Genomic DNA, 57671 nt, shown 5'->3' on the forward strand with positions numbered 1-57671 from the left:
AAAATGCATTCTGACGTCTCTTTTTTCTCAAAGTTCCTTATTCGCCCCCGAAAGCTGCCATGCTTCCTGAAAGCGCAGCCTTGTTCCGGGGCCCATACGCCCCAGACCACACGCCTTTCTCATTTCTCCCAGCGCCTCTTCTTCATCCATCCCTTTGGCGCGCTGCTCATCAGCCAACGCTGTCAGCATTTTAAGAGGCAGCTGGGCTGGATCGAGGCTTTCTCCGGCAGCCGGACCACGGAACACAACAGGCGCATAAGGAGCATCCTCGGTTTCCCAAAAGAATGTCCCTGCTCTCTCCTCTGTCCGCCCCAATGTCGTCGGAACTGCCGCTAGCACTCTTTCCCGGATCTGACGGCCGGCCCGGGCAAACCCGTGAAGTCTGGCAATCTGCTGGACCAGCGCTGTTTCATGAACAACGCCTGACCCTTCGACAGTCTGACGAATCAGATTCTGGAGCGTGGGCAGATAATCCTCCTCTCCAAAGCGGTTTCCATCAGCGACCACATGAATCTCTGCTTCCGTCTCACTCTCAGCCTTAATAACTTCGGTCGCCTGCGGAACATCCAGTGCAAAGCCCGCATAAAGAACCGTTTCTTCAGGAACACCCTCTGCCAACTGAGTCTCGGTAGCTTCGGGCAACTGACACTCTTCAATTGCGGGCACCCGTTCTGTCCTGATGGCTTCAAGCCTCTGCTTCAAGGCCTGATCCAGTCTTTCGACTTCCCTGGAAGCATTCAGCCACCAGTCCGTGGACCAGACTCTCAGGATCACCCATCCCAAAGTTTCCAGAACGGCCTGCCGCAATCTGTCGCGGTCTCTCGCAGTGGCACTCCGATGATAGGTCGCGCCATCGCATTCGACACCAGCCAGGAAGCACCCCGGCATATCTGGATCCACAACACCGAGATCAATCCGGAATCTGGAAACACCAATCTGCGGACGGACATCCCACCCGCGCTGCCTCAACAGGGCTGCGACTTCCAGTTCAAAACGACTGTCCGCTTCCCCTACTGATCCCTGATGAAGACCAGTCAGAGCACCCGCACCGTGTTCAGCGAATGTCAGGAACTTGCGGAGATGCAGCACGCCTTCGGCAGAGCTTCTGGACGGGTCAATCTGCTCAGCTCGGAGTGATCCGAAAACAACCAGTTTTTCCCGCGCTCTCGTGACAGCCACATTCAGGCGTCGTTCACCCCCTGCCCGGTTCAGCGGCCCGAAGGACACATAAGGCACGCCTTTCAATTCGGGAGCGTATGTCAGGGAGAAGAACATGATGTCACGTTCTTCTCCCTGCACGTTCTCCAAATTCCGGATCAGAACAGGTTCGGCACGATCTTCGCTGAAGAACGGGACAAGAGACGAATCTTCCCTCTGGGCCTTTTCAAGCAGATCCGTGATGAGGGTTTGCTGCTCTCCATTGAACGTCACAACACCGATGGATTTTGCACCGTCGCTTTTTAGATGGGCCACGACAGCATTTGCCACAGCGCGCGCTTCAGCCGGGTTGGTTCGGCTTCCACCACGCTGATAATTGCCATCCTCCACAAATCGGAACGAGACAGCCTGGTCCTTCGTCACGATTGACGGAAAGGTAATCAGATCCCCGCCGTAATACTGACTATTCGAGAAGGCGATCAGGCTCTCATGTCTGCTGCGGTAATGCCATTTCAGGCTGATTTCCGGCACGCCAGCTGCACGACATTCATCGAGAATCGACTCCATGTCGCAAAGCTCACCGTCCTCTTCCTCGTTCTCACTTCGAGAGAAGAAGCTGGTCGGCGGAAGCTGCTTCGGATCACCCACGACAATAACCTGCCGCCCGCGACCAATGGCACCGATGGCATCCCATGTCGGGATCTGGGAGGCCTCATCGAAGATGACGAGATCAAAAGGCTCGCTATCAGGTGGCAGGTATTGAGCCACAGAAAGAGGGCTCATCATGAAGCAGGGTGTTAGCGCGCGAACCGCCCTCGGCGCCACAGAGGCCAACTGCCGAATGGGCATATGACGCGCTTTTTTCTGCGCCTCACGATGAATCATCACATATTGTGCATCCTGCCGCCGTGTCTCTTCGCCGGGAAGACTGCCACACAGACGCGCACGGATCAGACGTTTGGCCAGACCCGCAGCATCTTTATCCCACGCGCGGAATTGCCCGATCTGCTCTTCATGGGCAGCAGCGACAAAACCCCGTAGTCTCGGTTGCTCATCAACGGCCGCCGCCAGCCACCATCGGGCGTAAGCCGCTTCCAGAACGGCCTGAAGACTTTCCGCAGCCACGCGCTCTGCAAGCAACGCATCAACCAGCGGAGCCAGACCCAAATGCTCCGCCTCATGGCAGGCTTTACGCCAGGCACACCAGTCCCGCAGACTGCGGCCCTGTTCGATCCAGCCAGAAAGACACTGACCCAGACGGCTCAACCAATCGGCACCGTCAAGTTCAATGGTCAGAACATCACTGCCCGCCAATTCGCTCAGCGTTTGCATGTCAGCGCTAGCTTCCGAAAAAGCTTGTTGGAACACCGATATTTTTTGCCCGACTGGCCCGCTTTCGGCCAGCAGGTCTCGCCCTTCTGTCAGAAGCTCCGGGAGATGACGCCGTACGGACAAAAGCCCCGAGACATCCGGAACACAACTGGCCAAGGACACCCGCATTTCCGTCCCCCAAGCCAACGTTGCTTCGATCTTGGCGAAATCTGTCGAAAGCCCCTGCCACAAGGAACCAATCTGTTCGCGATGCAACACAGCTGTCAGAGACTGTTCCAGCGCGGAAAGCTCAACCAGGCGGTTTAGTTCGTCACCCAGATCTTCCGGCAATGCCCCTTTTGCACTGCCCTCCAACTGTCGCCGAACCGCTTTCTGAGCACTGCGGCGGGACAAAAGCCATTTTTCTTCGGAGTCTTTCCAAGCACACTGGAGTTCAGCCAGTGGAAGCGTTTTTGCCTGTTCCCAACGGACGGAAAGCTCTTGCACCAGACTGCGATGTCGAGCGACACGGCTCTGTTCGGCAAGAACAGCTTTTACATTTTCCGCTGCATCGTCCGAGAGCGCCCAAGCGCCAACTACAGCTTCAGGTCGGCGGATCAGCTGACACACACCCTCAAGCCGCTGCAGAAACGCCCATGAAAGAGCGTCCCCCCCAAGCCCCAGCGCATGACAAACCTCGCCTGCGGCCTTGGAAAGACTTTCCGCCTGCAATTTCAGTTTCTGCGCCTGCTGAAGCAGTTGGTCCTGCCAACGGGACGTCCAGTCTTCCTGCTCGATCCCTGAAAGGCGCGGTGACAGCGCCTCTCTTCCAAACCGAAGATACAGACTGGAGAGAAGGCTCGTGACGCTCTTCAGGCGTTCCCAGTCTTCCTCGGTGTGAACTTCTGGGCCAGCCCATTTGAGAGCGAGCGGATAGGTTCCATTTCTGTCCGCTTCAAGCACAGCGCCAATAGCCCGATAGGGCGTCCAGCCATTGTTCCATCTGCGATGAAGATCATGCACATAAGCGTTCAGATCTCGTCGCACTGCCATGAGGCGACTTTGAGCGGATGTCCATTCAGCCGCCGAAAATTCTTCCCGCACGGATTGCACCTGCTGGAACTGTTCCAGAACGGCTCCACGCCCGGCTTGAGGCGAAAACAGATCCAGACAGAATTCGCCCAGTCCCACAGACCGCAAACGATTGCGCACGACCTCAAGCGCGGTCCGCTTTTCAGCAACAAAGAGAACCGTTTTCCCGCGTCCAAGCGTGTCCGCGATGATGTTGGCAATCGTCTGGCTTTTACCGGTTCCAGGCGGCCCAATCAGAACAAAGTTCTCACCCGCAGCCGCCCGGGCCACAGCCATCAACTGGGAAGAGTCGGCTTCAAGCGGGCACAGAAGATCTGCGTCATCCAGCACATCATCAAGCGGCAACGCCTCATCGAACATCGCTTTCGGAAAGGCAGACGCAGCATCGTCTGCTGCCGACACACCATCCAGAAGCCGACTGGCCACCGGATTGATCCGCAACGCTTCCTGACGCTCCTGCAAATCTTTCCACATCAGGAATTTCGCGAACGACAGCGTCGTCAGGCAAACGCGCTCCTCAACTTCCCATTGCGGAAGCTGGCGGATCTTGGCTCGGAAAATATCGAAGATCCGCCCGACATCGAGCCCGGCTTCATCGTGAGGGAGTTCGCCTTCAAGCTCCGGAAACCGCATGGCAAAATCCTGCCGCAGCACTTCCAGAAGGCTGCCATTGACCCGGCTTTCATCCGTATGCGCCCGCAAACGGAAAGGCGCATTTACGCTGCTGCGCTCCAGAATGACCGGTACAAGAATCAATGGCGCCCGAGCCTTACGGTCTTTCCCGCGCGGCTCCCACACAAGCTCACCCAAGGTTAGGAAGAGCGTATTCGCGCCTCCCTCCTGCTCGGCAGCTTTTGCCTTGCGATAAATCTCGGTCAAGGCGAGCTGAAGTCCGGCCTCCTCACGCGCCACCAGAAGTTCGCCATGCTCAAGCGCTTCTGCCGCTATCGTGCGGTGCTGATCGTCATGATGACGTTGCTGATGGATGTTCGCGCTTCTGGGGTCTGCCCCATCCATCAGTTCTGGCCGTGCACGCAGCCTGAGAGCAGGCTTGCGCTCACCTCCCCGCATTTCTGCAAGACGATCTTCGAGTTTCCCCGGATCAGCACAGCAGATTTCAACAATCTGTTTTTCAGACTTTGGAAGATTCAGAAGCCGACTACGGCCTGAAATATCCAGAAGCCGCTTGCACCAACGCTCCAGTCGGCTTTGAGGCGTAGCCTGCTCCTCATGATCTCCCAATTCTTCACGAAGATCTGGAGCTGCCTGTAACAGCGGGGCAGAATTTCCTTCGATCTGATCTGCCTCTGACGTCTCTGACGCCGTCACAACCTGTGAAAGCGGGCGAATACGACGCAAACGAGCGCGATGGATATCGACGACGTCTTCGAATTTTGAGGGCTCTTCCCCGTCCTGAAGCTGGGCCAGTCCATTCTCACAGGCTTTGGAAAACGCCGGACAGGACGCGGCCATTACCAGCGTCGTCTCAAAAACACAGACATCATCGAGAGCCACACGATTCCGCAGACCAGGTAGATCCTGCAGAACAGACGTGCCGGATTGCTCACGCGATAGCCAGAAACCTGTGAAGGCATGCCCTTTGAGCATGATCAGCAAGGGCCTCAGCCCGATCGCCTCCAGACAAGCTGCGAACAGAAGGGCCGTATCCAGACAGGTTGCCAGGCGCTCCTCGACAATCTGGGTTGGAAGGCGAACCCGTTGCCCATCTTCCACAAAAGACGCCGGGGGACTGACATAAGTGATCTTCAGTGCAGCAACCGCACACCAGATGGCCTGTGCCTGTTCCCACGCGCGTTTGCGACCGCCCTGATACCCTTCAAGTGACGGGGACTGACCGGCGTCCTGCAAAAGAGCAGATGCCGAGCGAAGAATTTTCGCCACGGCTGGATCATTTGGAAGAACAAAGGCTGCCAGAAGATCCGGAAGCCCCTGCAAGCCACCCCATTCGCTTCGGCAACGCACCGTCAGGGGAAAAACACGGTCCAGAAGCTCTTTCCGAGAGCCATCTGGTTGAATTTCGGAAACGCTCAGCCTGACTTCTGCCCGTGTCGCCTCACTGAGAGACGCAAGAAAAGCGCCATCAAGCTCAACATCCAGACGATCTATCGTCTGAAACTGTCTGGCCCCGAGAGACTGCACACGCCAGCATGTGGAACGCAGCACACTCGGCTGACAATCCAACGTAATTTCGAAATCCCTGAACTCACGATCCGAGAGATTACGAAGAGAGAGCTCCAGCAAAACCGGAACACTATTTTCCCAGAGGGCACTACTGACGCTCTCTCGAAGAACCGCATTCAGTTCAAGACAGGGTTCGGCAGGCAGCTCTGGTGTTGCTTCTGTCTCTGGCGCAGAGGGCTCTTCCGTCACACTTTCAATCGACTGCAGAGAGGCAGGAGCCGGATCTTCAGTCAGGATTGTAGTCTCAGGAGAAGAGTCCGTCATTATGCGCCACCATCACTCGGTAAAGTTCGGAGGAGCATACAGGAAGGTGCCAGACAAAGAAAAACCCGCCCGGTCAAAATGACGGGGCGGGTTTTTCTTTGGTTTGACGATGATGAGCTCGGCTTTAGACCGATGCGCCACCTTCAGCCGCTTCCAGCTCTGCGCGAACGCTCTGGATTTCACGGCTCAGACGGTCATGTGTGTCCACATCGTTCGGCTCGATCTGGGCCCAGGTGGTCTCCAGATCACGCAGACGATCACGGGCTTCATCAGCCGACAGTTCGCTCATGAGCTGAGCGGAATCCGCGAGAATGGTGCAGTGTTCTGCGCCCATGTCTGCAAAACCACCGCCCACGAAATAGCGGTCGACAATCTTGTCGCCTTCGTACAGGGCCACAACGCCACCACGCAGCTGAAGCATCAGCGGTGCACGGTCCGGCATGGCTGCAATATCGCCCTCCATGCCCGGGACCACCGCCATGTCGACCTGACGGTCAACAAGGCGCTTTTCCGGGCTGACGATCTCGATGCGTAGGGGCATCAGGATCAGGCCTCCTGCTTCATCTTTTCGGCCTTGGCGATGGCCTCGTCGATGTCGCCAACCATGTAGAACGCACCTTCTGGCAGGTGATCGTACTCACCGTTCACAACAGCCTTGAAGGAGCGGATCGTGTCTTCCAGTGCAACCAGCTTGCCAGGTGCACCCGTGAAGACTTCTGCCACATGGAACGGCTGGGACAGGAAGCGCTGGATGCGACGTGCGCGGCCAACGATCTTCTTGTCTTCTTCAGACAGCTCATCCATGCCCAGAATCGCGATGATGTCCTGCAGACCCTTGTAGGTCTGAAGCGTCTGCTGAACCTTACGAGCAATGTCGTAGTGTTCCTGACCGACGATCTTCGGGTCGAGCGAGCGGGACGTGGAGTCCAGCGGGTCAACAGCCGGGTAGATGCCCATTTCTGCGATCGAACGGTTCAGAACCGTCGTAGCATCAAGGTGAGCAAAGGTCGCAGCAGGTGCCGGATCGGTCAGATCGTCAGCAGGGACATACACGGCCTGAACGGACGTAATGGAACCCTTCTTGGTGGACGTGATACGCTCCTGAAGGGCACCCATTTCCGTTGCCAGCGTCGGCTGATAGCCCACGGCGGAAGGAATACGGCCCAGGAGGGCGGACACTTCGGAACCAGCCTGCGTGAAGCGGAAGATGTTATCCACGAAGAACAGAACGTCCTGACCTTCTTCGTCACGGAAGTATTCCGCAAGCGACAGACCCGTCAGGGCAACGCGGGCACGGGCTCCCGGTGGCTCGTTCATCTGGCCATAGACCAGCGCAACCTTGGAGCCTTCCGTGGAACCGTCTTCACCGATCTTGATAACGCCAGCGTCCTGCATTTCGAAATACAGGTCGTTACCTTCACGGGTACGCTCACCCACACCAGCGAACACAGACACGCCACCGTGTGCCTTCGCGATGTTGTTGATGAGTTCCTGGATGATAACCGTCTTGCCAACGCCGGCGCCGCCGAACAGACCGATCTTACCACCCTTCAGGTACGGGCAGAGAAGGTCGACGACCTTGATGCCGGTAACGAGAATTTCGGAAGCAGCAGCCTGATCCTCGAAAGCCGGGGCCTTACGATGGATCGGGAAATACTTGTCGCTGACGATCGGACCACGCTCGTCAATGGCTTCACCAATGACGTTCAGGATACGGCCGAGGGTAGCCGGGCCAACCGGAACCATGATCTGCTTGCCCGTGTCACGGACTTCGGCACCACGGCTCAGGCCGTCCGTCGTATCCATGGCAATGCAGCGAACCTGGCGCTCACCGATTTCCTGCGCAACTTCCAGAACAAGCGTTTGATCGCCGTTCTGAACATGAAGAGCGTTCAGGATGTGCGGGAGGGTGCCTTCGAACTGCACATCGACAACCGGGCCACGCACCTGCGTGACACGACCGACGACATTGTTTGCAGCCGGGGCAGAAGGGTTAAGAGTCTCAGACATCGGTTCGTCTCCTGCGTGATCTCAAACGGCTTCTGCGCCGGAGATGATCTCGATCAGTTCGTTGGTAATGTTGGCCTGGCGTGTACGGTTGTACTTCTGGGACAGACGATCGATCGCCTTGCTAGCGTTACGGCTCGCATTGTCCATGGCAGTCATCCGTGCACCCTGCTCACCCGCTGCGCTTTCCAGAAGGGCAGAGAAAATCTGCACCTGGAGGTTGCGTGGCAGGAGATTGGCCAAGAGCGTAGCCTCATCGGGCTCGAATTCGTACTGGGCTGCATCCGCAGACGTGTCCACGTTGTCATTTTCAGCAACAGACAGGGGCACCAGCGGAAGCTGGATAGCAATCTGCGACATCGCGTTGACAAAGCGGTTGTAAATCAGCGTGCAGCGATCGATTTCGCCAGCCTCAAGCATGGAGACAATTTTCTTGCCCACATACTCAGCCTTGTCGAAGCCGACATCACGCCCTTCCGTACCTGCCACGCGCTCGACAACCAGATCCGGATATTCCTTCGCAAGAATATCCGCACCCTTGCGGCCAACCGGCAGGAGACGAACAGTCCGACCTTCGTCCTGCAACGTGCGGATCAGCTGACGCGCACTCCGGACGATATTGGCGTTGAAGCCACCAGCCAGACCACGATCAGACGTCAGAATCACCAGAAGATGAACCTGATCCTTACCTGTGCCAGCCAGAAGCTTCGGCAGGCTGGACGCATCTGACCCACGGCTTGCCGCTGCCAGTTCCGCCATCATGCGGCCCATGGCCTCGGCATAGGGACGAGCCGCCTCAGCCTGGGACTGGGCGCGTCGCAGCTTTGACGCTGCGACCATTTTCATGGCGTTCGTGATCTTTCGCGTCGATTTGACGCCTGTGATCCGACCGCGCAGTTCCTTCAGCGAGGGCATGGACTATCCTCAGGCTGCAAAGCGCTTACCGAAAGCTTCCAGCAGCTCCTTGAGCTTGCCTTCCGTTTCCGGCTTGATCTGGCGATCGTTACGGATGGCTGTCAGGATGGAAGCGCCAGCGCCGCGCATCTCTGTCAGCAGGGCCGCTTCGTAAGCCACGACCTTGTCCACAGCAACCGGATCGACATATCCACGCGTTCCGGCAAACAGAACCACAACCTGCTCTTCAACCGGCAGAGGGGACGTCTCAGGCTGTTTCAAGAGCTCAACAAGACGTGCACCACGCTCAAGCTGCTTACGCGTTGCGGCATCGAGATCAGAAGCGAACTGCGAGAACGCAGCCATTTCACGATACTGAGCCAGCTCAAGCTTGATCTTGCCAGCAACCTGCTTCATCGCCTTGATCTGGGCGGCAGAGCCAACACGGGACACGGAGCCACCAACGTTCACAGCCGGGCGGATGCCCTTGTAGAACAGGTCCGTCTCAAGGAAGATCTGACCGTCCGTGATGGAAATCACGTTGGTCGGGATGTAGGCAGCCGTATCGCCAGCCTGCGTCTCAATGACTGGCAGAGCCGTCAGAGAGCCACCGCCATTGGCGTCGGACATCTTGGCAGCGCGCTCAAGCAGACGGGAGTGCAGGTAGAACACGTCACCCGGGAAAGCTTCACGTGCCGGCGGACGACGCAGCAGCAGGGACATCTGACGGTAAGCAACAGCCTGCTTGGACAGGTCATCGTAGCAGGCCAGAGCGTGCATGCCGTTGTCGCGGAAGTACTCACCCATGGTGCAGGCGGTGTACGGTGCCAGATACTGCATCGGAGCAGCATCAGATGCCGTAGCAGCCACAACGATGGAATATTCCATTGCGCCCTGCTCCGTCAGTGTACGAACCAGGTTTGCAACCGTGGAGCGCTTCTGACCGACTGCGACATAGATGCAGTACAGGGACTTCTTCGGGTCGCCTTCAGCATTGACCGGCTTCTGGGCGACGATCGTGTCCACCAGAATTGCGGTCTTACCGGTCTGACGGTCACCGATGATCAGCTCACGCTGGCCACGCCCGATCGGAACCAGGGCGTCAATGGCCTTGATACCCGTCTGCATCGGCTCGCTGACCGACTGGCGCGGCATGATGCCCGGAGCCTTGACCTCGGCGCGACGGTATTCAACGTCCACCAGCGGGCCACGACCATCAATCGGGTTGCCAAGACCATCAACAACGCGACCAAGAAGGCCCTTGCCAACCGGAACTTCGACCACAGCCTTCGTACGAAGAACCGTGTCACCTTCACGGATTTCATCGCCGTCACCGAATACCACGACACCGACATTGTCGGCTTCGAGGTTCAGCGCCATGCCCTTGAGGCCGGTTCCTTCGAACTCGACCATTTCGCCGGCCATAACGTTCGTCAGGCCGTAAACACGAGCAATGCCGTCACCGATCGACAGGACCGTGCCCGTCTCGGAAACGGTCTCGACCTTGTCGAAAGACGCGATCTGCTGCTTGAGGATGTCCGAAATCTCAGCGGGACGGATATCCATCACGCGGCTCCCTTCATGGCGTTCTGCAGGCGGGTCAGGCGCCCGGCGATCGAAGTATCAAACAGTGTAGAACCGACACGTACCGTCATGCCACCAATCAGGGAAGCATCTGTACGTTCGATCATGGACACGCGGCTGTAGCCGGCTTCGGCCAGACGGGCCTGAAGCTGGCTGCGCTGCATGTCTGTAAGAGGCTGTGCGGAACGGATTTCTGCAACGGTCTCGCCTCGAAGACTGGCATCAAGAGCCAGTACGCCATCCAGAATGGCAGCGAGATCAGCAAGACGACGGTTCGCAGCGATAACACCAACAAAGCGACGGATGGCATCCCCAAAGCCGAGCTTTTCGGTCAGGGCGCCAGCAACTTCGCTGGAGCGGTGCGCATCAAGGCGGGAATCTGCAAGAAATGTCCGCAGATCAGCGCTCTGGGAAATCGCGTCGCGAAGCCCCCGAACCTGAGCCAGGACGTCAGAGAGTGCTCCCTGCTCCGAGGCATAGTCATAAAGCGCCCGGGCATAGCGTTGAGCTAAGCCCCCTGTGGGTCCCATCTGCGGCACCTGTGTCACCGTCACACGCGTGTTCCGTCTCACTTTTCCGCCGCAGGATGCGGCCGGAACCGGCTTATCCGGTCCCTTGCTTCCAAATCCGTAATAGGATCAGGCACACACGACCCTGCACAGGATTCGTCTGAAACCCGGTCCTCCACTTGGCGCCGCCTCTAGCACGCGACCACGATCAAGCGCAACCGAGAGGAACCTGCAAACCGCCGCTCGAGCAGCACATGTTTGCATTTTTCAGGTTCTCCCTGCCATTTTAGATCATGCACGCACCACTGGCGGCATCAATTTTCCCTACGGTCCGGAGTATACATGTCTTTTCAAAAGCGCCTGCATTCCCTTTTGGGCGCCCTGTCACTCGGCGCACTGCCCTTTGCTGCAAACGCCGCCCCAGTCGAAGACAAACCATCTTTTCCATCCATCGCGTACTGGGACAACTGGACCGACACAGATGGCGTGACACACCTTACACACTGCAAATTTTCCGATTTCCACGAGGGCAGCCTCTCTCCCTCAGCAGACAAGGTCTTGCTAGGACGTGCACATACTGGCTCTGCAAGTGTGACGATGCGGGTACAGCCTCCCAAGTGGAAGGGCGGCTGGAATGAGAGCCATCAGGTTCAGTGGGTCGTACCGCTGTCTGGAATCTACTTCGTCCAAGCGATGGACGGAACACGCGTGGAACTTAATCCAGGCGACATTCTGCTCAGCGAAGATCTGAATGCGACCCCCGATCGAGCCGGGCACCGGGGACATCTCTCCGGCAATGTCGGGGATGACAGCGTTGCCCTGCTTGTCACGCAATTTACGCAGGCGGCACCACTACATCAGCCCTGCCACTGGGAATAAATCAAATTTTCAGGGGAAAGACCTTTTGGAGCGGGCGAAGGGAATCGAACCCTCCTCAGAAGCTTGGAAGGCTACTGCATTACCACTATGCTACGCCCGCCCTTAGGTCGCCGGTGTCATACTCCAGTTTTCCATGCGCCCGCAAGAGGGGAATGTGGGAAATGAAAATATGATGCCATTTTCATTTCAGGCACTTGACTTTCATCTCCGAACATTATCTTTTCCGCTCCACTGTCGTTGGCGTATCATGCAAATGGTAACGCCCGATGATAGGGGCGTAGCTCAATTGGCTAGAGCGTCGGTCTCCAAAACCGAAGGTTGTGGGTTCGAGACCCTCCGCCCCTGCCACCCCGCTTTTCCGGATGGCTTTTCCGGCACCGGGACGCGGATTTTCATTTGATTCGAGGACGATGGTGTCGGTCACTACCCCGAAAGACGAGTCGCGGAAGACGGCGCCTCACAAAAACGGATCCGGCTTCAATCTGGGCACGTACCTCAAGGACGTGCGCAATGAGGCAAAGCGGGTTACCTGGCCTACACGTCGCAACACCCTCATCACGACGGGTGCAGTGCTGGCCATGGTTACTGTGACCTGCATCTTCTTCTTCATCGTGGATCAGGTTATTGGCCTGGGCGTCCGCGAACTTTTTGGCGTTGGAGGCTAGGTCCGCACCATGGCAAAACGTTGGTACGTTGTGCATGTCTATTCCGGCTTCGAGAAAAAGATCGCGAGCCACATTCAGGAGCAGGCTGCACAGAAAGGCCTGTCCGACCATTTCGAACAGATTCTCGTTCCCTCTGAAGATGTGACCGAGATGCGCCGTGGCCGTAAGGTCAATGCCGAGCGCAAGTTCTTTCCGGGCTACGTTCTCGTAAAGATGGAACTGACGGACGATGCCTGGCATCTCGTCAAGGACACACCGAAGGTCACAGGCTTCCTTGGAACCCGTAACCGCCCGACTCCCATCACCTCTGCTGAAGCGGATCGGATCATGAAGCAGGCTCAGGAAGGTGTGGAGCGTCCGCGTTCTGCTCTGACCTTCGAGATCGGCGAACAGATCCGTGTTGCCGATGGCCCTTTCACGTCCTTTACCGGCATGATCGAGGAAGTCGACGAAGAACGCCAGCGCCTCAAGGTCAGTGTTTCCATTTTCGGTCGTTCGACCCCGGTGGATCTGGACTTCAATCAGGTCGAGAAGCTCTAAGGCTTCCTCCCTTGCAGTTTGCATTGCACAAAAAAGGCTCCCGAAAGGGAGCCTTTTTTATTAGCTGATCTACAAAGATCTTATTTTACTGGGGTGGGAAGCACCCGCACCTGCGCTGCGACCTGATCCGCCAAGACGGACAGTCCCTGACTCAGGGCAGCAGTCAGCTTCACCGTGTCTTTGTCCACCGTCTCAGAAGACTTCCAGACGAAGGGCTGCGTGAGCACCGGGCCAATCATCTTTCCAGTCGGATGCACTGAAAGCATTCCCATGATCAGGGCGTGGCCTGCTGCGTCAGCTTCAAAATTCCGGATCGTTACCTCAACATACGCTGACGGCGTTGTTGTCACGGCATCATCCTGAGCGAACACCGTAGTGCCTGGTAGGCGCTGGGCCAGATCAGTCGTCAGGGTGTGAGCGATCATATTGGGGAGCGCCTCGCTCCAGCTATCCCCCGATGCCAGCTTGGTCTGATAATCCTGGTTTGCCCGGACAATCGTGTCGCGATCCAGACGCATCGCAACCACGGGCGTCCGAACCTCGACAACTGCCGGACCACCCATTTGGGAAGTTCCCGGCAATGGGGCCAGCGTATAAAGCTTAGGGTCGCTGCTACAGCCAGAAAGGCCACCCACCAGACCCAGCATGCACCCAACAAAAAGCAGACGGGTAGAAGAAGATGATGACTGCGCCATGGGTCAGTTCCTGCGGCCGGTAATAAGTGCGGAAGGATGGTGGTCCAGATAATCCGTCAGAAGACGCAGGGACCGGGACATCTGTGTCATCTGGGTGATCATCCCCTGAAGACTGCGATGAAAGTCTGTATCGCCTCCATATGCCCCGAGAAGGGACTGGGCGTTGTTCATTGTTCCCTGAAGAGATGCCAGAAGTTCCGGCAGATGCTGGTTGGCATTCTGGGTCAGGGTATCCAGATGCTGAAGCGAATTGCGGAGCGCCACGAGAGACTGCGTCACTTCCCGGCTGTTCAGGCGCCCGTCAGCATGAGCGATAAGATCGTTGACGTGCTCCCCGATCTGGGTGAGCGGCATGGCAGCGATCTTGTCCGTGATCGTTGAGACGGAGTCCATGATGCCATCAACGCCGCCAGGCTGGCTTGGCATGATCGCCACATCGCCTTCATAAGTCAGCGTCAAAGGAGGCGCATTCTTGACGAACTGAAGTCCGATCATGGATTCACCCGTTAAGAAGCTGGCACTCTGCACGGAGGCCCGCATGCCATTAGCCACGAAGGCAGCCAGATATTCCTTGGCCTGTGCAAGCTGGCTTTCTTTCCACTCCGGCATCATGCGCTCTGGCTCGATCTGCATTTCCACACGAACCCGCGGCTTATCCTGCGGTGAAGGAATCTGCAGCTTGACGGCGGTGACTGTTCCCACCTGCAAACCAAACATGCTGACCTGACTGCCCGCTGCCAGACCCTTTACAGACGTATCAATGTAGGTGGCGACCCGCAGACGCTGATGATAGCGCGCACTATCTGCGTCTTCCTGGCTGGTATAGAGCTTGAAAACAGAATTGGCTGGTGCCACAGGCGCCTCAACCTCCCGGCGGCGATCCGGCAGTCCAAAAGCCACACCACCTGAGAACAGTGCCTGGATAGACTGCATCTGAACCTTCAGGCCACCGGCTCCAAGACCGACCTGAATGCCAGATACATTCCAGAATCGACTGTCCGTACGCAGGTAATGATCATAAGGCGTCTTGACGAACACCTGGATGACGATGGGCCCTTCCCCACCGGGCGGCATCGTATACCCCAGAACCTCACCGACCGGCACGTCACGGAAGAAGACTGGCGCACCTTGCCCTAATGACCCAAGAGCAGGGGATACCAGCCAGAATGTCGTTCCCGGCTGATCGGAACGCACTCCGGGAACAGCCTCAAGACCCCGGAATTCAGTTTGATAATGCCCATTGGGTGCGCCGGGGTCGATCGCAATGTAGGCACCGGAAATGAGGGTATCCAGACCTGTGATGCTGGCCCCGTTAATACGGGGACGCACGACCCAGAACCGTGTGTTGTCTGTCAGGATATGAGCGCTGTTGGCATTCATCTGAATCTTGACGTTCACATGGCGCATGTCTTTGCTCAGGGTAATGTCCTGAACCGTTCCCAGCGTCACGGCCTTGTTCTTTACCTGCGTTTGACCCGGCGTCAGCCCGTCAGCGGTGTCGAAGGTAATCGTGATTTCTGGACCACGCGTGGCAAAATGCTTCCAGGCGAGCCATCCGGAGATGAGAATCGCCAGCACGGGGATCAGCAGGATCAGGGAAAAGCGGGTGCGACGCACCGGAGCTTCCTCCGGCAATGCCGGCTGCTGCCCGCGATCATTTCGGGAATCGCTCACGCGCGTTCAGACTCCATGTGAGAGGTATCGGAAGAAGGGGAAGGCCCTTTGGGAATCCTGGCCTCCGGGCGAATCTGCCCGGTAACGTCGTCAGAAGCAGACTGATTCAACCCCGCTGCATCCCACATGCTACGCGGGTCGAACAGTTCGACCGCAAAAATTGTCAGGATCACCACAAGGGCAAAACAAATCATGCCGGGATCGGCTGTAACATTCGCCAGAAAGGCAAAATGTACCACAGCGCAGAGAATGGAGATCATGAACACGTCAATCATCGACCATCGACCGATGATATCCACCAGACGATACAGCTTCCCAAGGAGGGGAAGCTGCCAGCGGGATCTGAGCTTTGTGCTGATAATCATGAAACTCAGCGCCAGAATCTTCAGGACCGGCACCGTGATACTGGCGAAAAGAACCAGCAGGGAAAGCGGGATCATGCCTGCCTGCCAGAGTTCGATCACACCGCTAATGATAGTGCTCGGCGCACCATGCCCCACTTTCGTATAGGTCATGACGGGAAGCATGTTTGCCGGAATGTAAAAAATGATGCCAGCAATCAGGAAACAACTCGCGGAAGACAGATTTTGCCGCTTCCGCCGACGGAGAATCTGATCGCACCGGGGGCAGTCCCCCATATCGGCTTCCTGAGGAACCACGTGATCAAACGCTACGACCAGCCCGCAGGCATGACAGGAGAGCATGTGTTCGACAGGAGGCAGTGGATCTCGGTGAGCATCCAGATGGGCTACATTCAGCACCTTGCCACGATGCCCATCCACCCTTTTGCGCAGATCCCGATTGTTCCAGATCAGATCATCATCAAAAGTGGAGTCCATTGCCGCCATGGTGAGCATCAGGCCACCAAGAAGATAAACGCCCGGCTGAAGATCCACGAGGGCAAGGTCAACCAGCTTGGTGTAGGCAACAAGAACACCCAGAACGTAAACTTCTACCATAGACCAACCCCGGAGACGGTCGTACCAGGTTAGAAGTCTAGGGGTCCAATCCGGCATGTGAGGACGCGAAGCGCCGTAGAGAACAGCCGCCATCAAAGCGATAACGACTCCCGGCATGGCAAGTGTCGTGAGTCCCACAAGGAGACCCATGCTGTTATAACCCTGATAGCTTAACTCTATCGGGCCTGACATCAGGGCAACTGTATTCTCTCGACCATAAACATTCAGCGTCATGAGCGGGCTGATCAGCAGAGCAACATACAGTGCTGCAGACGCCAGACAGAAGGCAGCAGGTGCGCCAATGACGGACGTTTTTCGTCGACGGGTGATCTGCGAACCGCAACGCTGGCATTCCGCCAGAAAACCGGGCTTCAGCTCCGGAACGCGCTGAAACAGACCGCAGACCGAACACTCATGCAATCCTTCCACAACATGGAGGGAGTCGTGAGGCCGCTGGGACGTTCGGGAGAGATTGACAGCATTCTGCCAGAGGCGCTTGTGAAAACGGTCAGTCATGACGCTCCTAACCTAGCGCATGGAGCCATCATAGGACAGTGCAGCGAGCAACATCGTGGCCTACGCATCAAAGTACGACAACCAAGCTAGGCTCATTTTGGCGACTTTGCACGAAACCGAGGGAATTTTTTTGAGAATAGTATGACCAAATTCAGCAAACACAGTTTTTCAGTACTGCTGTTTTAAACTGAATTTTGGGAAAATACCTCGATGGTGCCGGAGAAGAGATTCGAACTCCCGACCCCATCATTACGAATGACGTGCTCTACCAGCTGAGCTACACCGGCGCATCCATCGAGGTAGGCGCGTTCTAGCGGACGCTTTTTTTTTTGGCAAGCCCCGAAAACGGAAAATTTGCCAACATTCCACGAAAACAGTGCCGTTATGCAGTGAGCGCAGGAAAACCGCCCCCGACAACCGGCGTAAACCTGAGAGTACAATGCGCCTTCAGGAGGCACTTTCATGCCACGCGGTGATAAATCGGCCTATACCGACAAGCAGAAGCGGCAAGCTCAGCATATTGAAGAAAGTTATGAAGAACGCGGCGTTCGGGAGAAAGAAGCCGAACGCCGCGCCTGGGCCACCGTCAATAAGGAAAGCGGTGGCGGTAAAAAAAGTGGTTCAGGTCGAAAGAACCACCCTAAAAAATAAAGAATTTCAAGCAGCATCCCACGCTGCACGAGCCGCATCAACGCCTGCTCCACGGGGCAGGTTAAAGCCCTCGCCGGCAAGAACGGCTTCGAATGCCGCGAGCGTGAGCAGAACCTTGTGCTTCTGCGCATTCACGCCCATGGCGCCGATACGCCAGATCTTGCCTGTCAGCGGTCCGAAGGACGAGACGATCTCAATCTCGAAATCCTTCCGCATCAACTCCCGAACGCGCGCATTGTCCACGCCGTCTGGTACCCAGACGCCCGTCACGTTTGCCATCCGGGTTGCATCATCACCATAAACGCGCAGCCCCATGGCACGCAGACCCGCTACCATGGCACGACCAGCACGCGTGTGACGCTCAACCCGCGCATCTACACCTTCCTCAACCACAATCCGAGCCGCTTCGCGGGACGCATAGAGCATGGAAGTGGCTTCAGTATGATGGTTCATCCGGGCCGGAGACCAGTAGTTCATCAGCATCGCCAGATCGAAGTAGTTCGACTGGATGACAGGCCCATCCCCCTGAGGCTGACCAGTGGCGATACCGGCTTCGTCATGACGCCTGCGCAGAATAGCTTCCACAGCGCGATCGGACAGTGTGATCGGAGCTGAGCCCGGCGGCCCACCAAGGCACTTTTGCAAACCCGCTGTTGCTACGTCGATATTCCACGCATCTGTTTTAAATTCCATCCCGCCCAGTGTTGCGGTCGCATCCACATAGAACAGCACATTATGGCGACGGCAGATGGCGCCAATTTCGGCCAGAGGCTGAGCCGTTGTCGTGGACGTATCGCCATGAACGGCGGCCACCAGCCCAGGCTTATGTTCAATGATCGCCGCTTCAACCGCAGCCGGATCGACAACCTGTCCCCATTCGACGTCAATCGTACAGGGAATACCGCCACACCGATGAACGATCTCCGTCAGCAGGAGGCCGAACCGACCAATGCGCGGAATCACAACTTTCATACCCGGCGAAACCAGTGACACCAGCGCCGCCTCAATCGCGGAACGGGCCGAACCATTCACCAGTAGCGTCCAGTGATTCTTCGTCTGGAAGACTTCCCGGTACAGCGCCATGGTTTCGTCCATATACGCGGTCATTTCCGGGTCCATCTGCCCGATTACATCCGTCGCCATGGCACGCAGGATACGCGGATGAACATTGGCTGGCCCCGCCCCCATCAGCAGGCGGGATGGCGGATCAATCTGGGAGTAAGTCGGACTCATGACTGGAATTCCTTGACGAAAGCAAGCAGGGCGCGGTGGGCGAGTTCAACATCCTCCACAAGCACCGTTTCATCCGGGTGATGGCTCAACCCACCCGGACTGCGAATAAACAGCATACCCATCGGGCAAAAACCCGCCATGGCCATGCTGTCATGACCCGCACCACTCAGAAGCTGGGGTGCAGGCTCACCCGTCACCTTCTCAATGGCATGGGCAAAACGACCGATAATTTCAGGAGAGCACGCGGACGCTGCAAGATGTTGTGGTGTCGTGAATGACACTTCGAGCCCGCGACGCTCTGCAATCTGCCGAATATCAAACCGGATTTCTTCAGCCAGACGATCCCGGATCTCGTTGGACGCGGCCCGCATGTCCAGCGAGAACCACACGTCGCCCGGAATGACATTGGACGTGTTGGGCGTGACGTCCATCTGCCCGACTGTGGCGACCTGATTGCCAGATCCAGCAGCACCGCGCTTTTCAACTGCCAGAATCATCTCGGCAGCGGCCGCCAGTGCGTCCCGGCGTAGCAGCATCGGTGTCGTACCGGCATGGTCGGCCTGCCCTTTGACGATCACCCGCTGCCGGGTCTGGGCCGCAATGGCTGTTACGACACCAAGCGGTCTGTCAGCAGCTTCAAGACACGGCCCTTGCTCGATATGCGGCTCGATGAAGGCCAGAATATCCTCTGGCCGACGCGCAGCATCCTTGAGCCGAGCCGGATCAAGACCATAGGACACCATGGCCTCTGCAACTGTCATGCCTTGAGCATCCGTCACGCCTTGCGGCACGGCGTCGATCAGGCCCGTCATGGTGCGCGAACAGATCATGGGAACGGGAAAGCGCGATCCTTCCTCATCCCCGAACCCGATGACTTCAATCGGGAAGGACAGACGCACATCGTTTTCACGCAACGCGGACACCAGCTCGATCCCGAGCATGACACCCAGATTGCCATCAAAAGCCCCACCGTTCCGGACAGTATCCAGATGGGAGCCGATGACGAGCGCCGGAGAGGCCGAGTCCGTCCCTTCATAACGACCGATCAGATTGCCGACCGCATCCTGCCGCACGGCCATTCCCGCCTCTTCCATCCAGATCTGGACCTGGGCGAGCGTATGTCGATAGGATGTTCCGAGCCAGTAACGGAAAAGTTGACCAGCCGTCTCGCTGAAAGGGGGTTCAACAAGGGTGCGGCACCGCTGAACGGCGCGGGCTCCATGGACTGTCATTCTGTCTCCGCCAGAAGGAAATCATGTTTTGTGCGAACTGTGCGCTCATAACGGCATCAGATCAAGTTGACCGCGCGATAAAACTGCCCTCACATATTCGCATGAAAGATCAAACGCATCTTGATCCCATGCATCTGCGCTCGTTTCTGGCTGTCGCAGAAACCCTGCATTTCACCTCTGCGGCCCAGACGCTGGGGGTCAGCCAGTCTACCATCAGTCAGCATGTCAGCCGACTTGAAGAACAGCTTGGAACGCGCCTGCTCGCCCGAAGCACCAAGGCTGTAAAGCTCACGGACGACGGGGCGGCCCTTGTTTCGCTGGGCCAGAGGCTGTTGCAGGTTGAAAGCAGCCTGTTTGCTTATTTCCGGGAAGGAGTCCCGCGCGGCACCATTCGACTAGGTGTAACGGAAGATCTGCTCCTGACGCGCTTTCCTGAAATTCTGGGCACGTTCCGCGCAGCCCATCCGTCCCTTCAGATCACCATGACCGTAGGCCTCAGCGCGTCCCTGACCCGGCTGCTGGAAAATGACGAAATCGACCTGCTCTGCGGCATGCGTCGATCGTCCGAAACGCATGGTCAGAAACTCTGGACGGAAGGGCTGAACTGGTTCGGACCGAAAGAGATCCTGCCTGAGAAAGACGCGTCTCTGCCATTGGTGACCTTCCCTGAAGGCAGCGTCACACGACGCCTTGCCATTGAAGCCCTCAATCGTGCAGGTCAGCCCTGGCACATCGCCTTCACCAGCAGCAATCTGAGCGCCATTCTCGCCGCGGTTCGCGCTGGCTATGGCGTCACCGCCCAGCCCAATTTCCTGAGTGGAACCGATGGCCTCTCCGTCTGCCAGTCCGACAGTCTGCCCATCATTCCGGACGTCGATTTCATCGCGGCAACGCGCCATCAGACAGCACAGGGACCAGAAGACCTCCTGATCCAAACGCTGTGTGATCATATTTCCCGCCTTCGCCCCATCCCTCTCTCGTGACGGTACCTTCCATGCAGACACCCAATTCGCTCCGTGGGATGGTGACATCCCCTCACCATCTGGCCAGTCAGGCGGGCCTTGATGTTCTGAAAGATGGCGGCACGGCCATCGAAGCCGTGGTGGCAACGGCCGCAGCGCTGGCCGCCGTCTATCCACACATGACCGGGCTCGGCGGAGACGGGTTCTGGCTGATTTCCTATCCGAACGGGAAGACAATCGCGATTGATGCCTGTGGCAGGCTCGCCCGCAACGCAACGCTCGACCTGTATGCGCAGGCTGGTCACAGGGTCATCCCCTGGCGCGGCGGTCTGGCAGCCAATACCGTGGCAGGAACCGTTTCCGGCTGGGAGGCCGCGCTAAAGAAAAGCGCAGACCATCAACCCAATCTGCCCCTTGATCGGCTTCTACGTGATGCCATTCATTATGCCAGTACGGGACGCGTGGTTTCCGAAAGTGAAGCCACCCTTCTCAAGGCAAAACAGGCTGAACTCTCAGGTAATCCAACCTTCCACACAACCTGCATTCCGAATAATGTTCCTTGGGAAGAAGGCAGCATCCAGACGTCCCCTATCCTCGCGGCCACTCTTCGCAGCCTTGCGCAGAATGGATTACGGAGCTTTTACGAGGGCGATTTAGCGAAAGGGATGGCAGCCGATCTTGAAGCTGCAGGCAGCCCCCTGCGACTGGAAGATTTCCTGGCTCATCAGGCCGAAGTCAAAGCGCCTCTGGAAGTCCAGACTTCTATGGGCACGCTTTATAATATGGCGCCCCCCACACAGGGCGCTGCGTCCCTGCTGATTCTGGCACTGGAAGATCGCCTCCCTCAGAGTGAGGGACCGGAAACCTTCGAACATCTGCATGGTTTGATCGAAGCGACCAAACAGGCTTTCCGCTATCGCAATCGCGAGATTGATGGGCGCTCTACTGCTGAAGCCGACATTCGCGCTCTTCTGGCAGATCAGAACGCTTTGGATGACATGGCCGCCCGCATCTCGATGACAGAAGCCTTTCCCTGGACGGAAGAAACCCAGTGGGGCGATACAACATGGATGGGTGCGATTGACAGCAATGGTGTTGCGGTCAGCATGATCCAGAGCCTGTATTTCGAATTCGGCTCAGGCGTTATGCTCCCGCAGAGTGGTCTCTTCTGGCAGAATCGCGGCTCGTCTTTCCGCCTCAAACCATCAGGCTGGAACTGCCTGCTTCCGGGAGCAAAACCCTTCCATACCCTGAACCCCGCGGCTGCTCGCCTGAATGACGGACGCACAATGGTTTATGGAACGATGGGCGGCGAAGGACAGCCCCAGACACAGGCCGCGATTTTTAGCCGATATGCACGCTATGGCGTTCCGTTGCAGGACGCCATCTGCCGCCCACGCTGGCTGCTGGGCCGCACATGGGGCGAGGAAAGCACATCCCTGAAACTGGAACCCGGCTTTGCCCCGGACGTCGTTCAGGCGCTCCACAAGGCCGGCCATGTCATCGAAGAGCTCCCATCCCTGTCTTCAGTCATGGGGCATGCTGGCGCGATCGTCCGCCACAGCAATGGACGTTTTGAGGGCGCCACAGACCCACGGAGCGATGGGACCGTTGCAGCCTGGTAAGACAGGCAAGAGAGCCGCTTTTCTGAAACGGCTCTCTTCTTACATCAGGCCAGACGGGCTAGGGCGGTACCATCTCGCTCAAGAGACTCGCCTAGAGCCAGCAACAGATCTTCCCGACCCGGACGCGCAATAAGCTGCGCCCCTAGCGGAAGCCCTGTCGTTTTCATAGGGACCGTCAGAACCGGGAAACCAGCCAATGTGAGCGGCTGAGTATAAAGCCCAAGATTGGCGCGCGCCGACACCATCTTGCCGCCAACCTCGATCATGGGCTGATCGAAACGCGGAGCCTCACCGACAACGGCTGGGGCCAACAGGATATCAGCATCCGCAAACGCCTCATGCATGCGGGCACGGAACCAGTTCCGCAGACGATGGGCCTGAAAGATCAGGGATGCGGGCAGAAGTGCACCTGCCAACAAACGATCGCGAACGGACGGATCATAATCCTGTGCCTGCTTCCGCAACCGATGCAGATGAAGGGCCGCGCCTTCGGAGGCACTGATGACGAATGCTGAAGCCCGTGCACGAGCCACTTCTGGCAGTTCGACTGTTTGTGTTGCGCCCAAACGCGCGCCCAACGCCTCCACAGCCTCCGCCATCGGGGCAGACATGTTCTCCGCGAACCATCCGCCCAGACGAGCCACTTTCAGTGCCCCGACATCGACAGGGGCGTTTTCGGTCTGAACCAGTGCTTCAAAACAGGCACGCAGACCGCCTGCACTGTCGGCAAACGGGCCAACAGTGTCGAGGCTGGCGACAAATGGGTAACTCCCTTCAATAGGAAGCCGTCCCTGTGTCGCACGCAGTCCCCAGATTCCGCACAGCGAAGCCGGAACACGAATGGAGCCGTTCGTGTCAGATCCCAACCCCAGCGAGAACAGACGCGCCGCCACACCAGCGGCAGACCCACCCGAAGACCCACCCGCGAGATGATCCGGCGCGTGCGGGTTACGCGTTACACCGTGATGGGCGTTGTCCGTCGCAAACCCGTAGGCGAACTCATCCATGTTCGTCAGCGCAACGGGAATGGCGCCCGCGTCAATCAGGCGCGCGACAAGGGCAGCATCCCGCGTAGCAGGCGGATCATTGGCCAGAACTTTCGATCCGGCCGTTGTCACCTGACCGGCCACATCGAACAGATCCTTGATCCCGAACGGCACACCTGCCAGAGCGCCCGGATCACGACCTTCCGCAACAGCAGCATCCACCGCAGCCGCAGCCGCCAGGGCACGATCCGTCAACGGACGCGTGACACAATTCAAGCTGTCATCGCGCTGAGCAATATCCGCGAATACGGCTTTGGTGACCTCAGTCGCAGAGATGTCGCCACCGCGAACCTTTGCGGCGATATCCAGCGTCCGGAACTGCAAACCACTCATGGTTCGTACTCGAAGGCTGGCTCAAGCCGGTCGGACAGGTCCATGCCTTCAATCAGTGTCGCGTAAGAACGCAAAAGGTCGAGGTTCATTCGCACGCCTTCATGAAATTCCGCAGGAATCACAAGCCTGTTGGCGGCCGCGAGGATCTTGATTTCGGTGTCTTCTGACAGGCTCATGACGTCACTTTCACTCCTTCAGAGGCAAATTCAGGATATGTCTGCCATCAAGGAAACATGTGCAGCGAGAATCTTCCAGCCATTCTCTGTTCGAAACCATGTCTGGCTCTGGCGACCGATTTTTGTGCCGCCCTTCCGCTGGAACTCCAGATCCACGACAGCCGCATCCTGACCAATCGTTGTAATTACACGCCGCAGAACATCCCGTGGGGGCGAACCACCCGGCCGCTTCTTCCGGAACTCGCGAATTTCCTCGATGCCGTACAGATTTTCGCCCACACCGTAACGAACTGTCTCTGACCCAGCGTAAAAGAGATCATCCAGCGTCTGGAGATCGTTTTCTCCAAGTGCCTTCTCATAAAGATCAGCCAAAGGCTCAACTTCCGCTACGATACGCGGATCATTCAGTGTCATCGCTGCTTCCTTCTGCATGCCCGGCGAGAACAAGCTTGTGGCCGCGTTCCCGCAAAGCCTGAACCTGCCCCGGGTCCAGTTCCATATCCGTAAAGACACAGGATACCTGATCCAAATGCCCGACTTTATAAGTAGACCGGCGCCCGAACTTCATGCTGTCTACGAGAAGAAAGCACTCTTCCGTACGCCGCATCATGGCAGCATTCAGGCTCGCTTCCTCGCCGTCCGGGGTCGAAATCGTATCGTCAGGCTGTACGGCGCTGGCACCAAGAAACACCTGATCGAACCAGAGATTTTCGATGGCCTGCTCTGCCAGAATCCCCACAAGGCTGCGGTTGGCATGACGCAACCGCCCACCCAGCAGGATCATCTCGACGCCTTCAACTCCACTCAGCGCTTCTGACACTGTGATGTTGTTGGAGAAAACCGTCAGGGGCATCGGATCAATACGCAGACGTCGGGCAAGCTGCAATACAGTCGTTCCAGCATCGAAAAAGACAGCAGAGCCCCGCTTCAGACAGGAGAACGCCTCGTCTGCGATGGCCCGCTTATGATCCAGAGCCTGATTTTCGCGGGTTTCAAACGCCACTTCACGATCAACGGACTCGGCAAGGGAAGCCCCGCCATGCGTCCGGATAACGATACCCTGCTCTTCCAGCCGCTGGAGATCACGCCTGATCGTTGCAAGCGATGCATCGACCTGCTCAGCCAGTTCGTGAACGCCAGTCATGCCGTTCAGGTAAAGATAATGACGGATCTGCGTCAGACGGTCGGAAGCCAAGGTCGCTCTCCCCCTGTGGGCCATGACGCAGCCACTCTAGTCACGCTCAGGCTTTTTGGGAAGCACGCATGAAATGATCGAAATTGGAACGTTTCGATCACAAAGATGACTTGACATGACCGCGTTGCGACCGGTCATATCGGAACAGGATCAAATGGCCGCAGAAAGTTTTGCCGTGACTGAACCCTGTATCGCAGCGATTGACGGTGGCGGCAGCAAGACCCTTCTTGTGGTGCTCAGATCCGACGGCACAATCGCCGACATTCAGCAGACCGGCGGGACAAACCCATTCGACCAACCGCTCTGGCGCGAACGTTTGACGGGCCTGCTCACGACACTTCCCGCCTCGACACAGGCCGTTGGACTGGGACTGGCTGGCTACGGTGAAAGCGCAACACTCTGCGCACGTCAGGAAGACGCTGTTTCGGAGAGCCTCGGCCACATCCCTTACTCCCTGACGAACGATGTGGATATGGCCTGTTCCGCCGCTTTTGGTGGCGAACCCGGTGTGCTCGTCCTGTCAGGAACTGGTTCCATGGCCTGGGCCTCGGATGGGCAAGGTCAGCATTGTCGGGTTGGTGGATGGGGAAGCCTGTTTGGCGATGAAGGCAGCGCGTACCAGATCGGCCGCGATGCCCTCACACTCCTGACCCATATTCTGGACGGACGGAACACGCAGGACGTCGCTTTTCTGGAACCGTTTAGCCAAGCCATGGGTCTGCCTTCTGATCCAGAGCTCTGCACGCCTGCCCTTCTTGAATGGTACGGCAACCTGGAACACCCGCGCTCCGCCGTTGCCGCTTTGGCGCGCCATGTTTCGACATTAGCCGAAAACGGCTGCATCCCCGCTGCCACCCTTCTTGATGCTGCTGCTACCGAACTGACTGCGCATATTCGGGCCGCGCGCCGTAAAATGCCGGGCGTAGACCTTCCCTGGAGCTACGCGGGCGGCACACTTCAAAGCCCGTTCCTGCGCAATGCCATTGCGGCGCAGTGCGGTGCACCCGTTTCTCCCCTTCTGCCCCCCATCGGCGGCGGCCTCATGACTGCGGCGCGTCAAGCTGGATGGGCACCTGACATGTCCTGGATCACATCTCTTTCCCGCACGCTCGGCGCTGCGGGATTTGGCTCCTGAAAGGCTCTCTCATGAACGCTACCGAACGCGGTATCCGCGAACAGTTTCCCCTCTGGAACAAGGTGGACATGCAGGATATCCACCCGGACCCGGAGACCGTTACGGTCGTCGTCGGCTGTGGCACATCCGTTCATATCGCGGACTCCATTGCCGCCAGCCTGAACGCCAATGGTGTGTTCTCCCGTGCTGTCGCGGGTAATGAATGGACCCGTCGCCCGCACGACTATGTGCCCTCAAACATCCGACCGAATATTCTAGCCCTGTCCCGCAGTGGTGAATCCACCGAAACCGTTGCCGCAGCTATTGAGAGCCGCAAGAACGGACTGCACGTCACGGCGTTCACTTGTGCGGAAGACACGAGCCTCGAAAAGAACGCGGACGAGACCATTTTGGCTGAAACGCACGTTGAAGAAGGTATCGTCATGACGGCGTCGGCCAGTCTGATGCTGCTAATGGGCCTGCGTTATGCGGGTATTACCATTACATCGGAGACGACGAAGGCTGCCGAGGAGGTCCTTAACGAGGCCGACCCGCAGCTCAAGGCGCTGATCGAAGGCCGTTCCCATTTCGTGTTCCTGGGCGCGGGTGCGCTTTATGGTGTTGCCCGCGAAGGCTCCCTGAAGCTTCAGGAAATGAGCCTGAGCCAGACGGAAGCGCATCACCCGCTGGAATACCGTCACGGCCCGATCAGCCTGATTGATGATAGCTCTCTCGTCGTTTTCCTGTACCACCCGAACACGCTGGAAGAAGAAAGCCTCCTCGCCAAGGATCTGATGGCCAAGGGCGCACGCGTTCTGGGCCTCGGTGGCCCTGGCACAGTCTCGCTCTCCGTCAAGGAAGGCGCGGATGTGCGCCCGTTGGTCGTTCTGCCCGTGCTTCAGCTTTTCGGTGAATATGTCGCCCGCTCCAAGGGGCTTGATACTCTGGCACCGCGTCATCTCACCAAAGTCGTGACGATCGCCTGATCATGAGCATTTCTCCCTTCCTGAACCTCATCAAACAGGCCCATGATCCAGCCGTTCCCTCGGCACAGCGCAAGGGTCTGGCCTCCGTCTGCTCCGCGCACCCATTGGTGCTGGAAGCCGCATTGCAGCGCGCGGCCAGAACCGGTCGGCCTGTCTTGATCGAGGCGACCTGCAATCAGGTCAATCAGGATGGGGGCTATACTGGCATGACGCCGGCAGATTTCCGAGATCTGGTTCTGGGAATTGCCGAGAAGGTCGGCTGTCCGGCGCATCTTGTTCTACTGGGCGGCGACCATCTTGGCCCCAATCCATGGAAATCCCTGCCCCCGCAGGAGGCCATGGACAAGGCCCTGACCATGATCGAAGCCTTTGCAAAAGCGGGCTTCGTCAAACTGCATCTCGATGCCAGCATGGGCTGTGCGGGCGAACCGGTTGCGCTCTCCGATGAAACCGTTGCCGAACGCGCCTGCGCCCTTGCGCAGCGTGCTGAAAGCGCGGCTCCCGGTCAGGCCGTCTATATCATCGGAACAGAAGTGCCTGTTCCAGGCGGTGCGGCCGAGGCTTTGGATCATCTGGAGCCAACCTCTCCGGACGCTGCCACGGCGACACTTCAGGTTCACGAAACACTGTTCCGCCGAGTTCTGGGCGATGACGTCTGGGGCCGTGTGATCGGGCTTGTCGTTCAGCCGGGCGTGGAGTTTGGTGTGGAAGATGTCGTGATCTATGACCGTCCACGCGCGCAGTCTCTTTCGGCCACGCTGAACCAGATGCCGGGCCAGATCTTCGAAGCCCACTCGACCGATTATCAGCCTCTCCCCGCCCTGCGCGCGCTTGTGGAAGACGGCTTCCTGCTCCTGAAAGTCGGACCGGGCCTGACTTTTGCCCTGCGTGAAGCCCTGTATGGGCTGGACAGCATCCGTTCTGTCCTTTTGCCGCAGCAGGAAAGCCTGCGGGCGGTCATGGAACGGATCATGACTCAGCAGCCCGCGCAGTGGCGTGGCCATTACGAAGGCACGGAAAGCAAGCTCGCCATTCTCCGTCACTATGCGTACAGCGACCGCATCCGCTATTACTGGCCGCAGCAGGATGCGGAAGCGGCTGTTGAAACGCTTCTGCGCCAGCTTGGGGAAACAGGGCTGCCAGATCCGCTTCTGAGCCAGTTCCTGCCTGTGCAGTACAAAAAAATCCGCGACGGACTGCTTTCACGGCATCCGCGCGCAGTTATTCTTTCCGCAATCGACACAGTTCTTGGCCTGTACGATCAGGCCTGTGGAGCCGAAGTGACATGAACCGTTCCCCGGACAGCCTGACTGGCTCATACGGCCTTGGTCCACTTGGTGTTGCCGCCACCATCTTCTTCATGATGGGTTTTGTGACCTGGCTGAACGGGCCACTGATCTCGTTTGTCCGGGTTGCGTTCTCACTGGGAGACGTCAGCGCTTTTCTGGTGCCACTGGTCTTCTACCTGTCGTATTTCCTGTTCTCCATTCCCGCGTCGTTTGTTGCCCGTTCACTGGGTTTGCGCCGCGGTCTGTCCGGAGCGCTGGTTTTATGTGCGGCGGGCGTGGCCCTCTTCGGGCAATTCGTCTCCATGCGTATTTATGGCGGCGCACTGGCCGGGCTTCTGGTGCTGGGTTCCGGCCTTGCGCTGATGCAGGTCGTCATCAACCCATTGGTCAGCCTGCTTGGCCCTTCAGAACGCGCCGCCCAGCGCATCGCCATCATGGGTGTGTGCAATAAATTCGCCGGTATTCTAGCACCCATCGTACTGGCCACAGTCGTCATGGGCGATATCGGAAATGTTGCAGAGAGGACGCAGTTTGCTGCAACGCCAGAAGCACGAGACGCCATTTTGAACAGCTTCGTTCATGCCATTTATGCGCCTTATATGAGCATGGCTGTTGTTCTGCTTGTGGCTGCGGTGGGCGTGGTTTTCTTCCCCCTACCGGAACTTCAGGCTCCCCCACTTCCAAGCGTGAGCGGAAGCAGTGGGAAGATCTGCCGGCCGCATCTCGTCTTCGGCATTGCGGCCATGTTCATTTATGTCGGCATCGAGGTTATGGCGGGCGACGCCATCGGGACATACGGGCAAGGCTTTGGCCTTCCCCTGAGCCAGACCAAGTTCTTCACGTCCCTGACCCTCGCCGGAATGCTGGCGGGTTATGTGGCCGGGTTCGTTGTTGTTCCACGCATCATCACGCAGGAGCGCTTTCTTGAGTTCTCCTGCATTGGCGGCTGCATCCTGACCATTGCGGCCTTCCTGACGCATGGTTACGCCTCGGTGCTCTGCGTTGCTCTGCTGGGTGCCACAAACGCCATGATCATGCCGACGATCTTCCCGATTGCCATTCGGGGTGCCGGCCCATGGACCCCGCTGGCTTCGGCCCTGATTGTCATGGCGTATAGCGGCGGTGCGATCATTCCGCAGATCTATGTTCTGCTGAAGCCCTATGTCGGCTTTCAGGCGATGTTTGCACTCCTCGTGCTTCCATCCTATCTCGCAGTTCTTTTCTATGCCCGCCGCTACGGACAGACGGGCCTCCTACCACTGGACCAGAAAAAATGACCTCTCATCTCGATGGTAACCTCGTCCTCCGTGATCGCATTGTCCCGGGACGTGTCACCTTCGACAGCCATATCCGTGATCTTGAACCTCTGAAAAACGCCGGGAAGCGATATATTCTTCCCGGCTTCATTGATGGGCATGTCCATGGCGGTGGTGGCGCTGACACCATGGATGGTGTTGAGGCCATTGAGACTCTGGCCCGCTTTCATATGGCGCACGGCACAACCACCATTCTGCCGACAACCATCACCGCACCCTGGAACGACGTCATGAGCGCCCTGAGGGCCGTGGCAGAAGTCTGTAAACACGGCATCGAGAACGGGCCGCGCATTCATGGCGCGCATCTGGAAGGGCCATTCGTCAGCCCGCACAAACTTGGTGCACAACCTCCGTTCGCAATTCCCCCGTCTCCCGAGAAAGTTCAGGACGCAATCGCAACGGGATGTGTTCGTGTCGTCACTCTCGCACCCGAGCTTGAACATGCCGAAACCGCAATGCGCAGTTTCGCTCAAGCTAATGTGCGCGTCAGTCTCGGCCATACCACGACGGATCATGATGGGGCCGAGCGCGCTATCTGTCTGGTCTGCGGTGCTGGGGGCACGATTGGCGCGACGCATCTCTTCAACGCCATGTCTCCCATTGAAGGGCGCAAACCGGGGCCTGTCACGGCGCTGATGTGTAGTGACACGGCTTATTCCGAGATGATTTTCGATACCCATCATGTTCATCCCGCCAGCTTCCGTCTGGCATCACGCGTGATGGGGGATCGCCTTCTGTTCGTAACAGATGCCATGCGTGGCACAGGTGAATCTGAAGGGCCAAGCAGCCTTGGGGGGCAGGATGTGCTGATCCAAGATGGTGTTGTACGTCTGCCGGGCGGCTCTCTGGCGGGAAGTGTGCTCACACTCGATCAAGCGTTGCGCAATGCCGTACAGGCCGGAAAGTCCCTCCCGGAAGCAGCAAAACTCGTTAGCACCAATGCGGCAGCCTATCTGGGACTGCACGATCGCGGCGCCATTTCTCCTGATCTTCTGGCAGATTTCACAGTTCTTGATGAAAACCTATGTGTCAGCGAAGTCTGGGTTGGTGGAAAAAGAACCCTCTAAAGCCTCCCACCATTGGTCTTCAATCAACAATATGACCGGATGATCAAAACAAAATCATAAAAAGGAACGAATCTGATCGTTTTTGATTGACAACAATTTTGCACAATTCATACGCTGCTGATGTTCCGCAACCGTTACGGGATCGCGGTCGCCCTCAGATTTCATGAGCAGCCGATGAACAAAACCAGCTTCCGCATCGCCCTTCTGTGTTCAACTGTCGTGATTGGGGCCGTCAGCGAATACGCAGAAGCCCGTACGCCCCATACACAGCGGGCCTCTGCCGTTTCCAAGCCATCGGCGTCTCAGACGAAAGCTAAAACGCCTCGACCGCACTCTGCACCATCCGCACTTGAAGCGCATAGCGACGAAAGCGTGCATGTCACGGGCGCGGCCTACGGAGACGGCGTCAGCAATACAACGCCCGGCGGTGGCTTGATGCCTGTACAGACAGCCCCGCGTTCGCAGAGTGGCATTACCCGCGATTTCATTGCAAAAATGAGCCCAACGGGGAACGTCCAGTCGATGATCGGCAACCTTCCAGGCGTTGTGACCTATAGCCAGGACCCGCTCGGTGTAACCGGAGATTCCCTGAACATCCGCGGCATGAACGAGGAACAGATCGGATATCTCTTTGAAGGTATTCCGATTGCAGATCCCATCCGGTATGCGCCCTATACGGGCACAATCGTCGATACTGAAAACCTTGGCTCCGTAACGGTTTCGCAAGGATCTCCAGACGTCGATGCCCCGCTCTACAATGCGGTGGGCGGCCAGATCACAATGTCCGAAATCAACCCCAGCCATAAAGCTGGTGGCTATCTTTCCCTGACTGGCGGAACACACAGCACAAACAAGGAATTCCTTCGCCTCGAAACCGGCGAGATCGGCCATACCGGTATTCGCGGCTTCGTCTCCTATTCCCATATGTCCTGGAACAACTGGCGCGGCCCGGGCGGTGGCACACGCCATCACACCGATGCAAAATTCATCAAGGAGTGGGGAGACGGGAACTCTGTTTCCGCCGTGTTTGGCTATAACGCGACCAAATATACGGGGTATCTGAATCCCACGCTCGCCGCATGGAACAAATACGGCCGCAGCTACAATTATGATGGAAATTATACGCTAGGTGATGCCAATTATTATGGTCTGAACCAAACCATTAACAATGCCATGACAGTCATGGCGCCGTCTCATTTCACCCTGAGCAATCATCTCAAGCTCAATGTAGCTCCCTACTACGTCCACATGTTTGGGCCTGCTGTCTGGGGTCAGAATATCAGCAGCGCCAACAGCTATTTCGGGACGGGGGCTGCGGGTAACCTGAACCTCTCCAACCTCACATCCGATGGAATGGCGACGACGCAGGCTGTTGACCCGTGGAACCAGAAATCTTCAGGTCTCAACACGTCACTGGTCTGGTCCACGAAGCACAATACGCTGACATTCGGCTATTGGTATGCTTACACCCAGCATGAAGAACTGGCGAATTACATCCAGACCGACGCTCAGGGCAATTCTGTATCCGGGTTCAACAATGACCCTATCCGTGTCGCGGATGGTCGAATCCTGACGCCGTGGGATCTGAACTTCAAGCAGCAGTCCAACACGCTGTATCTCGCAGATACCGTTCATCTTCTGAACGACAGACTGCAGATTACCGGCGGTTTTAAAGCGACGATGCTTTCCCGTCAGGGAACAAACCTCGTTCCTGGTGCAGACCCTTACAAGAACGCCAAGAACTACTACGAGCCGATGCCCGAGTTCTATGCATCCTACAAACTTACGGAGCACGACCAGATTTATATCAATGGAACAACGGCGTTCCGTGCTCCCGGATCTGTAGAGGTCTATTCCCAGCTCTTCGATCCATCTTCCAAGACGGCAGTTGAACAGCCAGGCAATCTGAAGCCGGAATACTCAATTGGAGAAGAAATCGGCTATCGCCATCACGGCTTCTACAATGCCTCGATTTCCTTCTTCAATTACAACATCACCAATCATCAGGTAACGTCGTACGGCTATATCCCGGGGACAAACAGCCTCGTATCTGAGCCTCTGAACGTCGGGGGCGAAACCGCCCGTGGCGTGCAGGCGGAGTTGGCTCTCGGTAACTGGCATCATTTCAGCCCATACCTGTCCGGCCAGTATCTCCACGCAACCATTGATAATAATTATAACGCCGGCATCGACTATCTGCCCACAGCAGGCAAGAAAGCTCCCAGCTCTCCGAAGTTCACAGGCTCCATCGGGCTGCGCTATGATGACGGTACGTTCTTCGGAAACTTCTCACTGCGGTATGTGGACACGCAGTACACGACGTTCATGAACGATGAGTCTCTGCATTCTTACGTCACGTCCAACATGACTCTTGGATACCGGATGCAAAAGCTGGGTCCGGCGAAGCACCCCACCATTCAGCTCAACCTGATGAACCTCGGGGATAACAACTATCTGTCGGGCGCGTCCAGCACGAGCGGAAATGCCAAGGCCACCAAGGGCGTCTATGGCAACACGGTCGCGGGAAGCAGCCCTGTCTATATCGTGGGTGGTGGCTTTGCTGCCCTGGTGTCAGTCTCTACGGGATTCTGAACCTCCTCCTGCTCTCTGGCGTCATGTCTGTCAGAGAGCAGCTTCTATCTGTCAGACAGGAAAACAGCAGGTCTCATGCAGGTTATCGTCACTCCGGATCCGGGCGCAGCTTTTCAGCAGGCAGCGTCCATTATTGCCGGAGAAATCCGCAGTAACCCCTCCCCGGTTCTGGGGCTTGCCACAGGCCGGACCATGGAGGGGATCTACAGCCTTCTGGTTCAGGACCACCTTCAGAACGGTCTGGACTTCTCTGCCACGACCTCGTTTAACCTGGATGAATATGTCGGCCTGTCGGCTTCAAATCCGCAGTCTTACCGCCATTACATGAACGATCACCTGTTCGCTCATGTGAACATGCGTGCGGACCACGTTCATGTCCCTGATGGACTGGCCGAAGACCTGAACGCCGAATGCCAGGCCTACGAACAGGCTATCCACGACGCCGGTGGCATAGGGCTCCAGCTGCTGGGAATTGGTGAAACCGGACATATCGGGTTCAACGAGCCGCCTTCTCCTTTTGACAGTAGAACCCGACAGGTTACCCTTCATCCCGTCACCCGCCGCCAGAATGCAGGCATGTTTGGTGGGGACGCTAACAAAGTGCCGGAAAAGGCACTGACAATGGGTGTGGGCACCATTCTGGATGCCCGGCACCTGCTGCTGGTCGCCTGTGGACGAAGCAAGGCAGATATTATTGCCCGTGCGCTTCTGGACACCGTCACACCTGACGTCAGTGCCTCGGCCCTCCGGCTACACCCGCACTGCACCGTTATTCTGGATACGGCTGCGGCCAGGATGTGGCAGGAAAGATCAGCGCTGGTTTCATAACCAGCCCCTTTCCGGTCAGATATCTGCCGGCGGTGCCAACCGATAAATGCCAGCCTGCCAGGGCTTCAGATTTGGCAGGACATTTTCGACCGATGCAGACATATTATCCAACAGCACTTCTGCAATCTTCAACCCATGAGGCAGGATGTAATGCTCGGTCTCACCACACATATTAATCAGAATCAGAAACTGATCATCTCCTAATGTTCGGGTAAAGGCGATGACAGCAGGATGGTCAGGGTCAACGTCTTCAAAGTCCCCGTAAATCAGAGTCTTTTGGCTTGCACGTAGCTGAATGAGTGTCCGGTAATAATTCAAAATCGAATTAGGATCAGCGTCCTGCTGCGCGACATTGATATCAATATGATTGGGATTGACGCGGAACCACGGCAGGCCTGTTGTAAATCCCGCATGGTTTGAAGCGTCCCACTGCATAGGTGTACGGGCGTTATCGCGGGTAACTCTTCGCAAGCTGTGAAGGACCTCTTCCGCCGACATTTTCCCAATGCCAACCGTATTATTCCAGATCCCTTTAGCGTTGATATCCTGAAAATCTTCTATTCCGTCGAAATGAATATTGGTCATCCCGATTTCTTCGCCCTGATAGATATAGGGCGTCCCCCTGCGCATGATCAGGAGAGTTGCCAATGCCTTGGCAGACGGCCCATGTCCTTTCGGAGACGGGTCGCCAAACCAGGACACAGAACGCGGATTGTCATGATTTTCCAGAAAGGACGTTAGCCACCCATCTGGGCCTGACGAGGTCTCTTCTCCCCGGAGAACGGCTTTCAGATCCTTGATTGTCCAGTCCTGCACCTGCCAGTCATGTCGCCCGATGCGGACGATTTCAAAATGGAACACCATCGTCAGTTCATTGCGCGCTTCCGAGACAAAAGCAGGGGTATCCTCGAAAGACACGCCAAACGCTTCGCCGACCGTCAGCAGATCACGATCTACCAGAACTTCGTGATGCATGTCCTGAAGGTAATCATGAATTTTTGGACCCGTGACATACACATGCTCGAGACTTTCCATCTCAGCCAATGTCAGATCCCGCAACCCCGGAAGTTTCGAAATGAAGCAGATGGAATCCATCCGGAATCCTGACACTCCCTTGTCGAGCCAGAAGCGCATCATGTTGTAGACTTCCTGCCTCACCTTGGGATTTTCCCAGTTCAGGTCAGGCTGCTCCTTGGCAAAATAATGCAGATAGTACTGTCCGCTGGCTTCGTCTTTTTCCCAGGCAGACCCGCCGAAAATCGACAGGTAGTTATTGGGTGGCCCATCGTCACGTCCATCGCGCCAGATATAGAAGTCCCGGTAAGGATTGTCCGGGCCTGACCGGCTCTGGCGAAACCATTCATGCTGATCGCTGGTATGATTGATGACCAGATCTACGATCAGCTTCATGCCCCGCTCATGCAAACCCGCAACAAGTCGGTCGAAATCAGCCATTGTTCCCTGAAGGGGGTCAACGGCCCTGTAGTCGCGGATATCATAGCCATTATCGACATTTGGCGTATCGTAATGCGGTGCCAGCCAGATGACCTGCACCCCGAGGGATTGCAGATAATCCAGCCGGTCTATCAAACCCGGAAGATCGCCTATGCCATCACCGTTACTGTCACTAAAAGACCGTGTGTAAACCTGATAAACGACGGCTTCTTTCCACCATTTCGCCTTCTGGGGCGTGTCAGCTTCACTCGCCCTTAGAGCGGTCATGGAACTGACGGGAAGATTTTCGGAAAGATGTTGCGACATCAAAGGCCATCTCCTGGCGGATAGACCCGTTCAACGTCCTGCATGGAACAACTGTTCCAATCTTGAGCGCAAAAGGGACGCGATCATCCATGAGAGGCTTTGCTTGACAGATGCGCTCTGAAACCGTCTGTCTCTCATGCTGAGGAGGCCTGAAAAAAGCTTCCACACATTCTTTTGACCAGACTTGCGGAGTTTCCATTCCTGATGTCCACGTTCCAGACATCCGACCTGCTGAACAGTCTTCCAGCCTCCGAGCGGGACTATCTTCAGGATTATCTCCGCCAGTCTGCCGAGACCATGGTTGCTTTCTCCCAGCATGAAGCCTGCGCTGACATGATGGCGGGAATTGCCCTGACAATCACTTCAGCACTGGAAAAAGACGGAAAACTTCTGGTGGCTGGCAATGGTGGCAGTGCAGCAGATGCCCAGCATATTGCTGGCGAATTTACAGCCCGCCTGATGTATGACCGCCGTCCACTGGCTGCCATCGCACTGACCACGGATACATCCGGCTTGACGGCCATCGGCAATGATTACGGGTTCGATCATGTCTTCTCCCGGCAGGTTCTTGCGCTGGGCCGGAAAGGCGACGTCTTTCTCGGCATCACGACCTCAGGCCGCTCCCCCAATATCGTACAGGCTCTTAAGGCCGCCCGCGCCCAGAACATCACGACAGTCGTCTTCACAGGTGAAAACTGCGTTGAACTGCCGGATGCCGATTTTGTCCTGCGTGTCCCGTCCGCATGGACGCCACTGATCCAGCAGATGCATATTGCAGCCGCGCATATTGTCTGTGCCCTCGTTGAACGCGCCCTGTGTCCTCAAATACCCAACGTATGATCACTGACGTTCCGCATTGCGCCCTGCTTCTTCCCAACCCTGAAAATGCACTGCGCGCTCATGAGGGACAGTCGTTTCTCTTCCGCGTTCTCAGGGAGTATCAGCGCTTTGGCATAACCAATGTAATGCTTCTCACAACAGGGGAGGCAGCAGATTTTCTGGCCTCTCTCCAAGAACAGCTTCCCCTTCGAGGCGTTCTAAAAACATATGCTCTTTCGAGCTTCACAGTTGAAGCAATGCGACAGCTTAACCCCCTACTGCCGGAGACATTTTTTCTGGCGCGCGGAGACTGTCTCTGCGACGGCGCTGTCTTTCCGCTGCTCCCCCTGATGAACGGGCATCTGGAGACACTCCTAACTATCGTGGACACACACGACACAGCCGCCGTGACACTTCTGAACAGACAGATGCTGGAGTCTCTTCCCTCTACAGAACCGCTGACGGACCTGTTCCGCGAACACGGTCAGAAGATCTCTGTAGACGCACCCGTTCTGACCCCGGACACCCTGCCCTTGTCCTCCTATCCACTGCACCGCCCTGCCGTCTTTCTGGATCGGGACGGAGTGCTGAACTACGATCACGGTTATATCGGGACGCAGGAGCGGTTCGACTGGATTACGGGCACCTTCGCTGCCCTGCGCCGCATTGCCAGCAGCGGACGGCATATCTTCATCGTAACCAACCAGTCTGGCGTTGCACGCGGATATTACAGCGAAGAGGACGTCAAAAGCCTGATGGACTGGGCCATTGCTACCATCCGGTCGGAGGGAGCAACCGTGGATGACTGGCGCTACTGCCCCTTTCACCCCACAGCAACGCTTGAGCCATACCGCCAGAACAGCGAATGGCGAAAACCAGCGCCAGGCATGATTCAGGATCTGCTGACCAAATGGGACGTTCGCCCCACCGACTGCTTTCTGATCGGCGACCAGAAAACCGATCTTCAGGCTGCCGAAGCCGCTGGCATGGCGGCCTATCAAGTCACACCTGAAAAAACCCTGCTCGACTGGACGATGGAGCTATTGCCCTGATCCCGCTTCAGGACCGGATACGCCAGCGCCAGTCATTCAGCACTTCCTCAAGCGTGTTGTTCCACGATATCTGAGGCTTCCATCCAAGGAGTTGCTCTGCTTCACGCGGATCACCCTGCATGTTTTCCAGACCTGAAGGCGCAAGATGCGTCGGATCAAACCGGATTTCCGCCTTCACATCTGCCAGCGCCATCAAGTCGTTCAGGATGGCGCCCGCTGTCCGTGTCTGGCCGCTACAGATATTCAGGACCGTGCCATCAGCGGGAGCCTGCGGAAGTACCAGAGCATCAATATAGGCGTCGCAGGCATCCCTGACATTCATGATGTCGTAACCGGCATCAGGATGGCCAAGGGTAATTTCAGACTGCTGATGCGCTTCAACCCGTGCGACCTGAGCGGCTAGAAACGGAAGAATGGCATTCGCATCCTGCCCGCTCCCAGCCTGCGTGAAGGGCCGCATCCGTACAGCATGCAGCCCTTCCTTTGCCAGCATTCCTACCGCCATGTCAGCTGCCGCCTTGCTGGCCGCATAGGAGTTCAGGGGCGCGACAGTTGCGGTCTCGTCCAGAGGTCTGTCTTCCGAAAAAGACGCTCCATAGATTTCAGCGGAAGACACAAAAACAAAGCGAATATGCCGCGCATGGCGCTGGAATGTTTCTGCCAGATTCATCGTACCATCCAGATTGACCTGCCAGGCATGGCGCGTGTCCCTACTGGCTTCCAGAACGGATGAAACGGCCGCCAGATGAATGCAGGCATCTGGTCGGGTATCCTGAACCACCCGCTCTACAGCCTCACGATCCAGAATGTCCATTTGCCCCTCGATCAACACATGATCTGGAAGGCGCTCTTTCAGCCGTGTTTTCAGATGTGTTCCGACAAACCCATGCCCACCTGTGAGAAGAATACGCATGGCCATGCTCATCCCCTCCCAGAGAGAAAACTGAGCACGCTACAGGAAAGCAGAGAGGGGGTCTTTGGAACGGACGGCATGGGTCATTCTCCTCTGCGGGCGACCAGGAGACAGCAAAAAGGGGCACGGCCGTTCCGCCATGCCCCTGTTTTCGACCACATTCCGTAAATGGGCAAGAGATGTGCTCCTGCCCAACGAGATGTCTCAGTTCCCCATTGTACGATCAACCGAGCGACCAGCTCGCTCGATCGGGCCTTTCGGCGGATCCACAGTATCACGCACCTTCTCACCAAATGTGCGGTGATGCTCACAGGCCGTCAGCGTGACACAGGACACGGACAGGGCGAGAAGAAGCAGAATTGATTTACGCACGTAGACAGTCCTCCGAAGAGCGGATTGAAGCCTGAGAAACGGACCGTAAGGCTCTCGGTTCCCTTCCCGTAACAGATTCAGAAGATTTCGATATGACTTTTGAAACCCATCATAACCGCATCGCGCAGATTCACCTGACCGTTAGGGTTATGATAATACTGAATATCTGGCTCGAACGTCACTGCACGCCCTAACGCGAAGGTATAGTTCAGCTCCGCGACTTCCTGATGCGTCTGCAAACCTGTTGCCCGATATGGCAGCGTCTTTCCCGCCGCCAACAGAATCCTCTCGGTCCTCTGAACACCTTTGGCGATATGAACGTACGAGACGGCGAGCCCAATTGTATCCGATGGCCGGGCAGCCCAGAACCCCTTCCAAGTGGCACCCAGGTAAATCTGACGATCCCTCAGGGCGGTCCGAGGTTCATTGAGAACGACGCCGCCCATAAGCGTCACACCACCCTGAGGGTTGATCCTTGAGCCCTTGATGCGTTGGTCCATCATCAGCCATGTGGACCATGACCCACTATGCCGCGCTGCGGAATACCCGCTATCCGCGTAAGGATTTCCGAGCGTATCGAGAAAGTTCTCGGATCGTGCCATCGTCTCGACGGCCACGCCCAGTTTATAATGCCCCGGGTAAGCCAATTCCCCTGAAGGACGCCGAAACGTAGGCTGCCAGCCAATTTCTACGGGGAAAATCTGTCCTACAATATTTGCACCATTCAGCCGAAATCCTGTCCGGTGCTGCGCCGTGGCATAGATGCCCTCTTCGGCAAAATAGACGCCGGCTTCCACATACACGTCCCGCCGCCATGGCCGCCCACGCACGCGCAATGCCCAGACGGAAGCCGGATAGGAACTGTAATACGCACTGTCTGATGCGCCCTTTGGGCGGCCGCAGAAGCTGTTGTTAACGAAGGTGCAGAAGACGGAGCCTGATGCGAAATCCGAGAGTTGGGACATACGCCCCGCAGCAATGGCCAGTCGGTTCTGAAACAGATGCTGCTCGCCATAGGCCATGACGAGATGGACAACCACGTTTCCACCACCGCCATAAGTCTCCTGACTATGAGCCAGCCAATCACCAAACATCCGGTTGGCTGTCGTGCCATAGCGACCAATGAAAACGACATGCGTCGCAAAGCCTTGGAGATGAGCCAGGCGGTTCCAGTCCGTCACAATATTGACGGCGTACTGGCCTGCATTGGAGGCGCCCTGTTTGTAGCCATGGCCCGGTGTGGGCGCTGTTACAGCCCCCATCATTTCGTTCATGTTGTCGAACTGCATGATGGTGCCATGACGTCTCAGCCAGCCATGAGAATCGTTCAGGAATGGGAAAAGGGACGGAGGCGCAGACAGGTTTCCTGCCAGATCTTCGTAAGCCGAAGCTTTGGGAAGCAGTTCAGCGGCACCAGCAGAAAGCGGAGCTGGATCGGTTTCACCTGTTGTCTGGTCCGAAGCCGTACGCCCTTCAGGAGCAGGAGGGTCTGACGGCGTCTCGGCAAAAGCAGAGTGGCCCAGCAATAAGAAAACGGCAGCCGAAAGCCCCCCCCACATCCACCTACCATTCATAGATCGGCAGATTTTTCCATAACGACGTTTCACATACTTACAGACCGATTTCTCATCACTCAAAAACAGATTTCTCCAATTCGGACCACGGACAGTACTGTTTTATGCATACCACCAAACACCTTGCCATCCCGGAATGTGCCTTACCGCCTGAAGGCAGGAATGAATTGGCAGGAAATACGGATATGCCTGCTTCCAAAAACCTGAGAAACTCCGGTGTTCGGGAGTAAATTCCGCTGGAGTTAACCCGTTTTTTACGAAGCATGTGTTTGGATATTCCTGTTCAGAAGAGGCGGAATCATCCCACACATGTTGCTTTCATTTCGTAATGCTGTGCGCTGCCTTGGGCTGATGAGCCTGCTCCCTGCGCTTTCTGCCTGCAACTCGCTGGCCCAACTTTCAGAAGTAGGCCGCCCTCCCAGAATGACGTCCATCAGTGACCCTACCCTCGCGGCAAACTACCGCCCTGTTACGATGCCGATGCCGCCATTGCGCGCTCCCCCACCAGAAGCGTCCAGCCTGTGGCGCAGCGGCAGTCGTGCCTTCTTCAAGGATCAAAGAGCTTCTCAAGTGGGGGATCTGGTAACAATCATTGTGGACATCACCGATAATGCCGCCTTCAACAATGGCACTACGGCAGATCGCGCTGCTGATGAAAAGTTTGGAATCCCGAATCTGTTCGGAATCAAGGGAAAGATCATCAGTGCTGTGACAGGAGCAGACAGCCTGAACACAGCCAGCAGTAGCGATAGCAGTGCGACAGGGAAAATTACCCGAAATGAAACGGTCACTCTTCGCCTCGCAGGGACCATCACGCAGGTTCTGCCAAACGGAAACTTCGTTGTGATGGGGAAGCAGGAAGTTCGGGTCAACAGCGAACTGCGGGAACTCGGTGTGAGCGGTATCGTCAGGCCACAGGATATAACGGCAGACAATACAGTGACGCATGACCGCATGGCGGAAGCCCGGATCTCTTACGGTGGGCGCGGCACCATTACCCAGCTCCAGACGCCCCGTTACGGGCAGCAGGTCATGGACGCCATTCTACCTTTCTAAACAAAAAAACGCCGGGGCTGACCCCGGCGTTTTTCTGAAGAACTGACCTCTTTGCGGCTGTCAATGTGCAGCAGGGCGAGACAGTAAAAGCGCCCAAAGCTCTGCAACATCCTTAGCCGGACCGTTGCTGGAAACAGTCTCAAAAGTCTTGATGGCTTCGGCCTTTTGTCCAGCATCCATCTGCGCCATGCCGTATTCGACCTGAGCAAGATCCGGGTAGCGGGGGTTCTTGCCAAGACCAGTCTTCATCAGAGCGAGACCCTGAGCTGCCTGGCCGTTAAGAACAAGGTTGTAACCAGTCGTCAAAGCCGGACCAGCTGTAGGAGCACTCGGTGCGGCAGCAGCAGCCTGTGCAAGCTGCGCACGGTCAGCAGCAGCCCGTTGCGCAACGAAAGCATGGAATTTAGCGTCTGCTGCAGCAGACGGGCCATTTCCAAGAGACTTGTTGGCGTAACCCTGATTCAGCAGATTGAGCGCCAGCTGGGACAGACCCATCTGAACAGCGCGTTCACCCATATCTTGATAATCTGAAGGATCCTTCAGAACGCCAGTCGCCAGACGCAGACGCTCGACATAGAACACCAGCGGCGGTGAAAGATTGGGGTTCGCAACCAGATCGTGGATCAGAACTGCCCAGTAATCCGGCTTGGAGTAGTACTTGGCCAGAAGAACATACGCATGCGACTTTGCATCCGTATCCTTCAGGTTCGTATAAGCCGTGGCAAGCATCTGAAGCTGATTTTCAGCAGGGACCTTCCCTGCCTTGATCGTCGCATCCACCTGCTCCTGAGCAGCCTTGGCTGTACCCTTCCAATCCCCCTGGAGATAATAACACTGGATGAGCATGGTCTGCATGCGCGGATCAGGCCCGTGCTCGCTCAGATAACGCTCTGTCGGCGGGATGGCGGCGGCGTATTTTTTTGCGCTGTAGGCCATCGTAGCCTGTGCCATCAGCATCTGGCCTTTGGCTGCCTTCGGGGTGCGGGCACTATTGATGAGAACATCATAGGCTTTCGTCGCAGCATCCACATTACCGGACTGAGCTGCAACGGCCGCACGCATCTGGGCAATCGTGTAGGACTCGTAATCCGTCTTGCCCTTGACCGCATCTGCGGCATCGACCGCAGCCATGGCCTTATCATAGCTCTTCGAGGCAAGAGCAGTCTGCGCCTGCTGAAGATCTTTGCCGACAGCTTGACCCAGCACATCATCTGCATGGGCAACAGGCCCGGCAACGAGAGCGGTACCAATAGCGCCAGCCAGCAGAAGGGAGCGGGCGCTCAGACGGCGGTTAAGGGACAAAAACACGAATTACTGTCCTTCCATGAACTGATCCAGACCAACGATACCCAGCTTGGTCACGCCGAGACGCTGCGCGTCAGCCATGACATGGGCAACCGTTTTGTAATCTGAAAGACGGTCTGGATGAATATGGACTTCAGGCTGGTCACCTTCTGCGGCTGCGGCTTCAAAATGAGCCTGCAACGCTGCTTCGGATGTGACCGGCTCGCTGTTCCAGGAAATGCTGTTATCGTAGCCGATGCTGACTGTAACCAGCTTGGGCTGCTCGGTTGATGGCGGAGGATTGCCCTGAGGCAGATCGATTGCCACCGAGTGAGTCTGCAGCGGGATGGTGATGATCAGCATGATCAGCAGCACCAGCATCACGTCGATCAGCGGCGTGGTGTTGATATCGACGATACCTTCGTCTTCGTGCGTGCTGTCCGATCCGACGCTCATGCCCATGACGGCGGTTCTCCAAAAGGGTGACGTAAAAGAGGGAGCCGGACCGTCTCTAAACGGTCCGGCAAGACCTCAGTTCGAGTGAGGCTGCTCGGTAATGAAGTCCACATGGGCGATACCAGCTTCCTGAGCAGTAGCGACCACCTGGCCAACTGCCAGATACTTGGCAGCGCCGTCACCGCGGATCTGCACCTGCGGCTGTGGCTTCTGCTTGGCCACCTCGACAAGGCGGTTGAGCAGTTCTTCATGTGTCTTGACCGGCGTCGTGTTCCAGAAAACCTGGCCATTTGCGGTCACAGCCAGAACAACGTTTCCTGGCTTGGTCTGTGTCGGTTGATTGGCATCAACCGGCAGCTTGACCTTAACGGTATGTGTGGCAACCGGGATGGTGATCAAAAAGATGATCAGCAGCACCAGCATGACGTCGACGAGGGGAGTGGTGTTGATTGCCGACACCACTTCGTCGTCACCGCCGCCTCCTCCGACGTTCATTCCCATAGTATCAGACCCGCTGGCTGGTGGTGATGGTGGTCGGCGTGTGATCTTCCGGAGCCACACCGTGACGGAAGCCACCGATCAGGACGGACTGGACGTCAGCAGCAAAGTTGCGGACGCGGTCCATGGCACCCTTGTTACGACGAACGAGCAGGTTGTAACCCAGCACGGCCGGAACAGCTGTTGCAAGACCAATAGCCGTCATGATGAGCGACTCACCGACCGGGCCGGCAACCTTGTCGATGGAAGCCTGACCGGCAATGCCGATGGCTGTCAGGGCGTGATAAATACCCCAAACCGTACCGAACAGACCGACGAACGGAGACGTGGAACCAACCGTACCGAGGAAGGCGAGGCCGCCCTGCAGACGCGTGTTGATGGTGTCGACTGAACGACCGATGGACATTTCAGTCCAGGAGTGCAGGTCAATTGCATCGCGCATGGAGCCTTCATGGTGCTCCGCAGCAACGATACCGGTCTCCGCAATGTAGCGGAACGGAGAAGATGCCTTAAGGGACGCAGCACCCTGCTGAACGGACGGCTTGGTCCAGAATTCCTTGGCAGCTTCCTTGGAGGCAGCAAACACGCGGCCCTGTTCCAGGAACTTCATGACCATGATGATCCAGGTACCAGCGGACATGATCACCATGATGATGAGAACGCCACGTGCGATCACGTCACCATTGGCCCAGAGGGCGCCAAGACCATAAGGGTTGCCCTGCGGAGCCGGAGCTTCCGGAGCAGCGGAGGCGCTTTCACCTGGTGTAGCAGCAGCAGCAGGCGTCTGGTCTGCAGGAGCAGCAGGTGCCGGAGCAGCCTGATCGCCTGGAGCAGCAGCCGGCGCGCCAGCATCGTTCGGTGCGGAAGCAGCCGGTGCAGCAGACGGGTCGGAGGACGGAGCCGGCGGCACAGCCGACGGGTCAGCCGGGGCGCTCTGATCAGCCGGTGCAGGCTGAGCGAAAGCAATAGCCGGAGCGATCGCACCCGAGGCCAAGGCCAGCGTCAGGGCCATGGCGCTGGCCCGGACGGCGCGCGCCTTCGTCGGAACGGCAAGAGCAGGAAGGCGGAACAGTCTGGTCATGAACTCCATATCCTCGTTAGAGATGCCCGTTTTCGGAGCTGTCTGGGGTGCCGGCCATATGGGGACCGGCCCTTTCCTGAGCCCCTCCGGATCTTAAGAACCGGAAGGGCAATCTTATTTTAGACTACTGGCTGACGGATCAGTCGTCGCCCATCGTAAAGTCGACGTGCAGAATGTGGTGATGCTCGGTTACCGGAGCGCCGTTAACAACGGCGGGCTGGTACCGGGCCCGACGAAGGAAGTCGAGCGCACTTTCCACAAACTCGTGACCACCCGTTGAGCTGACGATCGAGCAGTTCGCCGTGTGACCGTTCGGAAGAATGTCACAGGATGCCGTAACTTTACCTTCACGGTTCTCTTCCTGTGCTTCTTCCGGATACTCCGGCTTTGCACCGTTGATCGGCGACGCACCAGCCGTGTGATCTGGAACTGCCGGAGCTGGCGGACCCTGCGGAGGAGCCGGTACGGGCTCGGGTGCAGGCGTCGGGCTCGGCGGAACCGGATGCGGCGGCTTCGTGTGTGTCACGCGCTGCACTGCCTTCGGCGGCGGTGGAACACTGATCTTCGGCGGCGGAATATACGGCGGCGGCGGCTGCTCCATCTGCGGCGGCGGCGGCGGAGGTGGTGGCGGGGGCGGCTTAGGCTGCTCCTTGATCACTTCCGTCTTGATGGGCGGCTTTTCGTGGACGAGTTTGCCCACAGCACCGCTCATGAGCGCATAGATTACCGCGCCCATAGCCAGCACGGCCACGACGATCGCGACAATATAGTCCGTCGGCTTGCGCTGCTGTGCGGCGTAGCTCTTCATGTCGTAACCTTCTTACCCCTCACTGACACCGACAATCGATCCACACCTTGAGGGTGCGGAATCTCGATCTTGTGTTTGCATCGAGTTCCCTCACCTCACGGACGTGTGATTCGTCGCATGTCGTGAGAACATACCCGATATGCTGATTGGGCAGCCTTAGGGCCATGGTGTCAAGCTGATTATTGCCTTTCCCGAAACGAAAAACTCTCATCTTTCGATCGTTTGGCATCAATAAGTGCGCGGGAAGGTGCGAAAAAGTACACTTTTCCGCTTCTTTTCTGCCCTGAAAAAATCAAAATTCTCAAAGCTTGTAACAGAATTATAACAAAAAGGCTGGAGCAGCGTATTAATTACGCCACGCCAGCCTTTCGGTTTCGTTTTAATGCGTATGCACCCGCTTACTGGGCTGACGCACTCGCTTCGGAACGCGTCGCACCCACTCTCTGCGCAAGAGATGCCGACATGAAGTCATCCAGGGCGCCATCGAGAACAGCGTCCGGGTTGCCCTTTTCCACGCCTGTCCGCAGATCCTTGACCAGCTGATACGGTGCAAGGACATAGGAGCGGATCTGATGCCCCCAGCCAATATCCGTTTTAGCGGCTTCTGTCTGGGCAGCAGCGGCTTCACGCTTCTGAAGCTCGGCCTCGTACATCCGGGCTTTCAGCATCTCCATCGCCTTGGCGCGGTTACGATGCTGGGAACGATCCGTCTGACAGGCGACCACAATCCCGGTTGGAATATGGGTAATACGGATAGCCGAGTCGGTCTTGTTCACGTGCTGACCACCTGCGCCGGAGGCACGGAAGGTATCGACACGCAGGTCCGAATCGTTGATCTCTACTTCAATAGAGTCATCGACTACCGGATAGACCCAAACGGAAGCGAACGACGTCTGACGACGGGCGGCCGCGTCGAATGGTGAGATACGCACCAGGCGATGCACACCAGCTTCCGTCTTCATCCAGCCATAGGCGTTGTGGCCGCTGATCTGGATGGTGGCGGATTTGATGCCGGCCTGCTCACCTTCACTGCTTTCAATAAAGGTGACCTTGTAGCCATGCTGTTCCGCCCAGCGGGTGTACATGCGCAGGATCATTTCCGCCCAGTCCTGGGCTTCCGTGCCGCCTGCGCCTGCGTTCACTTCAACATAGCAGTCGTTAGAATCTGCTTCGCCGGAGAGAAGACTTTCAATTTCGCGCTTCTGCACTTCTGCGGCCAGCCCCCGCAGGGTCGTGATGGCTTCCTGCACCAGATCCGTGTCGTTCTCCATTTCAGCGAGTTCGACAAGTTCCAGGGTGCCTTCGACGTCCTGTTCGATCTGCTGAACACCCTCGATCTGATTGGCGAGCGTTGTCCGCTCACGCATCAGCTTCTGGGCAGCGTCAGCATCATTCCACAGGTCTGGGTCTTCTGCGCGGTGGTTCAGTTCCGCGAGGCGTGTTGTGGCGACATCCCAGTTAAAGATGCCTCCTCAGCAGTGCCACCGACTGCTTGATCTGTTCGGAGAGCGCTTCGGTCTCGGCCGACATATTAATTCCTCCATTCTATCGAGGTGATTTGGCTGCACTCAGTACAGCCCACCTACACCAATGTCACCATCAGATGGCGCAGTTTTCTGAGCCTGTGCCTTGAGATTAGCTGTCTGGCCAGGGGGCTGCGGGCCAGCGTCGCCCATATCGCTCTCGGAATCGGAAATCGCGGCATCTGCGCCTGTATCGGCAGCCGTAAGGGCCTCCGTACCGGCACCAAATCCATGAAGAGCCACCGAGGCGCCGGGAATCTGATCTGCCTTGAACCCGTCGGTCGCGTTGATGCGGCCCGTGTCATAGGACGCCAGAGTAATGTCTGCCGGCACCCGGAAGTCGAGCCTGGGTCGATTGGCCAGCGCGACTTTCATGATCTTGTTCCAGATCGGGCCAGCAATACGGCCACCATCAGCGTTTTTGCCGAGGGTCTGAGGCGTATCGAAGCCAACCCACACTACCGTCACGATATCCGGCGAAAAGCCCGCGAACCAGGCGTCATGAAAGTCCTGACTGGTACCGGTCTTGCCGGCAATCGGCCGATCAATGCCCACGCCCGCCATACGCCCGGTACCACGGGCAATCACGTCCTGCAGCATGGCCGTGATCTGATAGGTACTGGCTTCGCTTGCCAGAACAGGGCGCGTATCAGTCAGCGTGGGAACAGAGACACTGCCCGGAACAGGCTGTGCAGGCTGGGCCGGGGTTGGTGGGACTGATGCGGACTGAGCATCCGGCGCTGCTGGCGTAATCGTGGGGGATGCGGGATCAACCGGCGGCGCAGGGGGAGCCTGCAAGGTCGTTCCCAATGTCAGGCCCGGAGCGCGCCAGACAACATTTCCAAGACGGTCCTGAATATCGTCAACCAGCGTGGGGGTAACGACATGCCCGCCATTGGCGATGCTGGCATAGGCTGCCGCTTCCTTGAGTACCGTCGTTTCGACTGCACCCAGAGCAGCGGGAAGCACATGCGGCATCTGATCCACGAGACCAGCCTTGATGGCCGTATCTGCAACAGCCTTCATGCCCAGATGAGCCGCAACGCGGATCGTCACGAGGTTACGGCTCTCCCGCAGCGCATCATGAAGGGTCGTCGGGCCCCAGTTGTCGTGCTCGTAGTTCTTGGGGTGCCAGTCTCCATAAGAAACCGGGGAGTCATCGAACTTCTCGGAAGGGGAAATCCCTTGCTCCATGGCTGTCAGATAGACGAAGGGCTTGAAAGACGACCCCGGCTGACGCAGCGCCTGTGTCGCGCGGTTGAACTGGCTTTCGTGGAAGGACCAGCCTCCCACCAGCGCCAGAACGCGTCCGGTGCGGACGTCCATCGTCACGACAGCGCCTTCAACCTGTGGGATCTGACGCAGGGCGGCGGAACCACTTTCCTGCGGCTCGATCATAATGACGTCTCCGGCGCGAAGCGGATGCATCCGTCTGGCCCAGGACAGATCCGTGCCCAAAAGTGGGCCGGTCTTCGAGACGCCTTCTTCGATCCAGCCAACTTTGGAGCCCCCGGGCAAGACAACACCCAAGCGCCATTCACGGAGCATTCCGGCCGGTGGGGAAAACCTGTTCAGGCTGTCTTCCCATCCTTCCGCGTCAATTCCATCCAGATGACGAACCGGGCCGCGCCAGCCACCGCGGCTCCTGTCGTAGTTCATCAGACCTTCATGCAGCAGCTTCGTGGCCGATACCTGAAGGGGCTGATCCAGACTTGTATGAACTTCGAGGCCGCCTTGAAGGGCCTTATCCTCGCCATACTGGCCAATCAGCTGACGGCGGACTTCAGCACCGAACCATTCGGAATCCTGGAGTGGCCCAAATCGCTGTTTCTGCTGAGGAACCAGTGGCTCTTTCTTGTCCTGCTCCGCCTGCTCGCGGCTGATGACGCCATTGTCGGCCATCAGGTCCAGAACAATGTTTCGACGCATCAGGGCTGTCTGCGGGTGCAGGAACGGATTGTAATTCGTCGGGGACTTTGGAAGGGCGGCGAGAGACGCAGCTTCTGCATCATCAAGCTGATCAAGTGGCTTGTTGAAATAGGTCTGGGCAGCTGCGGCTACGCCAAAGGCGCCATTGCCCAGATAAATGCCATTCAGATAGATTTCGAGAATCTTGTCCTTGGACAGGACCTGCTCCATCTTCATGGCCAGCAGCGCTTCCTTGATCTTGCGATCAATGGTCAGGACATTGCTGTTGAGCAGCATGACCTTGGCGACCTGCTGGGTAATGGTGGAGGCACCAAGCGGACGACGTCCATGACGGGCGAACACGTCCGTCATGCCGGCACGGGCAATCGCCATCACGTCCACACCGCCATGGGTGTAGAAATTGTGATCTTCCGTGGATAGGAAGGCACGCTTGACCTTGTCCGGAATGGCGTCAATCGGAACGAAAATCCGCCGCTCGTTGGCAAGCTGGGCCATGAGCCGCTCGTCGGACGCATAGATGCGGCTGACTGTTGGCGGCTGGTAAGCCCGCAGGCTGTCTACGCTCGGCAGATCAGCCACGAGTTTGGCGTATGTGGTCCAGCCGAGCACACCCACACCCGCAATGCCAACCAGCCCAACGCCGGCAACAATCGCAAGAGACTGGCGGAAACGACGGAAACGTGGCCCGCGGGGCATACTGCCCCTGGGGTCCTGCGGATTACGGGAGCGAATGGAACGGCGCGTCATGAAGTCTGCATAGCACTGAAACGAGCCGTTCGTCGCCCCCGCTGAAAAGGGTCATTTTGTGACGGTTTTCAGCGGCTCGTGATCATTCTGGTCACGCTGCGGATTTTTGCCAGACGTCCTGGCCTTGCCGATCCAACGTGGCGAACTCTTCGTCATTGAGTTTCAGGGAAGCCGCCCGGACATTGGATTCCAGATGCGCTCTGCTGCCTGTCCCCGGAATAGGCAGAATGACCGGTGAGCGTTTGAGCAGCCATGCAAGGGCAATCTGGCCCGCATCCGCACGATGCCGATGGGCGATTTTGTCCATGTCGGTGCCGGGTTTGGCGAGTTCTCCGGCAGCCAGAGGTGCCCACGGGATGAACCCTATGTTTTCCTTGGTGCAGAAATCCAGCACGTCCTCGGACTTGCGATCCACAAGATTGAAACGGTTCTGGACGGTAGAGACCGGGAAGTATTTCTGTGCGAGCTTAATGTCTTTCACGCTCACTTCAGACAAGCCAACGTGCCGGATCAGGCCTTCTTCGCGGAACTTGGCGATCGCCTCGAACTGCTTTTCAGCCGGACAATCCGGCCCAATGCGATGAAGCTGCCAGAGATCTATGCGCTCCACGCCCAGTCGTCGCATGGACATAAGGACACATTGCCTCAGATAGTCCGGATTACCGACTGGCTTCCATATATCCGGGCCGTGCCGGGTGAGGCCGCCTTTCGTGGCGATCACCATCTTCTTATAGGGATACAGCACTTCGCGGATCAGGTTTTCTGAAACGAACGGACCGTATGAATCCGCCGTGTCGATGAAATCCACGCCAAATTTTGGAAGACTCTCGAGGGTCTGAACCACTTCCTCGTGGTCTGGTGGTTCATCCCAGATACCCTTGCCGGTGATGCGCATGGCACCAAATCCGAGGCGATGGACCTTGAGGTCACCACCAATGAGGAACGTACCGGACTTCTTTGCGTCAATCGTAGCCATGGACTCTTTCCTTTCCGATGGACGCGGGATTCAACAGCGCAAAGGCGGAAGGGTTGCAGTCACTATCCCAGCAGGCGCCCAACCATTCGGGCCGTGTAATCCACGACGGGCACAATCCGCCCGTAATTCAAACGTGTCGGCCCGATGACGCCGATGGCACCCACGATTTTCTGGGCTTCATTTCGGGCCGGGGCCACAATCATGGACACGCCGGACATGCCAAACATGCCGCTCTCGCTACCGATATAGATCCGTACCCCCTCCGACGCGTCTGCAAGTTGCAGGAGCTGGAGCATGGTTTCCTGTGTTTCCAGATGATCAAACAGCATCCGGATGGTTGTCAGGCGTTCGATCTCGGTGATGTCTGCCAGAAGCTTGCCCTGACCACGCACAAACAGCGTTCCACCGTCGGCATCCCATGTGGCGAGACCGCTCTCGATCACGCTGGCCGTCAGAGCATCAAGTTCATGGCGGTTGGCATCCATTTCCTTGCTGACCCGCTCTCTGAGCGTTCCAAGGGTCAGGTCTCCGAGATGGGCGTTCAGATAGTTTCCTGCTTCAACGAGGGCTGAATGAGGAAGGCCGGGCGGTGTTTCGATGATCCGGTTTTCCACCTGCCCGTCAGAACTCACGAGCACGACGAGCACACGGCCCGGCCCGAGGGCAACGAACTCAATATGCTTGAGTGTGGCATCGGACTTGGGGGCCAGAACAAGACCAGCAGCGGAGGACAGCCCGGACAGCATGGAGGACGCTTCCGCCAATGTGTCCTGATAGGAACGCCCATGAATTTCCAGTCTACTATCAATGCTGGCGCGGTCTTCTTCGGTCAGGGCACCAAACTGAAGCAGCCCTTCCACGAAAAGTTTGACGCCCTTCTCGGTCGGCAGACGCCCTGCGGACACATGGGGGCTGAACAACAGACCAGCCCGGGCAAGGTCTGCCATAACGTTGCGGATCGTTGCGGGAGACAGGGCCAGATTAAGACGCTGTGCCAGAGTCCGGCTTCCAATCGGTTCTCCCGTCTCGACATATTCCTCGACGATTTCCCGCAGGATCGCAGCTTCCCTGTCCCCAAGCCCGGACGGAAAGGAGTTCGACATGCGGAAGAAGGAAGGGTCAGATCTCATCATGGTAAAACTGTATGTCGGGGCTGGAAGCGTTCTCGTCAAACGCGGTAGAGGCAGGACTCGCTTCTAAGAGAGGATTTTTTCGCATGACAAAGCGTCCGTCTGGCCGCGCCAGCGACGAAGGTCGCCCCGTATCCATCGAGCCAGGCTTCGCCCGCCATGCAGAAGGGTCTGCGCTGATCCGGGTTGGTGGAACGGAAGTGCTTTGCACGGCGTCGATCGAGAACAAGGTGCCGCCTTTCCTGCGCAACAAGGGACAGGGCTGGATCAATGCCGAATATGGCATGCTGCCCCGCGCCACGCATCAGCGTGGGCATCGGGAGGCCTCCAAGGGCAAGCAGTCAGGCCGCACGCAGGAAATCCAGCGGCTGATCGCCCGTTCCCTACGCCCCTGCGTCAATCTCAAGAAGCTGGGCGAACGGACCATCACACTGGACTGCGACGTGCTGAATGCCGATGGCGGAACACGCTGCGCGTCCATTACGGGTGCATGGGTGGCGCTTTCTCTGGCACTGCGAAAAGCCAAACTGTCTTCCGTCATCACATCACAGGTGGCTGCTGTTTCCTGTGGGCTGACAGACGCCGGAGCCGTGCTGGATCTGGACTACGTTGAAGATAGCGCCGCACAGGCCGACACGAATTTTGTTCTGACGGCCGAAGGTGGCATCGTGGAAATTCAGGGAACGGCGGAAACGTCTCCCTTTCAGGACCATGATTTTTTTGAGCTGCTGCGCCTTGCGCGTCTTGGCACAGCCAAGCTGTTCGAAGCCCAGAATGCTGCACTGGAGACCCTGTAATGCGTCGTCTGTCCCGTGGATCGAAAATCGTTCTTGCCAGCCACAATGCCGGGAAGCTGCGTGAATTCTCTACCCTTCTGGCGGAGAGCGACATCACGGTTGTGTCCGCAGGGGAACTGAATTTGCCTGAGCCAGAGGAGACCGCCGACACGTTCGTTGGCAACTCCGAGATCAAGGCTCTGGCTGCTGCCCGTGCATCGGGCCTACCGGCACTGGCAGATGATTCGGGCTTCTGCGTTTCAGCGTTGGACGGCCAGCCTGGTGTCTATTCAGCGCGCTGGGGCGGCCCGACCAAAGACATGACCGTCGCCATGGAGCGAGTGCATCGGAAAATGGGAGAGACCACCGACCATGGCGCGTCCTTTGTGGCGGCCCTTTGCCTGGCATGGCCCGATGGCGAAACACATTCCGTCGTAGGGGAATGCCATGGCCAGACCGTCTGGCCTCCACGTGGAGAACACGGCCATGGTTATGATCCCATGTTCCGCCCCGAAGGCGAAACCCGCACATTTGCCGAGATGGATGAAAGCGAGAAAAACGCCATTAGCCATCGCGGCCGCGCTTTTGCACTTTTCCTGAAGGAATGTGTGGAGAACTGAAATGCCTCTTATCCCTTAGGAGGCTGTGAAGCCTCATGAGGACACAGACGATAGGGGCCAGTTGAACACACTTCCATGGACATCATGACGGCCGTGCTACTGGGGGGGCAATCGAACTCCAACAGGGCGCGTCCATTGGTCCATCTTGATAAAGGCCCTCCCTGAGGGCCCCACCCTTCTGCAGGCGAGGAGGTCAGATGGGTGGTGAGACGATGTGCACCAAATCCATCATAAAAGGTAATGTCCCCTATCAACACCCCGCGTTCCTCAAAGCGGTTAAAGCCGCTGTTCAGGCGGGACAGGATCCAGAGACGGGGGGGAACCTCCGGAAGCATGAACAGGGCATGCTGCCCCTGCCAGCGAGCGGGACGAATAATGGCTCCATCCTCCAGAACAAGGTGGAGGTCAGAGTCAGACGTAAGGTGATCGATAGAGGACATGCGCTTTTCCCAGCCATATGACACACGGCTTTTTCTTGCGGTCGAGTGCGCAATTCTCAGACCGCTGACAGTTCTGTTGCAGGCGATGAGCAATATCGTTCGAATAGAAGGCCATAAGTTTCAGCCGGTTTTCGTTTCTTGCCCATGCCGTAAGAAATGCGCCTCTCCCGCCGCGGGAGCAGACGCGGCAGATATAGGACAGAACATCGCTATCGGGAAAGACGACTTTATAACGATACTTATTGAAAATTCATGATTTTTTCTATCTGATCGTGATTTCTGATAACATCCGGCAAATCAACCTGCGCTTCAGGTTCACGACTTCATCGAACTAACCGACTAGTTATTTGAGCGGTGTACAGGCCCCCGACTCACCAGAACCCCACGCTGCCAGACCTGATCCACCTGATCGATATCTGCGATGGTCTGATCTGGCGCTCCTCGGACGATCAGCAAATCGGCCCGCCGACCGGGCTGTATGACACCACGATCATCCAGCTCCAGAAGCTCTGCGGCATTCCCCGTTGCCAGATGAATGGCTTCAAGTGGCGTCAGGCCGGCTTCTACGGTCAGGGCCAGTTCACGATGTTCAGCAAAGCCCGGCAGGCGCGTGGGAGCTGCCCCTGAATCTGTGCCGAAACCGATTTTCACGCCAGCCCGGTAAAGGGTGAGCAGGTTCTTCTGGTTTATGGCGACAGCCTTGTGAGAGGCTTCAGTCAGAGGGTTGGCCAACGTTTTCTGACGCCATTCAGCATTGGAAAGCTGAGCCATAAGAACAGGATCAATCGCAGCGGCAACGAAGGGGATATTGAGCAGATCCGGATGTTCGGCGAAAAGATAGTTCGCTTCATCCAGATCCAGTGTCGCGATGTACCAGACGCCACGCGCTTTAATGGCCGTTATAAGCGCCTGATCGACAGGTTGATCCCGCACGCCATGCGCAAGGATATTGGCGCCTGCATCAACAACCGCCTTGGCAATATCAAGATCGTGGATATGGACCGCCACGCGGGTATTGTGCTCATGGGCTTCGTCAATGACTGCGCGATAGATATCAGGCGACATTTTGGGAAGGGTCTTGCCGTTCGGAACGCCGTTCCGGAAATCATCCACCCACAGCTTCACCAGGTCCGTATGTTCTGCAACCATGCGGTCCACGTCCTGACGAGCCTCCTGCGGGGTTGAAGGACGATAAACCTGATCAGGACCAAGACCTTTAACCATCGCCGCCGGAGGTGCGCCGTTCGGCACGCCAATTCCCTGATCCACGCCAAACAGATCGGCTCCCGGATTTTTACCCGCATGCTGCTCTTTGCGAAGATCGTCGAAAAGCGGAGAGCGGTTCAGACCGAGGGACGTCACGGTCAGAACACCGTAGTCGCTGTATTTTTTCAGGGCTGCGAGAATGTTCTCACGGGTATAGTTGTCGCTCCCGCCGGATGTTCCCTTGATGATGCCGACATGACTGTGATCGCTGATGAGGGCGGGCAAAAGCGTTTTGCCACTCAGATCGACATGCTGTGCTTCCGCCGGAGCAGGGCTTCCAACGGACACGATGCGCCCATCGTTAATGACAACCGTGACGTTCTCGCGAACCGGGTCGCCCGTTCCGTCAATAAGGCGGGCATGATCGAACGCCACGGGTTCGGCCTGTGCCGGAAGTGCCAGAAATGTGGCGGGCGTGGCCAGAAGCAGTCCAGCAAAGGCGGAACGAAGTGTCATGATGTGTTTCCCTCAGCAGCAGTCAGGCTGAGGGGAAACGTTCTGTCATGCAAGAAAGACGCTCACACTCTCGCAGATGTGAGGGCGTAGACGGGAGCGGAACTTCAGCCTTCGAGCGACTGAAGCTCGAACAGGCGGCGATAAATGCCCCCGTCTTTTGCCACGAGTTCGGCATGAGTCCCGTCTTCTTTCAGTTCGCCACGGCTGAACACCACTATCCGGTCCAGTTCCATGACGGTTGAAAGACGATGCGCCACGACGATGACTGTGCGGTTCTTCATGAGGCGGCGCATGGCCTCCTGCACGAGAGATTCTGATTCCGAATCAAGGCTGGAGGTCGCTTCATCGAAAATCAGGATCGGCGCATCAGCGAGGAACGCGCGGGCAATGGCGACACGCTGACGCTCGCCGCCAGACAGCTTCACGCCGCGCTCACCGACCATCGTATTGTAACCTTCCGGCAGACGCTCAATGAAAGCCGCCGCATTGGCCTGACGGGCTGCTTCCTTGATTTCCTCCAGTGATGCGCCGGGGCGGGCATAGGCAATGTTTTCCGCCAATGTCCGGTGAAACAGCACCGGCTCCTGCGGCACGATGGCGATGTGGGAGCGCAGGGAACACTGCGTGACCTGCGCAATATCCTGCCCGTCCACCGTGATGCGACCGCTGTTCACATTATACAGTCTCTGAAGGAGTTTGGTCAGAGTGGTCTTGCCTGATCCGCTGGGTCCGACGAGAGCGACGCGTGAGCCGGGTGCAATATCAATGTTGAGATCCTGATAAAGCGGCTTTTCCTGCCCCGGATACTGGAAAGTGACGTGTTCGAAGTGGATTTCACCCTGCGTAAACCGGGCTTCTTCCGCATTGGGCGCGTCCTGAATGGCGGAATCACGGCGGAAAATGGCAATCAGTTCTTCCATCTCGTTGACGGACCGCTGCACCTGACTGACCTGCTGCCCCAGATCACGCAGATAGCCCTGCACGAGGAACATCATGGTCAGCACATAGGCCACATCCCCCGGGCCAGCCTTGCCCTGCCACCAGAGCATAACGGCCAGACCGATCATGAGCATCCGCATCACGAGAGAGGCCAGTGCCTGAATATTGGCGCTGTTGGTTCCTCGGAGCCATGTGCGAAGCGTGCGCTCCCGCCAGCCCTGAACAATCGTATCCAGCCGCTTCTCTTCGCGGAGTTCCGCCCCGAAGGCTTTGACAACCGGATTACAGGTCACGGAATCTGCAATGGACGCCCCCATCTTGGTGTCCCACTCATTCGAGGCACGGGCACTGGGTGCAACGTAGCGGAGCGTGAGGGCAATCGAGAGCCAGGCGAACAGAACGACGGACACCGCCAGAACAGAGCCCATGAGGGGCGAGCGGAACATGAGAACGGCCGTTGTGCCGCCGAGCACCATGACTTCCGGGCCGATCATCAGCAAAAGCGTGTCGTCCAGCGTATCAATCGCCCACATACCACGGGTCAGCCGGCGGACGGTTGAACCAGCGAACGTATTGGCGTGCCAGTCCGTCGAGAACCGCT

Annotated in this window: 49 protein-coding genes and 3 tRNA genes (1 of these 52 running past the window's edge); 19 read left to right on the plus strand and 33 right to left on the minus strand. The window is 57.2% G+C overall.

Features of this window, described 5'->3' with window-relative positions:
* Positions 1-27: 27 nt before the first annotated feature.
* The 6 genes from GFR01_RS14575 to atpH form a co-directional block, all read right to left on the minus strand.
* Positions 28-6027 carry a DUF3320 domain-containing protein gene (locus tag GFR01_RS14575; RefSeq protein WP_099183036.1) on the minus strand — a complete coding sequence of 2000 codons (6000 nt, stop codon included), beginning with the start codon at positions 6025-6027 and terminating at the stop codon, positions 28-30.
* A gap of 124 nt (positions 6028-6151) precedes the next feature.
* On the minus strand, positions 6152-6568 hold the full coding sequence (atpC, locus tag GFR01_RS14580; RefSeq protein WP_007283195.1) for an ATP synthase F1 subunit epsilon: 417 nt from the start codon (positions 6566-6568) through the stop codon (positions 6152-6154).
* Between the two features lie 5 nt (positions 6569-6573).
* Positions 6574-8037 (minus strand): F0F1 ATP synthase subunit beta, encoded by a 1464-nt coding sequence (atpD, locus tag GFR01_RS14585; protein WP_007283194.1) that lies wholly within the window; start codon positions 8035-8037, stop codon positions 6574-6576.
* A gap of 21 nt (positions 8038-8058) precedes the next feature.
* A complete protein-coding gene (locus tag GFR01_RS14590; RefSeq protein WP_063903442.1) occupies positions 8059-8949 on the minus strand; it encodes a F0F1 ATP synthase subunit gamma in 891 nt (296 codons plus the stop codon).
* Positions 8950-8958: 9 nt separating this feature from the next.
* Positions 8959-10494, minus strand: a complete 1536-nt coding sequence (gene atpA, locus GFR01_RS14595; RefSeq protein WP_063903443.1) for a F0F1 ATP synthase subunit alpha — start codon at positions 10492-10494, stop codon at positions 8959-8961.
* On the minus strand, positions 10494-11066 hold the full coding sequence (gene atpH, locus GFR01_RS14600; protein WP_063903444.1) for an ATP synthase F1 subunit delta: 573 nt from the start codon (positions 11064-11066) through the stop codon (positions 10494-10496). Before atpH ends, atpA begins: the two co-directional genes overlap by 1 nt.
* A gap of 297 nt (positions 11067-11363) precedes the next feature.
* Here atpH and GFR01_RS14605 point away from each other — a divergent pair, with 297 nt between their 5' ends.
* Positions 11364-11900 carry a cupin domain-containing protein gene (locus tag GFR01_RS14605; protein WP_099183037.1) on the plus strand — a complete coding sequence of 179 codons (537 nt, stop codon included), beginning with the start codon at positions 11364-11366 and terminating at the stop codon, positions 11898-11900.
* A 26-nt stretch (positions 11901-11926) separates the two neighbouring features.
* Here GFR01_RS14605 and GFR01_RS14610 read toward each other — a convergent pair.
* Positions 11927-12000: transfer RNA gene (locus GFR01_RS14610), tRNA-Gly, on the minus strand.
* 171 nt (positions 12001-12171) lie between these two features.
* Between GFR01_RS14610 and GFR01_RS14615 the strand changes: the two genes are divergently transcribed.
* From GFR01_RS14615 to nusG, 3 genes are all read left to right on the plus strand, one after another.
* Positions 12172-12248, plus strand: a tRNA-Trp gene (locus tag GFR01_RS14615).
* A 62-nt stretch (positions 12249-12310) separates the two neighbouring features.
* Positions 12311-12565, plus strand: a complete 255-nt coding sequence (gene secE / locus GFR01_RS14620) for a preprotein translocase subunit SecE (protein ID WP_010503587.1) — start codon at positions 12311-12313, stop codon at positions 12563-12565.
* A 9-nt stretch (positions 12566-12574) separates the two neighbouring features.
* On the plus strand, positions 12575-13105 hold the full coding sequence (nusG, locus tag GFR01_RS14625; RefSeq protein WP_063903446.1) for a transcription termination/antitermination protein NusG: 531 nt from the start codon (positions 12575-12577) through the stop codon (positions 13103-13105).
* Between the two features lie 80 nt (positions 13106-13185).
* Here the strand turns inward: nusG and GFR01_RS14630 are convergent, their stop codons facing one another.
* From GFR01_RS14630 to GFR01_RS14645, 4 genes are all read right to left on the minus strand, one after another.
* Positions 13186-13800, minus strand: a complete 615-nt coding sequence (locus GFR01_RS14630; RefSeq protein ID WP_063903447.1) for a PqiC family protein — start codon at positions 13798-13800, stop codon at positions 13186-13188.
* Positions 13801-13803: 3 nt separating this feature from the next.
* Positions 13804-15474: a PqiB family protein gene (locus GFR01_RS14635; RefSeq protein WP_099183038.1), complete on the minus strand. Its 1671-nt coding sequence runs from the start codon at positions 15472-15474 to the stop codon at positions 13804-13806.
* Positions 15471-16949 (minus strand): paraquat-inducible protein A, encoded by a 1479-nt coding sequence (locus tag GFR01_RS14640; protein WP_099183039.1) that lies wholly within the window; start codon positions 16947-16949, stop codon positions 15471-15473. The genes GFR01_RS14635 and GFR01_RS14640 overlap by 4 nt, the downstream gene beginning before the upstream one ends.
* A gap of 211 nt (positions 16950-17160) precedes the next feature.
* A tRNA-Thr gene (locus tag GFR01_RS14645) sits at positions 17161-17236 on the minus strand.
* A 175-nt stretch (positions 17237-17411) separates the two neighbouring features.
* On the opposite strand from GFR01_RS14645, the gene GFR01_RS14650 reads away from it, so the two are divergent.
* A complete protein-coding gene (locus GFR01_RS14650) occupies positions 17412-17600 on the plus strand; it encodes a hypothetical protein (RefSeq protein ID WP_063903450.1) in 189 nt (62 codons plus the stop codon).
* Positions 17601-17606: 6 nt separating this feature from the next.
* Here GFR01_RS14650 and GFR01_RS14655 read toward each other — a convergent pair whose 3' ends face one another.
* Together GFR01_RS14655 and GFR01_RS14660 are read right to left on the minus strand one after the other, a co-directional pair.
* Positions 17607-18833, minus strand: a complete 1227-nt coding sequence (locus tag GFR01_RS14655) for a pyridoxal-phosphate-dependent aminotransferase family protein (protein WP_099183040.1) — start codon at positions 18831-18833, stop codon at positions 17607-17609.
* Positions 18830-20065 (minus strand): allantoate amidohydrolase, encoded by a 1236-nt coding sequence (locus GFR01_RS14660; RefSeq protein ID WP_099183041.1) that lies wholly within the window; start codon positions 20063-20065, stop codon positions 18830-18832. The genes GFR01_RS14655 and GFR01_RS14660 overlap by 4 nt, the downstream gene beginning before the upstream one ends.
* Positions 20066-20166: 101 nt before the next feature.
* Between GFR01_RS14660 and GFR01_RS14665 the strand changes: the two genes are divergently transcribed.
* Both GFR01_RS14665 and GFR01_RS14670 read left to right on the plus strand, forming a co-directional pair.
* Positions 20167-21048, plus strand: a complete 882-nt coding sequence (locus tag GFR01_RS14665) for a LysR family transcriptional regulator (protein ID WP_099183122.1) — start codon at positions 20167-20169, stop codon at positions 21046-21048.
* Between the two features lie 38 nt (positions 21049-21086).
* Positions 21087-22652 carry a gamma-glutamyltransferase family protein gene (locus tag GFR01_RS14670; RefSeq protein ID WP_099183042.1) on the plus strand — a complete coding sequence of 522 codons (1566 nt, stop codon included), beginning with the start codon at positions 21087-21089 and terminating at the stop codon, positions 22650-22652.
* A 44-nt stretch (positions 22653-22696) separates the two neighbouring features.
* On the opposite strand, the gene GFR01_RS14675 is transcribed toward GFR01_RS14670, so the two are convergent.
* Genes GFR01_RS14675 through GFR01_RS14690 form a run of 4 tightly spaced genes read right to left on the minus strand, consistent with a single transcriptional unit; the run spans position 22697 to position 25402 of the window.
* Positions 22697-24031: an AtzE family amidohydrolase gene (locus GFR01_RS14675; RefSeq protein WP_099183043.1), complete on the minus strand. Its 1335-nt coding sequence runs from the start codon at positions 24029-24031 to the stop codon at positions 22697-22699.
* Positions 24028-24207 (minus strand): AtzG-like protein, encoded by a 180-nt coding sequence (locus tag GFR01_RS14680; protein WP_015072685.1) that lies wholly within the window; start codon positions 24205-24207, stop codon positions 24028-24030. The genes GFR01_RS14675 and GFR01_RS14680 overlap by 4 nt, the downstream gene beginning before the upstream one ends.
* Positions 24208-24237: 30 nt before the next feature.
* Entirely contained in the window at positions 24238-24621 is a 384-nt protein-coding gene (gene hpxZ / locus GFR01_RS14685; protein WP_099183044.1) for an oxalurate catabolism protein HpxZ, read from the minus strand.
* Positions 24608-25402 (minus strand): DeoR/GlpR family DNA-binding transcription regulator, encoded by a 795-nt coding sequence (locus GFR01_RS14690; RefSeq protein WP_099183045.1) that lies wholly within the window; start codon positions 25400-25402, stop codon positions 24608-24610. Before GFR01_RS14690 ends, hpxZ begins: the two co-directional genes overlap by 14 nt.
* A 154-nt stretch (positions 25403-25556) precedes the next feature.
* On the opposite strand from GFR01_RS14690, the gene GFR01_RS14695 reads away from it, so the two are divergent.
* The 7 genes from GFR01_RS14695 (at position 25557) to nagB (ending at position 34594) form a co-directional block, all read left to right on the plus strand.
* Complete coding sequence (locus tag GFR01_RS14695; protein WP_099183046.1) at positions 25557-26537, plus strand: N-acetylglucosamine kinase; 981 nt, start codon at positions 25557-25559, stop codon at positions 26535-26537.
* 11 nt (positions 26538-26548) lie between these two features.
* The gene (locus tag GFR01_RS14700) at positions 26549-27502 is read left to right on the plus strand and encodes an SIS domain-containing protein (protein WP_099183047.1); all 954 of its coding nucleotides are present in this window, start codon (positions 26549-26551) and stop codon (positions 27500-27502) included.
* A gap of 2 nt (positions 27503-27504) precedes the next feature.
* Positions 27505-28791, plus strand: a complete 1287-nt coding sequence (locus GFR01_RS14705; protein WP_099183048.1) for a D-tagatose-bisphosphate aldolase, class II, non-catalytic subunit — start codon at positions 27505-27507, stop codon at positions 28789-28791.
* Positions 28788-30068, plus strand: a complete 1281-nt coding sequence (gene gluP, locus GFR01_RS14710) for a glucose/galactose MFS transporter (RefSeq protein ID WP_099183049.1) — start codon at positions 28788-28790, stop codon at positions 30066-30068. Before GFR01_RS14705 ends, gluP begins: the two co-directional genes overlap by 4 nt.
* Complete coding sequence (gene nagA, locus GFR01_RS14715; RefSeq protein WP_099183050.1) at positions 30065-31174, plus strand: N-acetylglucosamine-6-phosphate deacetylase; 1110 nt, start codon at positions 30065-30067, stop codon at positions 31172-31174. The genes gluP and nagA overlap by 4 nt, the downstream gene beginning before the upstream one ends.
* Before the next feature lie 174 nt (positions 31175-31348).
* On the plus strand, positions 31349-33766 hold the full coding sequence (locus tag GFR01_RS14720) for a TonB-dependent receptor (protein WP_099183123.1): 2418 nt from the start codon (positions 31349-31351) through the stop codon (positions 33764-33766).
* Between the two features lie 75 nt (positions 33767-33841).
* Positions 33842-34594, plus strand: a complete 753-nt coding sequence (gene nagB / locus GFR01_RS14725; protein WP_099183051.1) for a glucosamine-6-phosphate deaminase — start codon at positions 33842-33844, stop codon at positions 34592-34594.
* Between the two features lie 15 nt (positions 34595-34609).
* Here nagB and GFR01_RS14730 read toward each other — a convergent pair whose 3' ends face one another.
* On the minus strand, positions 34610-36355 hold the full coding sequence (locus GFR01_RS14730; RefSeq protein WP_099183052.1) for a glycoside hydrolase family 13 protein: 1746 nt from the start codon (positions 36353-36355) through the stop codon (positions 34610-34612).
* Between the two features lie 204 nt (positions 36356-36559).
* Here GFR01_RS14730 and GFR01_RS14735 point away from each other — a divergent pair, with 204 nt between their 5' ends.
* Both GFR01_RS14735 and GFR01_RS14740 read left to right on the plus strand, forming a co-directional pair.
* Positions 36560-37195 (plus strand): D-sedoheptulose 7-phosphate isomerase, encoded by a 636-nt coding sequence (locus GFR01_RS14735; RefSeq protein WP_063903464.1) that lies wholly within the window; start codon positions 36560-36562, stop codon positions 37193-37195.
* Complete coding sequence (locus tag GFR01_RS14740) at positions 37192-38226, plus strand: HAD family hydrolase (protein WP_099183053.1); 1035 nt, start codon at positions 37192-37194, stop codon at positions 38224-38226. The genes GFR01_RS14735 and GFR01_RS14740 overlap by 4 nt, the downstream gene beginning before the upstream one ends.
* 7 nt (positions 38227-38233) lie before the next feature.
* Here the strand turns inward: GFR01_RS14740 and GFR01_RS14745 are convergent, their stop codons facing one another.
* The 3 genes from GFR01_RS14745 to GFR01_RS14750 all read right to left on the minus strand — a co-directional run bounded on the left by GFR01_RS14745 (position 38234) and on the right by GFR01_RS14750 (position 41085).
* Entirely contained in the window at positions 38234-39139 is a 906-nt protein-coding gene (locus tag GFR01_RS14745; protein ID WP_099183124.1) for an NAD-dependent epimerase/dehydratase family protein, read from the minus strand.
* Positions 39140-39343: 204 nt separating this feature from the next.
* Complete coding sequence (locus GFR01_RS15805; RefSeq protein ID WP_167384276.1) at positions 39344-39511, minus strand: hypothetical protein; 168 nt, start codon at positions 39509-39511, stop codon at positions 39344-39346.
* A 77-nt stretch (positions 39512-39588) separates the two neighbouring features.
* Positions 39589-41085 (minus strand): carbohydrate porin, encoded by a 1497-nt coding sequence (locus GFR01_RS14750; RefSeq protein WP_244902319.1) that lies wholly within the window; start codon positions 41083-41085, stop codon positions 39589-39591.
* Between the two features lie 309 nt (positions 41086-41394).
* Here GFR01_RS14750 and flgH point away from each other — a divergent pair, with 309 nt between their 5' ends.
* Positions 41395-42141 (plus strand): flagellar basal body L-ring protein FlgH, encoded by a 747-nt coding sequence (flgH, locus tag GFR01_RS14755; protein ID WP_063903466.1) that lies wholly within the window; start codon positions 41395-41397, stop codon positions 42139-42141.
* A 60-nt stretch (positions 42142-42201) separates the two neighbouring features.
* On the opposite strand, the gene GFR01_RS14760 is transcribed toward flgH, so the two are convergent.
* The 9 genes from GFR01_RS14760 to hrcA form a co-directional block, all read right to left on the minus strand.
* Positions 42202-43449: a hypothetical protein gene (locus tag GFR01_RS14760; RefSeq protein WP_099183055.1), complete on the minus strand. Its 1248-nt coding sequence runs from the start codon at positions 43447-43449 to the stop codon at positions 42202-42204.
* A 3-nt stretch (positions 43450-43452) separates the two neighbouring features.
* Positions 43453-43887, minus strand: a complete 435-nt coding sequence (locus tag GFR01_RS14765; protein ID WP_007283159.1) for an ExbD/TolR family protein — start codon at positions 43885-43887, stop codon at positions 43453-43455.
* Positions 43888-43956: 69 nt separating this feature from the next.
* Entirely contained in the window at positions 43957-44382 is a 426-nt protein-coding gene (locus GFR01_RS14770) for an ExbD/TolR family protein (protein ID WP_063903468.1), read from the minus strand.
* 4 nt (positions 44383-44386) lie between these two features.
* Positions 44387-45460 (minus strand): MotA/TolQ/ExbB proton channel family protein, encoded by a 1074-nt coding sequence (locus GFR01_RS14775; protein ID WP_082872634.1) that lies wholly within the window; start codon positions 45458-45460, stop codon positions 44387-44389.
* A 139-nt stretch (positions 45461-45599) separates the two neighbouring features.
* Positions 45600-46268, minus strand: coding sequence for an energy transducer TonB (locus GFR01_RS14780; RefSeq protein ID WP_099183056.1), 669 nt, complete (start codon positions 46266-46268; stop codon positions 45600-45602).
* A gap of 398 nt (positions 46269-46666) precedes the next feature.
* Positions 46667-47798, minus strand: a protein-coding gene (gene prfB, locus GFR01_RS14785; RefSeq protein ID WP_099183057.1) for a peptide chain release factor 2 whose coding sequence is annotated in 2 segments (ribosomal slippage) — positions 46667-47728 and positions 47730-47798 — 1131 coding nt in all. Because the reading frame shifts where the segments join, the coding sequence is not laid out codon by codon here.
* Between the two features lie 38 nt (positions 47799-47836).
* Positions 47837-50467: a penicillin-binding protein 1A gene (locus GFR01_RS14790; protein ID WP_099183058.1), complete on the minus strand. Its 2631-nt coding sequence runs from the start codon at positions 50465-50467 to the stop codon at positions 47837-47839.
* A 91-nt stretch (positions 50468-50558) separates the two neighbouring features.
* Entirely contained in the window at positions 50559-51443 is an 885-nt protein-coding gene (locus tag GFR01_RS14795) for an aldo/keto reductase (protein WP_099183059.1), read from the minus strand.
* A gap of 62 nt (positions 51444-51505) precedes the next feature.
* A complete protein-coding gene (gene hrcA / locus GFR01_RS14800; protein ID WP_174694729.1) occupies positions 51506-52576 on the minus strand; it encodes a heat-inducible transcriptional repressor HrcA in 1071 nt (356 codons plus the stop codon).
* 83 nt (positions 52577-52659) lie between these two features.
* Between hrcA and rph the strand changes: the two genes are divergently transcribed.
* A complete protein-coding gene (gene rph / locus GFR01_RS14805) occupies positions 52660-53370 on the plus strand; it encodes a ribonuclease PH (protein ID WP_099183060.1) in 711 nt (236 codons plus the stop codon).
* Positions 53370-53969, plus strand: a complete 600-nt coding sequence (rdgB, locus tag GFR01_RS14810; RefSeq protein WP_099183061.1) for an RdgB/HAM1 family non-canonical purine NTP pyrophosphatase — start codon at positions 53370-53372, stop codon at positions 53967-53969. The genes rph and rdgB overlap by 1 nt, the downstream gene beginning before the upstream one ends.
* An 8-nt stretch (positions 53970-53977) precedes the next feature.
* Here the strand turns inward: rdgB and GFR01_RS14815 are convergent, their stop codons facing one another.
* The 3 genes from GFR01_RS14815 to GFR01_RS14825 all read right to left on the minus strand — a co-directional run.
* Positions 53978-54409, minus strand: a complete 432-nt coding sequence (locus GFR01_RS14815; RefSeq protein WP_082872635.1) for a hypothetical protein — start codon at positions 54407-54409, stop codon at positions 53978-53980.
* A gap of 339 nt (positions 54410-54748) precedes the next feature.
* Positions 54749-56131: an amidohydrolase family protein gene (locus GFR01_RS14820; RefSeq protein WP_099183062.1), complete on the minus strand. Its 1383-nt coding sequence runs from the start codon at positions 56129-56131 to the stop codon at positions 54749-54751.
* A 104-nt stretch (positions 56132-56235) separates the two neighbouring features.
* Positions 56236-57671, minus strand: the 3' portion of a protein-coding gene (locus tag GFR01_RS14825; protein WP_099183126.1) for an ABC transporter ATP-binding protein. The gene runs 403 nt beyond the window's last position; the window shows 1436 of its 1839 coding nt (coding positions 404-1839); its start codon lies off the right edge, out of view; it ends in the stop codon at positions 56236-56238.

Origin of the sequence: Gluconobacter frateurii, assembly GCF_002723955.1 — a bacterium.
Taxonomy (GTDB): Bacteria; Pseudomonadota; Alphaproteobacteria; order Acetobacterales; family Acetobacteraceae; genus Gluconobacter; species Gluconobacter frateurii.

Excerpts from the sequence above, each read along its gene's own strand:
- GFR01_RS14575 (WP_099183036.1), bottom strand. The coding sequence starts at position 6,027 with ATGACGGACTCTTCTCCTGAGACTACAATCCTGACTGAAGATCCGGCT.
- atpC (WP_007283195.1), bottom strand. The coding sequence starts at position 6,568 with ATGCCCCTACGCATCGAGATCGTCAGCCCGGAAAAGCGCCTTGTTGAC.
- atpD (WP_007283194.1), bottom strand. The coding sequence starts at position 8,037 with ATGTCTGAGACTCTTAACCCTTCTGCCCCGGCTGCAAACAATGTCGTC.
- GFR01_RS14590 (WP_063903442.1), bottom strand. The coding sequence starts at position 8,949 with ATGCCCTCGCTGAAGGAACTGCGCGGTCGGATCACAGGCGTCAAATCG.
- atpA (WP_063903443.1), bottom strand. The coding sequence starts at position 10,494 with ATGGATATCCGTCCCGCTGAGATTTCGGACATCCTCAAGCAGCAGATC.
- GFR01_RS14605 (WP_099183037.1), top strand. The coding sequence starts at position 11,364 with ATGTCTTTTCAAAAGCGCCTGCATTCCCTTTTGGGCGCCCTGTCACTC.
- secE (WP_010503587.1), top strand. The coding sequence starts at position 12,311 with ATGGTGTCGGTCACTACCCCGAAAGACGAGTCGCGGAAGACGGCGCCT.
- nusG (WP_063903446.1), top strand. The coding sequence starts at position 12,575 with ATGGCAAAACGTTGGTACGTTGTGCATGTCTATTCCGGCTTCGAGAAA.
- GFR01_RS14630 (WP_063903447.1), bottom strand. The coding sequence starts at position 13,800 with ATGGCGCAGTCATCATCTTCTTCTACCCGTCTGCTTTTTGTTGGGTGC.
- GFR01_RS14640 (WP_099183039.1), bottom strand. The coding sequence starts at position 16,949 with ATGACTGACCGTTTTCACAAGCGCCTCTGGCAGAATGCTGTCAATCTC.
- GFR01_RS14650 (WP_063903450.1), top strand. The coding sequence starts at position 17,412 with ATGCCACGCGGTGATAAATCGGCCTATACCGACAAGCAGAAGCGGCAA.
- GFR01_RS14655 (WP_099183040.1), bottom strand. The coding sequence starts at position 18,833 with ATGAGTCCGACTTACTCCCAGATTGATCCGCCATCCCGCCTGCTGATG.
- GFR01_RS14660 (WP_099183041.1), bottom strand. The coding sequence starts at position 20,065 with ATGACAGTCCATGGAGCCCGCGCCGTTCAGCGGTGCCGCACCCTTGTT.
- GFR01_RS14665 (WP_099183122.1), top strand. The coding sequence starts at position 20,167 with ATGAAAGATCAAACGCATCTTGATCCCATGCATCTGCGCTCGTTTCTG.
- GFR01_RS14670 (WP_099183042.1), top strand. The coding sequence starts at position 21,087 with ATGGTGACATCCCCTCACCATCTGGCCAGTCAGGCGGGCCTTGATGTT.
- GFR01_RS14675 (WP_099183043.1), bottom strand. The coding sequence starts at position 24,031 with ATGAGTGGTTTGCAGTTCCGGACGCTGGATATCGCCGCAAAGGTTCGC.
- GFR01_RS14680 (WP_015072685.1), bottom strand. The coding sequence starts at position 24,207 with ATGAGCCTGTCAGAAGACACCGAAATCAAGATCCTCGCGGCCGCCAAC.
- hpxZ (WP_099183044.1), bottom strand. The coding sequence starts at position 24,621 with ATGACACTGAATGATCCGCGTATCGTAGCGGAAGTTGAGCCTTTGGCT.
- GFR01_RS14695 (WP_099183046.1), top strand. The coding sequence starts at position 25,557 with ATGGCCGCAGAAAGTTTTGCCGTGACTGAACCCTGTATCGCAGCGATT.
- GFR01_RS14700 (WP_099183047.1), top strand. The coding sequence starts at position 26,549 with ATGAACGCTACCGAACGCGGTATCCGCGAACAGTTTCCCCTCTGGAAC.
- GFR01_RS14705 (WP_099183048.1), top strand. The coding sequence starts at position 27,505 with ATGAGCATTTCTCCCTTCCTGAACCTCATCAAACAGGCCCATGATCCA.
- gluP (WP_099183049.1), top strand. The coding sequence starts at position 28,788 with ATGAACCGTTCCCCGGACAGCCTGACTGGCTCATACGGCCTTGGTCCA.
- nagA (WP_099183050.1), top strand. The coding sequence starts at position 30,065 with ATGACCTCTCATCTCGATGGTAACCTCGTCCTCCGTGATCGCATTGTC.
- GFR01_RS14720 (WP_099183123.1), top strand. The coding sequence starts at position 31,349 with ATGAACAAAACCAGCTTCCGCATCGCCCTTCTGTGTTCAACTGTCGTG.
- nagB (WP_099183051.1), top strand. The coding sequence starts at position 33,842 with ATGCAGGTTATCGTCACTCCGGATCCGGGCGCAGCTTTTCAGCAGGCA.
- GFR01_RS14730 (WP_099183052.1), bottom strand. The coding sequence starts at position 36,355 with ATGTCGCAACATCTTTCCGAAAATCTTCCCGTCAGTTCCATGACCGCT.
- GFR01_RS14735 (WP_063903464.1), top strand. The coding sequence starts at position 36,560 with ATGTCCACGTTCCAGACATCCGACCTGCTGAACAGTCTTCCAGCCTCC.
- GFR01_RS14740 (WP_099183053.1), top strand. The coding sequence starts at position 37,192 with ATGATCACTGACGTTCCGCATTGCGCCCTGCTTCTTCCCAACCCTGAA.
- GFR01_RS14745 (WP_099183124.1), bottom strand. The coding sequence starts at position 39,139 with ATGCGTATTCTTCTCACAGGTGGGCATGGGTTTGTCGGAACACATCTG.
- GFR01_RS14750 (WP_244902319.1), bottom strand. The coding sequence starts at position 41,085 with ATGAATGGTAGGTGGATGTGGGGGGGGCTTTCGGCTGCCGTTTTCTTA.
- flgH (WP_063903466.1), top strand. The coding sequence starts at position 41,395 with ATGTTGCTTTCATTTCGTAATGCTGTGCGCTGCCTTGGGCTGATGAGC.
- GFR01_RS14765 (WP_007283159.1), bottom strand. The coding sequence starts at position 43,887 with ATGGGCATGAGCGTCGGATCGGACAGCACGCACGAAGACGAAGGTATC.
- GFR01_RS14770 (WP_063903468.1), bottom strand. The coding sequence starts at position 44,382 with ATGGGAATGAACGTCGGAGGAGGCGGCGGTGACGACGAAGTGGTGTCG.
- GFR01_RS14775 (WP_082872634.1), bottom strand. The coding sequence starts at position 45,460 with ATGACCAGACTGTTCCGCCTTCCTGCTCTTGCCGTTCCGACGAAGGCG.
- GFR01_RS14780 (WP_099183056.1), bottom strand. The coding sequence starts at position 46,268 with ATGAAGAGCTACGCCGCACAGCAGCGCAAGCCGACGGACTATATTGTC.
- GFR01_RS14790 (WP_099183058.1), bottom strand. The coding sequence starts at position 50,467 with ATGACGCGCCGTTCCATTCGCTCCCGTAATCCGCAGGACCCCAGGGGC.
- GFR01_RS14795 (WP_099183059.1), bottom strand. The coding sequence starts at position 51,443 with ATGGCTACGATTGACGCAAAGAAGTCCGGTACGTTCCTCATTGGTGGT.
- hrcA (WP_174694729.1), bottom strand. The coding sequence starts at position 52,576 with ATGATGAGATCTGACCCTTCCTTCTTCCGCATGTCGAACTCCTTTCCG.
- rph (WP_099183060.1), top strand. The coding sequence starts at position 52,660 with ATGACAAAGCGTCCGTCTGGCCGCGCCAGCGACGAAGGTCGCCCCGTA.
- rdgB (WP_099183061.1), top strand. The coding sequence starts at position 53,370 with ATGCGTCGTCTGTCCCGTGGATCGAAAATCGTTCTTGCCAGCCACAAT.
- GFR01_RS14815 (WP_082872635.1), bottom strand. The coding sequence starts at position 54,409 with ATGTCCTCTATCGATCACCTTACGTCTGACTCTGACCTCCACCTTGTT.
- GFR01_RS14820 (WP_099183062.1), bottom strand. The coding sequence starts at position 56,131 with ATGACACTTCGTTCCGCCTTTGCTGGACTGCTTCTGGCCACGCCCGCC.